Below are 56,993 nucleotides of genomic sequence, written 5' to 3'. Positions count from 1 at the left end.
CGGCGGTCAGCTCGCGAAAGAGGGCCAGGTCGCGGGCATCGTAGGCCGCCTTGACGCGCGGCAGCAGCGCCCGCGAGTGGTTGGCGAGGGCCTGGCGGGCGGTGTCCACCAGGTCGAAGCGGTAGGCGCTGGAGCCGCGCAGCAGGGGGTCCACCTCGAGCAGGTGGCCCAGCGCGCGGCGCACCGAATCCGCCGGGTAGCGCATCGACTTGGGGCTCCAGTAGGCGGATCCCGCCGCCGTCAGGCTCGGCCGGGCCGCGAACAGGCTGTCCTGGGACTCCGACCAGAGCCCCGAGGAGGTGTTGTACGGTCCCTGCCGCAGCTCTTCCCAGGCCGCCGCGGCCCGGGCGTCCGGCCGTCCGTACCGCCGGTCCGCGAACCGCGCGAACCACTGCTTCTGGTCGATCGGGCCCGGCTCCCACGCGAGGTCCGTGAACAGGTCGAAGGCCGCCGGGTTGGTCCCGGTCGCCTCCGGCAGGTAGGCGATGCCGGTCAGCGCACTGTCGGCCTTCGCCCGCCAGGACCCGAACCGGTCGATCCACACCGAGGTGTTCGCGCCGACCGTCGTGTGCCCGCCGAAGTTGTAGATGGTGCCCATCGCGTACGGGGCGCCGCCCCAACGGGTCTCGCGGTCCAGGCGGTTGTAGCGGTCCGACAGCCCGTCCAGGATCAGCAGCTTCGAGGTGTCCACCCCGGCCAGGAGCTCCTTCGTCGGATCGTCCTGCCAGCCCAGCACCGCCCACAGCGCACCCGGATGGGCCGCCCACAGCGCCTTCTGTACGGCGCCCGCGGCCTCCTTCACATCGACCGAACCGGTCTGCCCGCCCTCGTGCAGCGGGCTCATCCGGTACATCGAGCTGTCCCCGAACAGCGCCCGCTGCTCGGCGTAGTAGTCGGCGGCCAGCCTCGCGAAGGCCTGCGAGGCCGGGTCCAGCCAGTCCGGCCGGTCGAAGCCCGCCCAGTCGCCCTGCGGCACGGTCACCGCGCCCGGGTTGCGCTCGGCGAAGGACGGCGGCACGGTGCCGAAGTAGCCCGGCAGCACCGGGGTCATGCCGAGGCCGCGCAACTGTTCGGCGATCTTTCCGCCCAGCTCGGCGCGCGCCTTCATCAGCTGCTCGGTGACGGGTCCGCCGAAGCCGCTGAGGTTCTGCAGCAGCCACCAGCTCTGGTGGCCGGGGCCCGGGATCCACTCCCGCAGCTCCGCGGGCGTGTAGCCGAAGCGCTGGAGCGCCCGGTAGTACGGGTACTCGGCGCCGACCTGCACGAACACCTCGTTGACGCCGTGCAGGGCGAGCAGGTCGATCTGCCGCTGGTGCTCCTCGAAGGTGCGGTAGGCGCCCGAGTAGCCGTCGTCGGTGTCGTTGAGGGCGTAGCGGTGCGCCACGAGGGCGGTCCGGGTGACCGGGGCGGGCACGGCGGGCAGCTCGGCGGGCAGCATCCCGATGCTGTCGCCGGGCCAGCCGATGTCGGCGCCGGCGACGTGCTGGAGGTACCAGCCGACTCCGGTGAGCAGGGTGGCGCCGGTGGAGCCGCGGACGGTGACCGCGCCGGCCGTCCCGGAGACGGTGAAGGAGTCCTTCGCCGTCGCGGCGTCCGCCACCAGCGTGAACTGCCCGGCGTGCTTCGGCAGCAGCCGCTCCAGGGCGGCCCGCGCGGGGGCCGCGTCGAAGGCCCGCGGCCCGGGTGCCTCCACCTCGTGTCCCGCACCGGCCGGTGCGGGGGACTGGGCCCCCCGGGACGTGGCGCCCGGTGCGGCCCCGGCGACCGCCAGGGTCAGCAGGGCCGCGGGCAGCGCGGCCAGGATGACCCGGCGGCGCACCCGCGCGGCCCCGTCGCGTCGTGGGACAGTGCCCGGCATACGCATCGTCCTCGTCTCGGTCGTCTCGGTCGTCTCGGTGGGCTCGGTAGGCTCGGTCGTCAGGGTGGGCTCCGCCGGTCCCGGCGGCTCGGGCGCCGGTCGGACGCCCGGCCGGTTCGCCGGCTGCTGCCCTGTTCGCTGCCCCGTCTGCTTGCCCATGGCGCGGGCCGTCAGACCGGCAGGGACCAGACCTGGTCGACCCGGTGGTCGCCGCAGGGGGACGGAGGGGTAGAAGAGACCGGCCCGGGGCTTTCGCATGTCCGAAGGAGACCACCATGGCCACCCCCCTCACCGCCGACACCCTCCTGGCAGCGCTCCGCGCCGAGGGCGTCGACGTCGTCGAGCACACCGGCTGGCGCACCCACAACCGCAACCACAAGGGCGCCTGGGGCCCGGTGAACGGCGTCGTGATCCACCACACCGTCACCAGCGGTACGGACAGCAGCGTCGCCCTCTGCCGCGACGGCTACGCCCAGCTGCCCGGCCCCCTCTGCCACGCGGTCATCGACAAGGCCGGCACCGTGCACCTGATCGGCCACGGCCGCACCAACCACGCCGGCCTCGGCGACGGCGACGTCCTGGACGCCGTCGCCGCCGAGACCTCGCTGCCGGAGCCGCGCCGCAACGACACCGACGGCAACGCCCACCTCTACGGCTTCGAGTGCGTCAACCTCGGCGACGGCCGCGACCCGTGGCCCGCCGCCCAGCTCGACGCCATCGAGCGCGCCTCGGCCGCCCTGTGCCGGGCCCACGGCTGGCAGGCCCCCTCCGTCATCGGCCACAAGGAGTGGACCAACACCAAGGTCGACCCGCGCGGTTTCACCATGGAGGACATGCGCGCCCGGATCGCCGCCCGCCTCGCGGCCGCCCCCGGCGGCCAGGGCACCGGGACCACCCCGCCGGCCGGCGGCGAGCGCCACCAGCCGTTCCCCGGCGCCGGCTTCTTCACCGCCCTCCCCCACTCCCCGGTCGTCACCGCCATGGGCGAGCGCCTGGTCGCCGAGGGCTGCTCCGACTACGTCGAGGGCCCCGGCCCGCAGTGGACCGACGCCGACCGCCGTTCGTACGCGAAGTGGCAGCGCGCGCTCGGCTTCACCGGGGCCGACGCCGACGGCTGGCCGGGCCGCACCTCCTGGGACGCCCTGAAGGTCCCGTACCGCGGCTGACCCGGCCGCCGCCCCGCAGCCCCGCCGCCCCTCGCCGCTCCACCGAAAGAAGGCACCACCATGTCCGAAGCCGGAAAGCGCACCCTGCGCACACTCGTCCAGACCGCCCTGGCGATGGCCGTCCTGCTCCCCGCCGTCGTGGACGCCTCCGGCATCCCCGCCGCACTGCCCTGGGTCGCCGGCGCCCTCGCCGCCGCCGGGGCCCTCGCCCGCGTGATGGCCCTGCCCGGCGTACAGGCCGTACTTCCCGGCTGGCTGCGCACGGAGTGGCCGTACGACGCCGACCGGGCGCTGCTCGCCCTGATCGACCGCGACGAACGGGCGGAGGACGAGCGCGCATGACGGAACCCCACATGTCGGACGCGCTGTCCGTGGCCGTCGAACTGGAAAGGCTGCGCGGCACCATGGAGGCCGGCTTCGCCCGTGTCGACGGGTCACTGGCCCTCCTGGTCCAGCGCAGCGACCAGACCGACCGTCAACTCGCCGACCACGAGTCCCGGCTGGACACCCTGGAGCGGGCGCGCTGGCCGCTGGCCAGCGTCACCGCGCTCGCGGCGGTCTCGGCGATCGCCATGACGGCCTGGCAGATCACCGGCCGCTAGCGGGTGATGGCCGGCCGGGACGGTCCGTCAGCGGACCGTCCCGGCCGCGCCCGCCCTCGATCGGGGGCCGAACGGGGGCCCGTGCCGCCGACCTAGACTGACGATCAGGACGAACCACCGCCCGTGGCGGTCGATCAGCAGGGAGCAGAGCATTGGGGACCGTGGCCGTCGAGCCCGCGAAGCGAAGCAGTCCACCCCCCGATCAGGACCGGCCCGCGCCGCGCCGTGCCGCGCGCCTGTACGGTCCGCTCCTCGCGTTCCTCCTCGCCTCGGGCGCCTTCTGCGCGTCCTGGATCGCCCGCGGCACCTTCCCCTTCGGCGACACCGGCCGCGCCGTCAACGACCAGGCCAACCAGTACGTGCCCTTCCACCGGGCGTTGTGGGACCTGGTGCACGGACAGGCCGCCGGAGACGTCCTGTTCACCTGGCGCGGCGGCTTCGGTCAGCAGTTCCTGTCCGACTACCACACGTACCTCGGCAACCCCTTCTCCTGGCTGGCCGTCCTCGTCCCCCGCGCCCACGTCGACCTCGCCGTCTTCGCGATCACCCCGGTGACGATGGGCGCCGCGGCCGCCGTCATGTGCGTCTACCTCGGCAAGCTGCACCCCGGCCCGTGGTGGCAGCGGGGCGTCCTCGGAGCCGTGTACGGGCTGTGCGGCTGGGCGCTCAGCGACGCCTCGTACATCCCCATGTGGATGTGGGGCCTGGTCGCGCTCCCGCTCCTCGGCATCGGCGTCGAGTGGTGCCTGGAGCAGCGCCGCTGGCCCGGGGTCGCCCTGCTGGTCGCGCTCGCCTGGGCCGGAAACTTCTACACGGCGATGATGGCGACGATGGCGGCCTGCGTCCTGCTCGCCGTCCGCCTGATCCTCCTCGACATGACGGGCCCGCAGCGGCTGCGCGCCGCGTGGCGGGCCGGGACGGCCGCCGCGACGGGCATCCTGCTCACGCTCCCGCTCCTCCTGCCCTCGTTCCTCTCCAGCGGGGCCGCGCAGCCCACCAAGGCGGCCTCCTTCGATCCCGTGCGGATCGAGGTCTTCCTGACGGGCATGCTCCCCGGCACCTACCTGTGGGGCGGCCGGCCCCGGCTGTACGTGGCCTCCCTGGGCCTGATCCTGGCCGGGTCCTTCCTCTTCAACGCGGCCGTGGCGCGCAAGACCCGGCTGGTGTGGGCGGCGGCGACCCTGCTCGTCCTGCTCTCCTTCCAGTTCCCGCCCACCCAGTACGCGTGGCACGGGCTGGCGGTGCCGAACGGCAACCCCTACCGCGAGGCCTTCGTCTTCAGCGGCATGCTGGTGGTCATCGCCTGGCTGTCCCTGGCCAACCGGCCGCGCCCGCTCCACCTGGCGCTGACCGCCGCCCTGCTGGTCGCCGCCACCTTCGTGCTCCGGCACACCAACGACTTCGGCGGCGCGACCTGGCCGGCGGTCCTCGGCGGCGGCGCGGCCTCCCTGCTGGCCCTGGTCCTGCTGGCGCTGGGCGAGAAGCGCCGCGCACTGGTCCCCGCGGCCGCGGTGCTGATGGTCTGCGTCGTCTTCGCCGAGTCGACGGCGGCCGCGGCCAACGCCGACGCCCGCCGCTCGCGCGAACGCTGGGCGAAGCCGATCGCCACTTCGAGCCAGTCGATCACCCGCCACTTCGAAGCGGTCCGCTCCGTGGACGGCTGGCCCGCCCACCGGACCGACTCGGGCTCCCCGCAGACCTCGTACAACGACGCCCTCGCCCTGCGGGCGGAGGGGCCGCAGTACTACAGCAGCTACCTGCCCGAGGCCACGTTCCGGGCCCTCGAACCCCTCGGCTACGGCTACAAGAACGACGGCCGGACCTTCTTCGGCGCCGACAACCCCGTCCTGGACGCGATCTTCTCGATCGGCGCGCGGGTCCGCCCCGGGTCCGCCCCGGACACCTGGACCGGCTCGAAGTTCCCCGCCCCGCCCCTGGTCACCGTCCGCTCCGGCCCCTACGCCTCCCCCAACCCGGCCGGCAGCGTCTACGCCCACCAGGAGGACGTGCTCGGCGCCACCGTCTACCAGGTCCCGCCGGTCACCCGGGGCGGCAGCGCCGAGGAGCAGACCTACGCCGCCCGGTGCGCCCCCGGCTCCGCGGCCTTCTGGTACTCCCCCGCGCTCTACGGCACCCTCGCCTCGGGCGGCACCGAGCGGCCGCTGGAGGACCGGATGGCCGGCGTCCTACCCCTCGGCGAGGTCCCGGCGTCGGGCGTGCTCGACGTGACCGTGCGGACCCGTACGCAGAACGCCACCGCCGGCGAGCACCCCGTCGGCTGCCTGGACCGGGCCGCCCTCGACCGGGCCGTCGGCCGGCTCACCGCCACGGGTGCCACCGACGTCGCCGCGGGCGGCCACACCATCGGGGCCACCCTCCCGAAGGGCTCGGCCGGCACCGCGGTCTTCGCGATGACCGACGTCCCCGGCTGGCAGTGCACCGCGGGCGGGAAGACCGCCGCCCCGGTCCCCTTCCACGGCCTGGTCTCGGTCCCCCTGCCCCCCGGCGCGGACCGGGTCTCCTGCTCCTTCACCCCGAAGGGCCTGGCCCCGGGCCTGGCGGGCGCCGCGCTCTCCCTCCTGGCCCTGGCCTCGGCCACGGTCGCCTCCCTGCGCCGCCGCCGCGTCCGGACCTGATCCGGGCCTGATCCGGTCCGGGCCTGATCCACGGCACGAAGAAGCCCCCCACCGCTCCTCTCGGAGCGGCGGGGGGCTTCTTCGTACTGCCTACTGCCTACTGAACTCAGCCGTTGTAGGGGCCGTAGTCGTAGTCCTCCAGCGGAACAGCCTGGCCGGAGCCGGTGCCGAAGGGCGAGTAGTCGATGTCGTCGTAGCCGACGGCCGAGTACATCGCGGCCTTGGCTTCCTCGGTCGGCTCGACCCGGATGTTGCGGTAGCGGGCGAGGCCCGTACCGGCCGGGATGAGCTTACCGATGATGACGTTCTCCTTGAGGCCGATCAGGGAGTCGGACTTGGCGTTGATCGCCGCGTCCGTCAGAACCCTGGTCGTCTCCTGGAAGGACGCCGCCGACAGCCACGACTCGGTCGCGAGCGAGGCCTTGGTGATACCCATCAGCTGCGGACGGCCGGAGGCGGGGTGACCGCCCTCGGTGACCACACGACGGTTCTCGGTCTCGAACTTCGACCGCTCGACGAGCTCGCCCGGCAGGAGCTCCGCGTCGCCGGACTCGATGATCGTCACGCGGCGCAGCATCTGCCGGATGATGATCTCGATGTGCTTGTCGTGGATCGACACGCCCTGCGAGTTGTAGACCTTCTGGACTTCGCCGACCAGGTGGACCTGGACCGCACGCTGGCCGAGGATGCGCAGCACGTCGTGCGGGTTGGTGGCACCCATGGTCAGCTTCTGGCCGACCTCGACGTGGTCGCCCTCGCCGACGATGACCTTGGCGCGCTTGGAGATCGGGAAGGCCGTCTCCTCGCTGCCGTCGTCGGGCATGATGACGATCTTCTTCGTCTTCTCGGTCTCCTCGATCCGCACGCGGCCGGCGGCCTCGGAGATCGGGGCGACACCCTTCGGGGTACGGGCCTCGAAGAGCTCGACGACACGCGGCAGACCCTGCGTGATGTCGTCACCGGCCACACCACCGGTGTGGAAGGTACGCATCGTCAGCTGGGTACCGGGCTCACCGATGGACTGGGCGGCGATGATGCCGACCGCCTCACCGATGTCGACCAGCTTGCCGGTGGCGAGCGAGCGTCCGTAGCAGAAGGCACAGGTGCCGACCGCGGACTCACAGGTCAGGACCGAGCGGGTCTTGACCTCCTCGACGCCGTTGGCGACCAGGGCGTCGATCAGGACGTCACCGAGGTCGACGTTGGCCGGCGCGATGACCTTGCCGTCGATGACGACGTCCTCGGCCAGCATGCGGGCGTAGATCGAGGTCTCGACGTCGTCGGACTTGCGCAGCGCGCCGTCCTCGCCGCGAACGGCGATCTTCAGCTTCAGACCGCGCTCGGTGCCGCAGTCCTCCTCGCGGATGATGACGTCCTGCGAGACGTCCACCAGACGACGGGTGAGGTAACCCGAGTCGGCGGTACGCAGGGCGGTGTCCGCCAGACCCTTACGGGCACCGTGCGTGGAGATGAAGTACTCCAGAACGGTGAGGCCCTCACGGAAGGACGCCTTGATCGGACGCGGGATGGTCTCGTTCTTCGCGTTCGACACCAGACCACGCATACCGGCGATCTGTCGCATCTGCATCATGTTTCCTCGGGCACCCGAGTCAACCATCATGAAGATGGGGTTCGTCTTGGGGAAGTTCGCGTTCATCGCCTCGGCAACCTCGTTGGTCGCCTTGGTCCAGATCGCGATGAGCTCCTGCGTGCGCTCGTCCTTGGTGATCAGACCGCGCTCGTACTGCTTCTGGACCTTCTCGTCCAGCTCCTCGTAGCCCTTGACGATGGCCTTCTTGGCCTCGGGCACGACGACGTCGGAGATGGCCACGGTGACGCCCGAACGGGTCGCCCAGTGGAAGCCGGCCGCCTTCAGGTTGTCGAGCGTCGCCGCCACGATCACCTTGGGGTAGCGCTCCGCCAGGTCGTTGACGATCTCGGAGAGCTGCTTCTTGCCCACCGAGTAGTCGACGAACGGGTAGTCCTCGGGCAGCAGCTCGTTGAAGAGCGCGCGGCCCAGGGTGGTGCGCAGCCGGAACTGGTCGCCCTGCTGGAACTCCTGCTCGCCCTCTTCGGCGACCGGGGGCACCCAGCCGCGCGGCGGGATGGTGCCCACCGGGAAGCGGATGTCGACGGCCGACTGGAGCGCGAGCTCACCGTTGTCGAACGCCATGGTCGCCTCGGCCGTGGAGCCGAACGCGCGGCCCTCGCCCTTGACGTCACGGAGCTCGCCGTCGGTGGTGAGGAAGAACAGACCCAGCACCATGTCCTGGGTCGGCATGGTGACGGGACGACCGTCTGCCGGCTTCAGGATGTTGTTCGAGGACAGCATCAGGATGCGGGCCTCGGCCTGCGCCTCTGCCGAAAGCGGCAGGTGCACGGCCATCTGGTCACCGTCGAAGTCCGCGTTGAACGCGGTGCAGACGAGCGGGTGGATCTGGATGGCCTTGCCTTCGACCAGCTGGGGCTCGAAGGCCTGGATGCCGAGGCGGTGCAGCGTGGGCGCACGGTTCAGGAGAACCGGGTGCTCGGCGATGACCTCTTCGAGCACGTCGTAGACGACCGTGCGGCCGCGCTCGACCATGCGCTTCGCCGACTTGATGTTCTGCGCGTGGTTCAGGTCCACCAGGCGCTTCATCACGAACGGCTTGAAGAGCTCCAGCGCCATGGCCTTGGGCAGACCGCACTGGTGCAGCTTCAGCTGCGGGCCGACGACGATCACGGAACGCGCGGAGTAGTCCACGCGCTTGCCGAGGAGGTTCTGGCGGAATCGACCCTGCTTGCCCTTCAGCATGTCGCTGAGGGACTTCAGGGGACGGTTGCCGGGACCGGTCACCGGACGACCACGACGACCGTTGTCGAAGAGGGCGTCCACGGCCTCCTGGAGCATGCGCTTCTCGTTGTTCACGATGATCTCGGGGGCACCGAGGTCGAGAAGGCGCTTCAGGCGGTTGTTGCGGTTGATCACGCGGCGGTACAGGTCGTTCAGGTCGGAGGTCGCGAAGCGGCCACCGTCCAGCTGCACCATCGGACGCAGGTCCGGCGGGATCACCGGCACGCAGTCCAGAACCATGCCCTTGGGCTTGTTGCTGGTCTGCAGGAACGCGGAGACGACCTTGAGGCGCTTGAGCGCACGGGTCTTCTTCTGGCCCTTGCCGGTACGGATGATCTCGCGGAGGCGCTCGGCCTCTTCGTCGAGGTCGAAGGACTCCAGGCGCTTCTGCAGCGCGGCGGCGCCCATGCAGCCGTCGAAGTACGTGCCGAAGCGGTCACGCAGCTCGCGGTAGAGCAGCTCGTCGCCCTCGAGGTCCTGGACCTTGAGGTTCTTGAAGCGGGCCCACACCTCGTCGAGGCGGTCGATCTCGCGCTGGGCGCGGTCACGGAGCTGCTTCATCTCGCGCTCGGCACCTTCGCGCACCTTGCGGCGTACGTCGGCCTTCGCGCCCTCGGCCTCAAGCTCGGCCAGGTCGGTCTCGAGCTTCTTGGCACGGCCTTCGAGGTCCGCGTCGCGGCGGTTCTCGATCTGCTGGCGCTCGACGGAGACGTGCGCCTCCAGGGACGGGAGGTCGCGGGTGCGGCGCTCGTCGTCCACGAACGTGATCATGTACGCGGCGAAGTAGATGACCTTCTCGAGGTCCTTCGGCGCGAGGTCCAGCAGGTATCCGAGGCGCGACGGGACGCCCTTGAAGTACCAGATGTGGGTGACGGGAGCGGCAAGCTCGATGTGGCCCATCCGCTCGCGGCGCACCTTGGCGCGCGTGACTTCGACGCCACAACGCTCACAGATGATGCCCTTGAAGCGGACACGCTTGTACTTGCCGCAGTAGCACTCCCAGTCCCGGGTCGGACCGAAGATCTTCTCGCAGAAGAGTCCGTCCTTCTCGGGCTTGAGCGTGCGGTAGTTGATGGTCTCCGGCTTCTTGACCTCGCCGTGGGACCAGGTTCGGATGTCGTCCGCGGTGGCAAGGCCGATCCGCAGCTCGTCGAAGAAGTTGACGTCGAGCACTGTGCGTCAATCCCTCTTTCGGGGTCGAGTCTCAATCATGGTCTGAACGGTCCCGGGGATGACGGGGGGCTCTTGAGCGAGCCCCCCGTCAGGCCCGTCAGACCTCTTCGACGCTGCTCGGCTCACGCCGGGACAGGTCGATACCGAGCTCCTCCGCCGCGCGGAAGACGTCCTCGTCGGTGTCGCGCATCTCGATGGACATGCCGTCCGAGGACAGCACCTCCACGTTGAGGCAGAGCGACTGCATTTCCTTGATGAGCACCTTGAAGGACTCGGGAATGCCCGGCTCGGGGATGTTCTCGCCCTTGACGATGGCCTCGTAGACCTTCACGCGGCCGGTGACGTCATCGGACTTGATGGTCAGCAGCTCCTGGAGGGCGTAAGCGGCGCCATAAGCCTCGAGCGCCCACACCTCCATCTCACCGAAGCGCTGGCCACCGAACTGCGCCTTACCACCCAGCGGCTGCTGCGTGATCATCGAGTACGGACCGGTCGACCGCGCGTGGAGCTTGTCATCGACCAGGTGGTGGAGCTTGAGGATGTACATGTAGCCGATCGAGACCGGCTCCGGGAACGGCTCGCCGGAGCGGCCGTCGAACAGGTGCGCCTTGCCGGTCGGGAGGACCAGGCGGTCTCCGTCGCGGTTCGGGATGGTGTGCTCGAAGAGGCCCGAGATCTCGTCCTCACGAGCACCGTCGAACACCGGGGTGGCGACGTTGGTGCCGGGCTCGACGCGGTCGGCGCCGATGACCTTCAGTCGCTCGGCCCACTCCTCGCCGAGACCGGAGACGTCCCAGCCGCGGCTGGCGAGCCAGCCGAGGTGGATCTCCAGGACCTGTCCCGGGTTCATTCGGGACGGGACACCCAGCGGGTTGAGGATGATGTCGACCGGCGTGCCGTCCTCAAGGAAGGGCATGTCCTCGATCGGAAGGATCTTGGAGATGACACCCTTGTTGCCGTGGCGGCCGGCGAGCTTGTCACCGTCGGTGATCTTGCGCTTCTGGGCGACGTAGACGCGGACCAGCTGGTTCACGCCCGGGGGAAGCTCGTCGCCCTCCTCGCGGTCGAAGACGCGGACACCGATGACCTTGCCGATCTCACCGTGAGGGACCTTGAGCGAGGTGTCACGCACCTCGCGGGCCTTCTCACCGAAGATGGCGCGGAGCAGGCGCTCCTCCGGGGTCAGCTCGGTCTCGCCCTTGGGCGTGACCTTTCCGACCAGGATGTCGCCGGCGACCACGTCCGCACCGATGCGGATGATGCCGCGCTCGTCGAGGTCCGCGAGGACCTCCTCGGAGACGTTCGGGATGTCCCGGGTGATCTCCTCGGGACCGAGCTTGGTGTCACGGGCATCGACCTCGTGCTCCTCGATGTGAATCGAGGACAGGACGTCGTCCTGTACGAGGCGCTGCGACAGGATGATCGCGTCCTCGTAGTTGTGGCCTTCCCAGGGCATGAACGCGACGAGCAGGTTCTTGCCGAGGGCCATTTCGCCCTCTTCGGTCGCCGGTCCGTCGGCGAGGACCTGGGACTCGACGATCCGGTCACCCTCGTTGACGATGACCTTCTGGTTGACCGAGGTGCCCTGGTTCGAGCGGGAGAACTTGGCGACGCGGTACGTGGTGTACGTGCCGTCGTCGTTGGCGACGGTGATGTAGTCGGCCGAGACCTCCTGGACGACACCGTCCTTCTCCGCACGGATCGAGTCACCGGCGTCGACCGCACAGCGGTACTCCATGCCGGTGCCGACGAGCGGCGCCTCCGCCTTGATGAGCGGAACGGCCTGGCGCATCATGTTCGCGCCCATGAGGGCACGGTTGGCGTCGTCGTGCTCCAGGAAGGGGATCATCGCGGTCGCGACGGACACCATCTGGCGCGGGGAGACGTCCATGTAGTCGACGTCGTCGCCGGCGATGTAGTCGATCTCGCCACCACGACGGCGAACCAGCACGCGGTTCTCGGTGAAGCGCATGTCGTCGGACAGGCCGGCGTTGGCCTGGGCGATGACGAAGCGGTCTTCCTCGTCGGCCGTCAGGTAGTCGACGTCGTCGGTGACGACGCCGTCGATGACCTTGCGGTACGGGGTCTCGACGAAACCGAACGCGTTGACGCGGCCGTAGGACGCGAGCGAGCCGATCAGACCGATGTTCGGGCCTTCAGGGGTCTCGATCGGGCACATGCGGCCGTAGTGCGACGGGTGGACGTCTCGGACCTCGAAGCCGGCCCGCTCACGGGACAGACCACCCGGGCCGAGCGCCGACAGGCGTCGCTTGTGGGTGAGACCCGACAGCGGGTTGTTCTGGTCCATGAACTGCGACAGCTGGCTGGTGCCGAAGAACTCCTTGATGGAGGCGACGACCGGCCGGATGTTGATCAGGGTCTGCGGCGTGATCGCCTCGACGTCCTGGGTCGTCATCCGCTCGCGGACGACGCGCTCCATACGAGCCAGACCCGTGCGGACCTGGTTCTGGATGAGCTCGCCGACGTTGCGCAGACGACGGTTGCCGAAGTGGTCGATGTCGTCGGTCTCGACGACGATCGAACGACCCGACTCACCGACGGTCTCGGTCTCACCGGCGTGCAGCTTGACCAGGTACTTGATGGTCGCGATGACGTCGTCGGTGGTGAGCACGCCGGCGTTCAGCGGCTCGTCCGCGCCGAGCTTCTTGTTCACCTTGTAGCGGCCGACCTTCGCGAGGTCGTAGCGCTTCGGGTTGAAGTAGAGGTTCTCGAGCAGCGTCTGAGCGGCCTCGCGGGTCGGCGGTTCGCCCGGACGCAGCTTGCGGTAGATGTCGAGCAGCGCGTCGTCCTGGCCCTGGGTGTGGTCCTTCTCCAGGGTGGCGCGCATGGACTCGTACTGGCCGAACTCCTCGAGGATCTGCTCGGTGGTCCAGCCGAGAGCCTTCAGGAGGACGGTGACGGACTGCTTGCGCTTGCGGTCGATGCGGACACCGACCATGTCGCGCTTGTCGATTTCCATCTCGAGCCAGGCACCCCGGGACGGGATGATCTTGGCGGCGAAGATGTCCTTGTCGGACGTCTTGTCGATGGAGGAGTCGAAGTAGACACCAGGGGAACGGACCAGCTGCGACACGACGACACGCTCGGTGCCGTTGATGACGAAGGTGCCCTTGTTGGTCATGAGCGGGAAATCGCCCATGAAGACCGTCTGAGACTTGATCTCTCCGGTCTCGTTGTTCGTGAACTCGGCGGTGACGAAAAGCGGCGCCGCGAACGTGAAGTCGCGGTCCTTGCACTCGTCGACCGAGTTCTTCGCCGGCTCGAAACGGTGGTCGCGGAACGTCAGCGACATCGACCCGGAGAAGTCCTCGATCGGCGAGATCTCCTCGAAGATCTCTTCCAGACCGGACTTGGTGGGAACATCCTGTCCGCTCTCAAGCGCCGACTCGACGCGAGACTTCCAGGCGGCGTTGCCGAGCAGCCAGTCAAAGCTCTCGGTCTGCAGCGCCAGGAGGTTCGGAACCTCGAGAGGCTCCTTGATCTTTGCAAAGGAGATGCGCAGCGGGGCGGTGCTGGCACCGTTGTTCGTATTGGTCGAGGCGTTGCGCGAGGCGGCCAAGAGGGGGTCCTTCCGAGGGCTCGGACTCACTACGCGCGTACCGGTCCCAGCTGACACAGAAGACGGGCGCTTCCACCCCGGTCGAAGTGACCAGGTCAGGGCGATCAATCAAGTGTGCTCATGCTTGGGCATGCCCCTGGCGACGGGCAGGGGGCAGCTAACAGGCAGCGCAAAGGGTCAGTGTAGCCACTTGGCTCACTGATGTCCAGACCAGGTTTCCGGAAACCGGCAACAGGCCTTCCCCATGTCGTTTGACGCTTCCAACTGACGCTGCCAACCCTGCGGCTCTCGCCTACAGAGCGCGTAACAGTACTGCCCTCTTCGTAGTCGATCCATGCCCGATCCCGACCCGTTCCATGCCTCGGATCCCGGATCGAACGGCCGATCTCACGACGGATCTGAGAATTGCGCGCCACGTGCCGTTCGTCAAGGCCCCCTGCTCCGTGCGGATCATCCAAGGACCCGGCCGCGGAGCAACGAAGATCACCCTACTCCCCAACGAGACAGGGGCAAATCAGGCACTCCGGGTACGCCAAAGGGCGACCACCCTTACGGGTGATCGCCCTTGACTGAGGCCTCAGAGAGGCCTCAGAGGTGTTACTTGACCTCGACAGCCGCGCCGGCAGCCTTGAGGGACTCGGCGGCCTTCTCAGCGGCCTCCTTGGCGACCTTCTCGAGGACGGGCTTCGGGGCGCCGTCAACGAGGTCCTTGGCCTCCTTGAGGCCCAGGGAGGTGAGCTCGCGCACGACCTTGATGACCTGGATCTTCTTGTCGCCGGCACCGGTGAGGATGACGTCGAACTCGTCCTGCTCCTCGACGGCCTCAGCGGCGACCGGGGCGCCCGGACCGGCAACGGCGACGGCCGCGGCGGCGGTGACGTCGAACTTCTCCTCGAACGCCTTCACGAACTCGGAGAGCTCGATGAGGGTGAGCTCCTCGAACTGGGCGAGGAGTTCGTCCTGGGTGAGCTTCGCCATGATGGGCGATCCTTCCACTAAATCGGCAGGTGCCGGATGTATATAGAGGCGGGCGTAACGGCCCGCTTTGACCCGCGCACTAGGCGGCGCGGATCAGTGCGCGAGCCGAATTACTCGGCACCGCCCTGCTCGGCGAGCTTGACGCGAAGCGCTTCCGCAGTGCGGACGAACTTCGACGGCAGCGCCTGGAAGAGCGAGGCAGCCTGAGACTGCTTGCCCTTGAACGCGCCGGCCAGCTTGCTGAGCAGAACCTCGCGGGACTCGAGGTCCGCAAGCTTCTTGATCTCATCGGCGGTGAGCGCCTTACCATCAAGGACACCCGCCTTGATGATGAGGTTCGGGTTTTCCTTGGCGAAGTCACGCAGGCTCTTCGCCGACTCCACCGGGTCACCGGTGATGAAGGCGACCGCGGTCGGACCAGCGAAGTGCTCGTCCAGCGCGGTGATCCCGGCCTGGTTGGCCGCAATCTTGGTCAGCGTGTTCTTCACCACGGCGTACTGGGCGTTCTCACCGAGAGAACGACGCAGCGTCTTGAGCTGCGCGACGGTGAGACCCCGGTACTCGGTCAGCACGGCGGCGTTCGAGCTCTGGAACGCGTCCTTGAGCTCGGCTACCGCGGCAGCCTTGTTGGGCGTCGGCATAGTGCGTCGGCCTCCTTCCGGGTGATGAGGACCGCTCAGAAGGGGCATAAACACGAAACGCCCCGGCGCAGGCGCCAGGGCGTAGCTCAACCGGAACGAATTCCGGGAACTTTCCACAGTCACCTACGCAGGACGTCCGCATTTAGCGGATCCTTCGGCCGCCGCACTCTTGCGAGCACGGCAACGACCAGCGGTCTTTGGCTTCTCCCGAAGAGTACGTGAAGGGGTGCAGCCGAGGCAAATCGCCTCAGGAGACGCCGTCCAGGCCGCCCAGACCGGCGTCCCGCAGCGTCTTGTCGGCCTCCTTGAGGTCCTCGTCGGCCTGCTTGAGCTTGCGGTCGGTCTCCTTCATCACGTCCTCGAAGGAGATGACCTGATCGGCCGGCGGGGGCGTGACGGGGGAAGCCGCGCCGAACCCGGAGAACTTCGCCGTGGTCTTCGTCGTGCCCTCGGCGTCCGTGCTCACGCTGTCCACGCGCACCGGGTAGCCGTCCTTGCCGATCCACAGGTCCACCTCGAAGGCGGTGATGTGCTTGACGGCCTCGTGGAGGTACTGGCGGTTCGCCTCCTCCATGGCCTTGGTGGAGTCGTCCGCCGTCAGCAGCTCCGCGCCCGTGAGGGTGCCCCTGTAGTGCTCGGCGTCGACACCGTCGGTCTTCTCGGTGCCGACGTGCGTCAGCTTCTCCTGGCCCAGCAGCATCGCGAGGTACTCGGCCGGGTCGTCGTTGAGCCGGACCCCCGGCTTGCCGTCCTTGGCGAGGTTCATCGACATCCAGGTCTTGCCCTCGAGGGGCTTGTCCAGCTGGGTGTGGACGAGGTCGCCGATCATGATCGAGCGCGTGTCGGGCTTCTCGCTCTTCAGGATCAGGTCGTGGCTCGACGGGTACCAGCCCTTGGTGCCGGACTGCCCGCTGGTCTTGCCGTCGGCCTCGACGGTGGACAGCTCCGCCTTGGCGAACTTGGCGGCCACCGTCTTCAGGTAGGACGCCTTCACCGCCTCCACCGGCGAGTGCGCCTTGGCACCGGCGCCCTTGTCCCCGCCGGCCTTGCCGCTGCCCGCGTCGGCCTGGTCGCCGCCACAGGCCGTGAGGCCGCCCACGAACAGTGCGGTACCGACGATCGCGATACCGGCTCGGGTACGGACAGCCTTGCTCATCTGGTTCTCCCCCATGGATGGATCTTCGTTGCCCGGCCGACCCTACGGTTCCCGCGACCGGAACGCGCTCCGGTATCGCCACGTCAGCGCAGGTGTGGCGCTCACCACGCAGAACGGGCCCCCCGCCACCCTGTGAAGGGGGCGAGGGGCCCGTAAGCCACTCAGTGAGTGTCAGGCTCGGCCTGATCAGACCGCGGCCGGGTCTTCCTCGACGAGGAGGTTCCGGGTGCGGTTCTGGTCCAGCAGGATGCCGGGGCCCATGGTGGTGCTGAGGGCGGCCTTCTTGATGTAGCGGCCCTTCGCGGCGGACGGCTTCAGACGAAGGATCTCGTCGAGGGCCGCGCCGTAGTTCTCGACCAGCTGCTCATCGGTGAAGGAGACCTTGCCGATGATGAAGTGCAGGTTCGAGTGCTTGTCGACACGGAACTCGATCTTGCCACCCTTGATCTCGGTGACAGCCTTCGCGACGTCCATGGTGACGGTGCCGGTCTTCGGGTTCGGCATCAGGCCACGGGGACCGAGCACGCGGCCGAGGCGGCCGACCTTGCCCATGAGGTCCGGGGTGGCGACAACGGCGTCGAACTCGTTGAGGCGGTTGCCCTTGGCGATCTCGTTGATGAGCTCGTCGTCGCCGACGATGTCGGCGCCGGCGGCTTCCGCGGCCGCAGCACGGTCACCGGTCGCGAAGACCAGGACCCGGGCGGTCTTGCCGGTGCCGTGCGGGAGGTTCACGGTGCCACGGACCATCTGGTCGGCCTTGCGCGGGTCTACACCCAGGCGGAAGGCGACCTCGACGGTGCTGTCGAACTTGGTCGCGGAGGTCTCCTTGGCGACACGGACGGCCTCGAGCGGGGCGTACAGCTTCTCCCGGTCGATCTTGGCGTCCGCAGCGCGGAGAGTCTTGCTGCGCTTCACTTCTGCTCCTGTGTTGTGACTTCAGGCGTGGAGTCGTGGTGCGGACCAGCGCTTGGCCCTACCACTGTGGTGCTGGGGGGTGGCTGAATCAGCCTTCGACCGTGATGCCCATCGAACGCGCGGTGCCGGCGATGATCTTCTCGGCCGCGTCGATGTCGTTGGCGTTCAGGTCAGGCATCTTGAGCGTGGCGATCTCGCGGACCTGGTCACGCGTAAGCTTCGCGACCTTGGTCTTGTGCGGCTCGCCGGAGCCCTTCTCCACGCCCGCGCTCTTCAGGATGAGGCGCGCGGCCGGCGGAGTCTTGGTGATGAAGGTGAAGGAGCGGTCGTCGTAGACCGTGATCTCCACCGGCACGACCATGCCACGCTGCGACTCGGTCGCGGCGTTGTAGGCCTTGCAGAACTCCATGATGTTGACGCCGTGCTGACCGAGCGCGGGGCCGACCGGCGGAGCCGGGTTGGCCGCACCGGCCTTGATCTGGAGCTTGATGAGCCCCGTGATCTTCTTCTTCTTGGGAGGCATTGCTCTCTCCGGGTCCTAGTGAGAGTTTTCGCCGCCAATCCGGTCATCCGGATGGAGGCATACCGCACCACGATAACGGGTATCGGCGCGGGGCTGAAAACCGAGCAGGTCAGACCGCCCGCGAGGGGGCAATCTGACCTGTCCGGAAGCGTGAGTCAGAAGACTGTGGATCAGTTCTTCTGGATCTGGTCGAAGCTCAGCTCGACCGGGGTCTCGCGGCCGAAGATCTCGACGAGACCCTTGACCTTCTTCGAGTCCGGGTTGATCTCGTTGATGGTCGCCTGCAGCGTCGCGAACGGGCCGTCGGTGACGGTGACCGAGTCGCCGACCTCGAAGTCCAGGACCTCGATGGTGCGCTTGACGGAGGGCGCGGGCAGGCCGGCCTCTTCCGCGGCCAGCTTGGCGGCCTTCTCCTGAGCCTCGGGAGCGAGCATCTTGACGATCTCGTCGAGGGTCAGCGGGTACGGGTCGTACGCGTTGCCCACGAAGCCGGTGACACCAGGCGTGTTGCGGACGACGCCCCAGGACTCGTTCGTCAGGTCCATGCGGACGAGAACGTAGCCGGGCAGCTTGTTCTGCCGGACGTTCTTGCGCTCGCCGTTCTTGATCTGGACGATCTCTTCCTCGGGCACCTCGGCCGAGTAGATGAAGTCCTCGACGTTGAGCGAGACGGCGCGCTGCTCGAGGTTCGCCTTGACGCGCTTCTCGTAGCCGGCGTAGGTGTGGATGACGTACCACTCGCCGGGCAAGCTGCGGAGCTCGTCGCGCAGGGCCTGGACGGGGTCGACCGGCTCGGCGGGCTCCGCGTCGGCCTCTCCGGCCTCCGCGTCGTCCTCGGCCAGCGCGGCGTCGTCCTCGGCCTCGCCGGTCTCGTCCTCGTCGGAAGCCTCTTCGGCCTCGTCCTCGGTCTCATCGGACTCGTCGTCGGCCTCTTCGGCCTCGGCGTCGTCCTCAGCCTCGGCGTCGACCTCGCCCTCGACGTGCAGCGCGGCCTCTTCGGCGGCGACACCCGCCTCGGCGTCGGCGAGCTCGGCCTCATCGGGGTCCACGGCGTCTGCAGCCTCGACGATGTCGAGCGCGTCCTCGACGGACTCGACGGAGTCGGGGCTCGCGTTCAGGTTCGGGTCAGACACGGTGGCTGCTTCTTCCTGGATACAAAAGGTGGTCGAACATGCGAAAACGGGCGGCACCCATCAAGGCGCCGCCCTCCGCGGGGATCAGCCGAAGACGAACTTGATGGCTTCCTGGAACCCGTAGTCAATCACGGTCACCAGACCGATCATGATGACGACGAAGACAATCACCACGGAGGTGTACGTCGTGAGCTGGTTCCGAGTGGGCCAGACAACCTTGCGGAGCTCCGCGACGATCTGGCGGTAGAAAAGCGCGAGACGACCCAGAAGGCCCTTCTTGCCGCGCTTGCCGCCCTTGCGGGCCTTCTTCTCGCGAGTGTCATCCTCGGCGTCAGGCATGTCGATGGAGCCCAGGGCGTCCGTCACGTCTCTCACCTGAATCCGGGTCGTGGCCGTAGCCGCGCCCGGTTGCGCCGCACGGCGTTGCATCGAAATACGTACCTGCGCACACGTCCGAGACGGAGTGTGGAGCAGGGCCGGAGGGACTTGAACCCCCAACCGCTGGTTTTGGAGACCAGTGCTCTACCAATTGAGCTACGACCCTTTGCGTGCCCCAACCTACCGCATGCAGATGGGTGCACAGTGTGCTCACGTTCCACAGCGGCCGACGAGGGCCAACGACGGTTGAGTGTACGTGGTCCGGGCCCTGACGTCGAACAGCGCCATCCGGAGACGCCCCGTCCGGTAAGTGAAACGGCGTGCGGCGCTTCTTTGCCGTCTGGGACGATTGGCCGCATGACCTCTGAAACGCCTTCCGCCGAGCGCCGCGTGTCCGCCCGTATCGGTGCCATCTCCGAGTCCGCCACCCTCGCCGTCGACGCCAAGGCCAAGGCCCTCAAGGCCGCCGGGCGTCCGGTGATCGGTTTCGGGGCCGGCGAGCCCGACTTCCCCACCCCGGACTACATCGTCGAAGCCGCGGTCGAGGCCTGCCGCAACCCGAAGTACCACCGCTACACGCCGGCCGGCGGCCTGCCCGAGCTGAAGGCCGCCATCGCCGCGAAGACGCTGCGCGACTCCGGCTACGAGGTCGACGCGTCCCAGGTACTGGTGACCAACGGCGGCAAGCAGGCGATCTACGAGGCGTTCGCGGCGATCCTGGACCCGGGTGACGAGGTCATCGTCCCGGCCCCTTACTGGACCACCTACCCCGAGTCGATCCGTCTCGCCGGCGGTGTCCCGGTCGAGGTCGTCGCCGACGAGACCACCGGTTACCGCGTCTCCGTCGAGCAGCTCGAGGCGGCCCGCACCGAGCGCACGAAGGTCGTCCTCTTCGTCTCCCCGTCGAACCCGACCGGCGCCGTCTACTCGGAGGCCGACGCCGAGGCGATCGGCCGCTGGGCCGTCGAGCACGGCCTGTGGGTCCTGACCGACGAGATCTACGAGCACCTGGTCTACGGCGACGCGAAGTTCGTCTCGCTCCCGGCGATCGTCCCCGAGCTGGCCGACAAGTGCATCGTCGTCAACGGCGTCGCCAAGACGTACGCGATGACCGGCTGGCGCGTGGGCTGGATCGTGGGCCCGAAGGACGTCGTCAAGGCCGCGACCAACCTGCAGTCGCACGCCACCTCCAACGTCTCCAACGTGGCCCAGGTCGCGGCGCTGGCCGCCGTCTCCGGCAACCTGGAGGCCGTCCACGAGATGCGCACCGCCTTCGACCGCCGCCGCCAGACGATCGTGCGGATGCTGAACGAGATCGAGGGCGTGTACTGCCCGACCCCCGAGGGCGCCTTCTACGTCTACCCCGCGGTCAAGGACGTGCTCGGCAAGGAGATCCGCGGCAAGCGCCCGCAGACGTCCGTCGAGCTCGCCGCGCTGATCCTCGACGAGGCCGAGGTCGCGGTCGTCCCGGGCGAGGCCTTCGGCACCCCCGGCTACCTGCGCCTCTCCTACGCCCTGGGCGACGAGGACCTGGTCGAGGGCGTCTCCCGCATCCAGAAGCTCCTGGCCGAGGCGAAGGCCTAGAGCGGCCCGCAGCAAGGCCTGAGCGGCGGTTCCCCCGTGCGGGGAGCCGCCGCTCAGGCGTTTCCGCGGGGCCGTGACCCAGAATTTCCGTTCGGGCAAGCCCTCGTTCAGGGAATCCGGCTGCAGGCCGGGGCAAAAGTGCGGCAGGATCACGAGATGGAGCACGTACGCGATCTCACGCTTCTGCCGAAAGCCCACCTCCACCTGCACTTCACCGGCTCGATGCGACCGTCGACCCTGCTGGAGCTCGCCGACAAGTACGGCGTCCGGCTGCCGGACGCCCTGACCGGCGGCGAGCCACCGAAGCTCCGGGCCACCGACGAGCGCGGCTGGTTCCGCTTCCAGCGGCTCTACGACGCCGCCCGCTCCTGCCTGCGCGAGCCCGACGACATCCGCCGCCTGGTCCTCGAGGCCGCGGAGGAGGACGTGCGGGACGGCAGCGGCTGGCTGGAGATCCAGGTGGATCCCACCTCCTACGCCCCCCTCCTCGGCGGGATGATCCCGGCCGTCGAGATCATCCTCGACGCCGTCGACACCGCCTCCCGCGAGACCGGCCTCGGCATGCGCGTCGTCATCGCCGCCAACCGCATGAAGCACCCCCTCGACGCCCGCACCCTGGCCCGCCTCGCCGTCCGCTACGCCGACCGCGGCGTCGTCGGCTTCGGGCTCTCCAACGACGAGCGCCGCGGCATGGCCCGGGACTTCGACCGGGCCTTCGCCATCGCCCGCGAAGGCGGCCTGCTGGCCGCCCCGCACGGCGGCGAGCTCACCGGCCCCTCCTCCGTCCGCGACTGCCTCGACGATCTGCACGCCGCCCGCATCGGGCACGGCGTACGGGCCGCCGAGGACCCCCGCCTGCTCCAGCGCCTCGCCGACCGGCAGATCACCTGCGAGGTCTGCCCGGCGTCCAATGTCGCCCTGGGGGTCTACGAGCGCCCCGAGGACGTCCCGCTGCGCACCCTCTTCGACGCCGGGGTCCCGATGGCCCTGGGCGCGGACGACCCGCTGCTGTTCGGGTCCCGGCTCGCGGCCCAGTACGAGATCGCCCGCGAGCACCACGCCTTCACGGACGCGGAGCTCGCCGAGCTGGCCCGCCAGTCGGTGCGCGGCTCGGCCGCGCCCGGTGACGTACAGGACAAGCTGCTGGCCGGGATCGACCACTGGCTGACCTCGTAGGGGCCCGCCGGCGGGTCAGCGCGTGAGGCGCAGGTCGCCCTCGTGGCAGTCGGCGCGCACCCGCGCGCCGTCCGGGAAGCCGATCTCCAGGTGGGTGCGGCCCTGCGCGGGCAGCGCGTACTCGGCAACCGATTCGACCTTCTCGCCGAGGTGGCGCAGGAAGGGGTGGTCGCCGAGGTCCTCGCCGACCACGATGCGGCCCCACTCCCCCATGTCGTACGGCTCGTGCGGGGTGGCGGACTCCACGATCAGGCAGGCGTCGGACCCGGTGGTGATGCGGGTGGACTCGCCGTGGCTGTCGAGGAGCCAGACGTCGAGGGGCGCCTCGGAGCGTTCGCCGTCGCTGATGTGCCAGGACGCGACGACCCTTCTGATCGTGCGTCCCACCAGCCGGGTGGGGTCCGTACCGGCCCCGTGCAGGGGACAGAGCATGGGCGGGCCGGGACTCCTCAGATGCTGACGCCGACCGTCACCGGCTCGTTGACGAGGGTGACGCCGAAGGCCGCGTGGACCCCGGCGACGACCTCGCGGGCGAGGACGAGGAGGTCTTCGGTGGTGGCCGCGCCGCGGTTGGTGAGGGCGAGGGTGTGCTTGGTGGAGATGCGGGCGGGGCCGTCGCCGTACCCCTTGGCGAAGCCGGCCTTGTCGATCAGCCAGGCCGCGCTGGTCTTCGTACGGCCCTCGCCGGCCGGGTAGGCGGGCGGGGCGGTGTCGGGGCCGAGGCGGTCCTGGGCGCGGGCGAGGAAGGCTGCGTACGCCTCGTCGCTCAGGATCGGGTTGTGGAAGAACGAGCCGGCCGACCAGGTGTCGTGGTCGGCGGGGTCGAGGACCATGCCCTTGCCGGCGCGCAGCCGCAGGACGGTCTCGCGGGCCTTCGCCGCCGGGACCCGGTCGCCGGCCCCGACGCCGAGGGCGCGGGCGGTCTCGGGGTACTTGACCGGCGCGGACAGGCCGCCCGCGTCCTCCAGGGCGAACCGGACGCGCAGGACGACGTACCGCTCGGGCTGGTGCTTGAAGAGGCTGTCGCGGTACGAGAACGCGCATGCGGCGGCCGACAGCGTGACGGTCTCGCCGCGCGTGCGGTCGTAGGCGACGACCTCGGTGATCGTGTCGCAGACCTCCTGGCCGTACGCCCCGACGTTCTGGATGGGCGTGGCACCGGCCGACCCCGGGATCCCGGCGAGGCATTCGATGCCGGCGAGCCCCGCTTCGACGACCCGGGCGACGGCGTCGCTCCAGTTCTCGCCGGCCGCGAGCTCCAGGTTCGTCCCGTCGAGCGTGAAGCCGGTGGTCGCGATGCGCAGCGCGGTGCCGTCGAAGCCCCGGTCGCCGATGACCAGGTTGCTGCCGCCGCCGATGACCAGGAGCGGGGTGCCGCTCCCGTCGGCGGCGCGCACGGCGGCGACCACCTCGGCGTCGGTGGTCGCGGTGACCAGGCGGGCGGCGGGGCCGCCGAGCCGGAAGGTGGTCAGCGGGGCGAGGGGGGCGTCGTGGAGTTCCTGCACGTGGACAAGAGTACGGTCCGTGTCCCCCGACCAGGCGGGGCCACGGACCGCGGTCGCGCCGCGAGCCCCGTGCGGGGGCTCAGCGGCTCGGCTTCTGCTGCCACTTCTACTTCCTACTTCTACTTCTGCTTCTGCTTCTACTTCCTACTTCTGCTTCTGCTCGGCGAGGCGGCGCTCCGCCTCCGCCCAGCTGATGGGGAGCTCGCCCGCCGGAACGGTCCAGAAGGTGAACGCCGACTCCTTCATGTACGCGGCGGCCTTCCGCGAGCCGGAGCGGTGCGGCTCGCTGCCGGCGAAGCGGTAGAGCGCGTCTCGGTCCTCCCAGGCGGAGAGCGTCAGGAAGGTCCGGCTGAGGACCCGGGCCCGCAGGGCGGCCCCGTGCGCGCCGGGGGCCTTGCGGATCTGGAGGATGATGCCGGGCGCCTTCAGGAAGAACTTCAGGGCGCCGGCCAGGCTCGCGGTCTCGAAGCGGGAGGCCATGACGTAGACCTCGGAGCCGGGGGCGGCGGGGGTGGGAGCGGGGGGAGAATGGCACGCCGGGGTAGAGAAGTCAGGAAGCAGTAGGAACGTTAGGTCGGTACCGGCCAGGAATGGGACAACTGCGTTCCGGTCCGGGCTCACGCGGGGAGGAGGACCCCCGCGTACGAGACCCCGGCCACCATGATCCAGGCCCCGAGGCCCAGCAGGGCGGCCCGGCCGCCGGTACGGGACAGGGTGGGCAGGTGGACCGCGCTGCCCAGGCCGAACAGGGCGGAAAGCGCCGGCCGGAGAATCATCGCCGTGGATCCCCGCAACACCTCCCGCGAGTGCCCCGAATGCGGGCACACCGCGAAGGAGAACCGCCCCACGCAAGACACATTCCACTGCCAGGCATGCGGCCGAACCGCGCACGCCGACACCGTGGGCGCGATCAACGTTTTGAACCGGGCCGGGCTGGTCCGCTGCAACGCCAACACGGCGTAACAGGAAGCCCCGTCATTTATGACGGGGAGGAGTCACCAGGTCCGGGAACTCCCTGATGGGCGGCAGCGGGACCCTGCCGCTCAGGACCGCCCGCAGCACGCCGCCGTCGAGCCGGGCCCCCACCAGGGCCGCACCGGTGTAGCCGCCGGCCCCTGACGCCTGTACCACCCGCCGTCCGGGTACTCCCGGCAGCCTCGGGGCCGGTGCCACCCGAAGCCTTTCTCCTCAAGGGAGGGTGGCCAGGCACCGCCACCGCGCGCGGCCCCCGACACGACGGGGCCCCGAATGGGCGCTATGCCCGCCCCCCGGCCATTGCTTGAGCACGCGTGTTCTGTTCACACCGTTGTCCCAGGAGTCCCCATGTCCTACCGCCCCCGCCTCCGCCTCCGCAGCGCACTGATCGGCGCGTGCACCGCAGCGCTGCTCGCCGGCTCCGGACTGCTCGCACTGCCCGCACAGGCCGAGAGCCCGTCGGCTCCGGCCGCCGCCGCCCAGAGGGATACGCGGCCGGAGGCGCAAGCCCTCACGTTCCTCGGCTACTACACCGACGCCTACAACGGGATCCACCCCGAAGGAAAAAACCGCACCGACGTCCGGGAGAAGTACCTCACGAAGGAGCTCGACACGACCCTCACCAACTGGGCATTCGAGAACCAGAAGGACCCGATCTTCCGCCGGAACGAAGTTCCCAAGTTCATCGATGCGAAGGAAGCGAGCCAGGCCAACGGCAAGGCCAAGGTCGTCGCGACCTACAGCTGGGAGAACGGCACGTCGAGCCAGATCTGGCTCACGGTGGACACCAACACCATGGACATCGAAGGTCTCACCGACCCCTCGTAAGCGCACACCCCGCCGCTCCGGCCGCCACCACGGGCGTCCGGAGCGGCGCCGCCCCGTCAGAGGCTGCGGACGAACTCCGCGAAGGCGGCCGGGGCGACGGTGAAGGCGGGGCCGTCGGGGACCTTGGAGTCCCGGACGGCGATGCGGCAGGGCTGGGGGGCGACCTCTACGCACTCGCCGCCGGTGTCACCGCTGTACGAAGACTTACGCCAGGCGGCGGTGCCGAGGGGGGCGCACTCGACGCAGTTGCCACCGGTGTCACCGCTGTACGAAGACTTACGCCAACGCGCGCCCGTCAGGTCCTGGATGCTGTCCATAGCGTTCCTCCATTACGCGGGCGATCCGTACAGCCGAGTCCTCCACCGAGAGGGCGGCGGCCTGCAAGTGATCGTATCGGAGTGAACCCTCCCTGAGCGCTTGTGGATTGGCCGTCATGTGCCCCTGCACGAAGTCCTCGGTGTAGGCGAGATCCGGATCATCGTCGAACCGGAGCAGTGTGAACTCGCCCAACAGGCCAGCGTGAGCGCCTACCTCGAAGGGAAGAATCTGCACCTTCACCCACTCCCGCTTCCTCAGGCTCAACAAGTGGGCGAGTTGGTTTTGCATGACGTGCCGACCACCGATCTCCTGGTGCAGCACCGCCTCGCTCAGCACCACCCACATCAAGGGCGGGTCCGTCCGGTCCAAGATCCGCTGCCGCTCCATACGGGCAGCCACCCGCGCATCGAGATTCTCGTCGCTGCGAACACCCAGGAGCGCCCGCGCATACTCCTCCGTCTGCAGCAGCCCGTAGACCAGCTGTGCGTGGAACGTGGAGACATACGCCGCCCGTGCTTCCATCTCCGCGTAGGGCTGGAACCACGTCGGCAGTTGGCTCCGCAGCACCAGGCCCACCAGTCGGGAGAACACCCCGCCCGTGTTCAGCGCCGCGTCGATCCGTTCCGAGAAGTCGCGGGTCGGCACCTTCCGCGCCGTCTCGATCTGCCCGATCAGCGAGCCCGCGCAGAAGACGATGGCTCCCAGCTGCCCCTGTTTGAGCCCGGCTTCCTCCCGCAGGCGGCGCAGTTCCGAGCCGTAGTAGTCCAGCGGAGAGGCGCTGGGGTCGAGGCTGCGGATGTTGACCATGGAGCGGTCACCCCCAAGTTCACGCGGTGCGGCGTTCGTTTCGGTCCATAGCCGAGCGTAACCACGCCGCTCCAGCCTGGTGGCATGAATCACACAACATGCCACTCCACCAGCGAAGTTGACGCCACCTACCGCATGGGCTTCACCGTCGGTGACCACTCCGCCCGGCACATGCGCCGCATCCTGCGCCTGTTCCTGACCCAGTGGGAGCTGACCGCACTGGCCGACGCCGCCGAGCTCGCGCTCACCGAGCTCGTCGCCAACGTCGTGCGGCACGTCCCCGGCCGGGACTGTGTCGTCCTCATCCTGCGGCAGCCGGACGGGCTGCGCGTCGAGGTGTCGGACGGCTGCCCGGCGCCCCCACGGGTGGCCCGTGAGGCGGGCGGCGGGGAGCTCTCGGAGAGCGGGCGCGGGATGCTGCTGGTCGAGGCGGTGGCCGACCGCTGGGGCACGGACCCGAAGCCCACCGGCAAGACGGTGTGGTTCGAGTGCGACGCCCCCGGCCCCGCCGACTCCTGAGGCCTGACACACACGGCGCGGATCCGTACAACCATTCGGCGAAATCGCCGGTCTACCTGGCGACTCCCTGCTGAATCGAAGGACCGTACATGCGCCCGTACCTGCGGAACACCCTCGCCATCCTCACCGTGGCCGCCGTCACCGGCGGCGGCCTGCTGCTGCCCGTCGCCTCGGCCTCGGCCGCCCCCGTGCCCGCCCCGGCCCCGAAGGCCGACTTCAACGGCGACGGCTTCGCGGACGTCGTCGTGGGCACGCCGGGCGCGGCGGTCGGCGAGGTCCGCGCGGCCGGCCAGGCCGTCGTGCTCTACGGGTCCGGCGCCGGACTGGCGCCGGCCAAGCGCCAGTTGCTCACCCAGGACTCGCCCGGCGTCCCCGGCGCTCCGGGGGCCGGGGACGCCTTCGGCAGCGTCAGCGCGGTCGGCGACTTCGACGGCGACGGCTTCTCCGACCTGGCGGTGACGGCCCGCGGCGAGTACAACAACGCCGGCCACCTCTCCGTCATCTGGGGGTCCAAGAACGGCCTGAGCAGCGGCGTCGCGCTCGCCGACCCCGACAAGCTCCCCGTCCAGACCCCGCAGAACCGGCGGATCTGGGGCGCGAAGCTCGTCGCCGGGGACTTCGACGGGGACGGCAAGGACGAGCTCGTCGTGGGCGCCGCGGCCAACGCGGCCGTGAACGGCACGCTCTACACCTACGAGAACATCGCCCGGACCGGCGCTCAGCCGGCGCCGGTGAAGACGGCGCTGGGCTTCCGCCTCACGTCCTCCTCCGAAGGCATCGCGGCCGGGGACGTGAACGGCGACGGCCATGACGACCTGGTACTGGCCGGCACCGCCAACAGCCTGAACCAGTACGTGCCCGGCAGCCCGGCCGGCCTGGTCCCGGCCGCCGCGAAGCCCGTCGGCCCCGGCGACGGCCAGGCCGTCGGCGACATCAACGGCGACGGGTACGGCGACATCGTCATCGGCAACCGGTACGGGGCCAAGGGCGGGCAGATCCTCGTCTCGTACGGTTCGGCGGCCGGCCCGTCCGCGACCCCGGTCGCGATCGACCAGGGCACGCCCGGGGTTCCCGGCGCGGACGAGCAGAACGACGGCTTCGGCGTCTCCCTCTCGTTCGGCGACGTCGACGGCGACGGCTACCAGGACCTGGCGGTCGGGGCCTACGGCGAGGCCCTCGACACGGTCACCCCCACCGGGACGACGTCGGTCTCGGTCGCCGGATCCGTGTTCCTCTTCCGGGGCTCGGCGGACGGCCTCGTCACGAAGACCGGCGTGCAGGCGATGTCCCGCAACAGCGCGGGCGTGCCCGGCGACGCCCGGCGGGCCGAGCAGTTCGGTGTCGAGGTCAAGCTGACGGACACCAACAAGGACGGCAAGGCGGACCTGATCGTCGGCGCGTCCGACGCGGACGGCGTCAACGCCGGCTCGGTCACCTACCTGCCGTCCAGCGGCACGAAGGTCGGCGGGACCGGCTCCCTGCAGATCGTCCCCGCCCAGGTCGGCCTGACCCCGTTCGGAGGCCTCTCCTTCGGCGCCCACTTCAACCACTGAGGGCCGGGGGGCACGGACGTGCGCGCCCGGCGACCCGGGCATGGTGCCTTACCCGCCGGTAAGGCACCATGGGGCGCCGGCGGACCCCGCCCCGCACACCCCATCCCCTTCTGGAGGAACGCCATGGCCACCCCCAAGCCGGAGACCCTCGCCGCCTTCGAGGCCGCCAAGGGGTTCATGCCCGTAGGGGAAGGGCTCGCCCTGTACGAGGCGGCCGCCGGGGCCGCGCGGCTCGGGCTGCCGCTGCTGGAGGTCGGGACCTACTGCGGGCGCTCCACGATCCTGCTCGCCGACGCCGCCCGCGAGGCCGGGGTCAGCGCGCTGACCGTCGACCACCACCGCGGCAGCGAGGAGCAGCAGCCGGGCTGGGAGTACCACGACCCGACGGTCGTGGACCCGGAGGTCGGCCTGATGGACACCCTGCCGACCTTCCGCCGGACCCTGCACCGGGCCGGTCTGGAGGAGCACGTCATCGCGATCGTCGGCCGCTCCCCGCAGGTCGCCGCCGCCTGGGGCGGCAAGCTCGGCCTGGTCTTCATCGACGGCGGGCACACCGACGAGCACGCCACGGGCGACTACGAGGGCTGGGCCCCGCACGTCGCCATGGGCGGCACGCTGGTGATCCACGACGTGTTCCCCGACCCGGCCGACGGCGGCCAGGCCCCGTACCGGATCCACCAGCGCGCCCTGGCCTCGGGCGCCTTCGAGGAGGTCTCGGTGACCGACTCCCTGCGCGTCCTGCGCCGCGTCGCCGAAGGCATCTGACCCGACCTCCGCCGGGCCCGGGCGCCGCGCCGGGCCCGGTCCCGTGTCCCGTACGGCGCCCATGTCCCGTACGGCGCCCCGGGCGCTCGGCGGCTCCGGCCCGAGGCCCCCGACCCCGCGAGCCCCCGGCATATAAGCGCACCGCGCCCCCGGATGGCCCAGGGTCCGTACGTACGACCGACCCTCGGTCTAGCATCGCCGGGTGCGCTACGAAGACAGCCCCCCGCCGCTCCCCGAGTCCGCCTCTTCCGTGAGCCCGGACCGGCCCTGGTACGCCCGCCGGTCCACCCTGGTCGTCGCGGCGGCCGCGCTCGCCCCGGCCTGCCTCGCGGGGTGGGTGCTGACCGAGGTGCTCGGCGGCGGCGGGACCGACGACTCCCGCCCGCCCCGGATCGTGATGCCGCTCGCCTCCCAGGTGTCTCCGGGCGCGGCCGCCGGCGCGGGCCCGGCCGCTTCCGCGAGCGCGTCCCCCTCGCCGGGTGCGAGCACGTCCGCCTCGGCGAGCGGCGGGTCGGCTTCCGCGGGCACGTCCCTCGCCGGCCGGGTCGTGGCCATCGACCCCGGCCACAACACCGGCAATTTCAAGCACACCAAAGAGATCAACCGCCAGGTGGACATCGGCACCAACCGCAAGGAGTGCGACACCACCGGCACGACCACCAACTCGGGCTACATGGAAGCCGAGTTCAGCATGGACGTCTCCAAGCGCCTGCGCACGATCCTGGAGGCCCAGGGCCTCAAGGTGGTCCTCACCCACGAGGCGGGCCCCGAACGCCCCTTCGGCCCGTGCATCGACGAGCGCGCCCGCATCGGCAACGCGGCCCAGGCCGAAGCCGTCGTCTCGGTCCACGCGGACGGGGTCTCGGCCGGCAGCCGCGGCTTCCACGTCATCCTCCCGGCCAAGGTCAAGGGCGGCGGCGCCGACACCGCGAAGATCGTCGAGCCGTCCCGGCAGCTCGGCGAGCGGATCGCCGGGAACTTCGCGCGCACCACCGGTTCGGCCCCCGCCAACTACCTCGGCAGCGGTACCGGATTGGTGGTCCGCGACGATCTCGGCGGACTGAACCTGTCGACCCGCCCCAAGGTGTTCGTCGAATGCGGCAACATGCGTGACGCCAAGGACGCGGCGCAGCTGTCGAGTCCGGAGTGGCGGCAGAAAGCGGCCCAGGGCATCGCGGACGGCATCGTCGGGTTCCTCGGCGGGTAGCCCCAACGGGCCGCCTTCCGGGGCGGCCCGCAGCCCCGACCCTCTCGGCCGCGGTGGACCTCCGTACCATGGTGCCGCCCGCCCACTCCGTCATGGCGTGCGACCACGGCACCACGAGACGACGAGACCGAGAAGGACACCTAAGACGTGAATATCCGCTCCCTCACTCGAGGCGACGGCGTGGTGATCGGAGCAGCGGTACTGCTGTTCATCGCCTCGTTCCTCGATTTCTACTCCGCGACCAGCATCGACACCCCGAGCGTGTGGGACACCGACGCCTACCGGCTGGCGCTCCCGAGCATCTTCCTGCTCGCCTTCATCGCGGTCGGGCTGCTCCTCACCGCCCGCTTCCAGCCCGCGGGCCGCCAGCTCCTCGGCATCCCGTTCCAGGCCTGGGGCGCCGTGCTCGCCGTGTCGGCCGCCTGGTCCGCACTGTGGGCCCTGATCACCTGCCCGACCGGGATCGACCTGGGCGCGGGAGCCGTCCTCGCCTTCCTCGCCACCGCGGCGCTGGCCGGCGTGACCCTGTTCGGCGCCAAGATCCCCGCGCTCGCCGGCCAGCTGGTCCCGGACCCGAAGCCCGCGGCCGCGGCCGTCCCGCCGTACGGCGGAGCGCCCCAGCAGCCGGGTGCCGGCTACGGCTACCCGGGCGGCCAGGAGCCGCAGCCGTACGGGGCCGCCCCGCAGCCGGTCCCGCCCTACGGCGGCTCCCCGGAACCCACCCCGGCCCCCGTCCCCCAGGACTCGGCGCCGGCGGCGGACTTCACCCCGTTCTGGTTCGCCGTGCCGGTGGCCCGCCCCCTCTTCGCGGAGGACGGCAACCCCGCTCCGATCGCGGAGCTGGCGCCGGGCACCTGGTACCTGGCCGTGGAGCAGCGCGGTCAGGCCACGCTGATCGCGCAGACCCAGGACGGCCGTCGCGGCGTCCTGAACGACACCTCGGGCATCCAGCGCGGCTGACCCCGCGCACGACCCGGCGCCACGCCACAGCGGCCCCCCGCCCTTCCGGGCGGGGGGCCGTTGCCCTACAGTCACCTGACGCATCGTCAGATATGACTGACCCGGCCTCGCGCCGGCATCGCGGAGGGGACCGTACATGCGCCTCGGACTCGCACTCGGCTACTGGGGCCGCGGCCCCAACCCGGACCACCTCGACCTCGCCGCCGAAGCCGAGAACCTCGGCTACGACTCGGTGTGGACCGCCGAGGCCTGGGGCTCGGACGCCTTCACCCCGCTCACCTGGATCGCCGCACACACCTCGCGCATCCGCCTGGGCACCGCCATCGCCCAGATGGCCGCCCGCACCCCCACCGCCACCGCGATGCAGGCGCTGACCCTGGACCACCTCTCCGGCGGCCGGATGATGCTCGGCCTCGGCCTGTCCGGCCCCCAGGTCGTCGAGGGCTGGTACGGGCGCCCCTTCCCCTCCAGCCCGCTGACGGCGACCCGCGAGTACGTGGACGTCATCCGCCAGGTGCTGCGCCGCGAGGCCCCCGTCGCGCTGGACGGCCGCTTCCACAGCCACCCGTACCGGGGCGCCGACGGCACCGGCATCGGCAAGCCGCTCAAGCCCATCACCCACCCGCTGCGCGCGGACCTGCCGGTCCTGCTCGGCGCGGAAGGCCCCAAGAACATCGCCCAGACCACCCGCATCGCGGACGGCTGGCTCCCCCTGTACTGGTCGCCGACCCGCACCGACGTCTACCAGGCCTCGCTGGCCGACCTCCCCGAGGGGTTCATGATCGCCCCGATGGCGCGGGCCAAGGTCTGCGACGACGTCACCGAGGGGCTGCTCCCGGTGAAGGCGATGCTCGGCTTCTACATCGGCGGCATGGGGCACGCGGCCCGCAACTTCCACGCCGACCTGATGGGGCGGATGGGCTACGAGGAGGAGGCGCACCGGATCCAGGAGCTGTTCCTCGCCGGGCGCAAGGAGGAGGCGGTCATGGCCGTCCCGGACGCCTTCGCCGACGAGATCTCCCTGGTCGGCCCCCGGGAGCGGATCGCGGAACGCCTCGAACTGTGGCGCAAGGGCCCGGTCACCGACCTGCTCGTGACGGCACCGGACCCGCACACGCTGCGGGTGCTGGCGGAGCTGAACAGCTAGTGCTGTGACCTGCGCCGGCCGGGCCCTAGGGGATCTCGGGGCCCGGGCCCGGCTCCGGCTCCGGGTCCGGCTCCGGGTCCGCCTGCGGGAGGGCGGCGGCCAGCTCGCGCAGGTCCAGCGGCATCACGGCGATCTCGATGCTGCCGGTGCCGGTGCCGGCGGTGCCGGGCTCCGCGTACGCGCAGGTCACGATCCGCGAGCCGGGGTTGATGGAAATGCCCTCCTTCACGGAGGGCACCCGCACGGCCGTGGACCGGCCGTCGGCGAGGAGCACGGGCTCGCCCCGGCGGGGCACCCAGCGGACCGCGCCCGGGTCCGCGTACACCCTGCCCATGCGCCAGCGGCCCCGGCCGGCGGGCTGCCGGGCCATGCAGGGGATGCCGGCGACGGGCCCGGCGGCCTGGCGCCGGCGCTGCTTGCGGCGGACCAGCCAGCCGGTTCCGGCGGCCGCGCCGGCGAGGAACACGTACTCGATCACCGGTCCATTGAAACAGGCCGGACCGGTGATCCGGCCCGGCCAGTCTCCGGGGGTGCGGGGTCAGCCCGTCAGCTGGCCCGCGCTCGGGATCTTGTCCGTCACCGTGGCTCCGGCGCTCTTCCCGGCGTCCTTGACGCCGTTGATGATGTCCTCGAAGGCGCCGATGTCGGAGTCCCCGGCCTGGCCCTTGCGCAGCTTGGAGCCGAGGCCCTTGAGGGAGTCGATGCCCGCCGTCAGCGGGCCCACGGCCTTCGACAGCAGCGGGTCGCCCTTGGCGTTCTCGCTCGCGGCCTTCAGCCGGTTGTAGGCGAAGGCGCCCGCGAGGCCCGCCTTGACGAGCGCGAAGGTGCGGCCCTTGGTGCCCTTCTTGAACTTGCCCGCGCGGTACGGCTTGATGATCCACTGGTACGTGGCGCCGGCCGCGAGTCCGGCGTTGGCCACGAAGCGCGCCTTGGCGAACTTCTGCTTCTCCGCCTCGGTGCTGGGCGAGGGCGAGGCGGCGGCCGCCTCCGCGTCCTCGGCCGAGGCGGCGGCGTCGGCCTCGGCGAACGCGGCCATGGCCACCGAGATCTCGTCGCTCTGGCCGGCGGCGGCGTCGTTGCCGCCGCCCGAGCCGCAGGCGGTGGCCCCGCCGAGCAGTGCGCAGGACAGCAGCACCGCGGTGAGGCCGCGACGGAATCGGACGGTTCGGGTGGGTACGGACACGGGTTGCCTCCGGGGACTCAGGGGTCTCCCGCAGCCTCACCCCGGGCGCACGGCTGCGCCACCTGGGGGATCCGTTCGGGTTTACCGGGCCCGGAATCGGCAACACGCGGACCATGCCCACACATACGCGAGTGCACACCAGAGGAAGCAGCCAGGCGGGCCGCGCCGTCGCGGTCGTGGCGGACGTCATGGCCTTCGTGATCGGCCTGTGGATCCTGCTGTACCTGCTGGACGCCAACCAGGGGAACGCCCTGGTGGACTTCATCCACGACGCGGCGACCTGGCTGGCCGGCTGGTCCTACGACCTGTTCACCTTCGACCGCGAATGGATCCAGGTGGTCGTCGGCTACGGCATCGCGGCCGTCGCCTACCTGGTCGTCGGCCACGCCATCGCGGGCCGCCTGTACCGCCGCTGACGCCCGCTCATCGGCGCACACCCGCGGCCGCGGCCGCCCGTCACCACCGAACTTCCGTCACCGCCGCACGCCCGTCGCTCGTCCCCCGGCCGGGCCGGGGGACGGGCGGTCACCGGTCTCAGGCGCAGCAGTCCGGCTCCAGGCCGGCCGGCAGGGTCAGCCCGCCGAAGACGACGCCCGTGGCCTCGTCCCCGCCCAGCGCGGCGACCGCGAGGAGCAGCGAGCCCGCCGTCCACGTCGTCTGCTCGACGGGCCAGACCGCCCGGTCCTTGAAGACGTAACCGGTCCAGTACATGCCGTTCTCGGCCCGCAGGTGCCCGACGGAGCGCAGGATCTCCAGCGCCCGGTCGGACTCCCCCGTCGCCCAGAGCGCGAGCGCGAGCTCGCAGGATTCCCCGCCCGTCACCCAGGGGTTGGGCAGCACGCAGCGCACGCCCAGGTCCGGGACGACGAACTCGTCCCACCGCTCCTCGATGCGCGCCTTGGCCTGCGCGCCGGTGAGCGCGCCGCCCAGGACCGGGTAGTACCAGTCCATGGAGTAGTGGGACTTGTCGAGGAACCGCTCCGGGTGGCGGCGTATCGCGTGTCCGAGGGCGCCCGCGGCCAGCTCCCAGTCCGGCTGCGGCTCGCCCCGGTGCTCGGCGATGGCCAGCGCGCAGCGCAGCGCCTGGTGGATGGAGGAGGACCCGGTCAGCAGGGCGTCGCGGACGTCCTCGCCGGACGGCTCGCGCTTCCAGCCGATCTCGCCGCCGGGCTGCTGGAGCCGCAGGACGAACTCCACGGCCGCGTACACGGCCGGCCACATGCGGTCGAGGAAGGCGTCGTCCCCGGTGGACAGGTGGTGGTGCCAGGCGCCGACGGCTATGTACGCGACGAAGTTCGTCTCCCGGCTCGCGTCCTGCGGCGCGTGGGTGTCGACCCCGTCCTCGCGGTCCGCGTAGGCGGCGAACCAGGAGCCGTCCTCGTTCTGGTGGCGCGCGAGCCAGTCGTACGCACGCTCCGCGGCCTCGTGCTCGCCCGCCGCGTCCAGCGCCATGGCGGCCTCGGTGTGGTCCCACGGGTCGAGGTGGTGGCCGCGGAACCACGGGATCGCCCCGTCCGCGCGCTGCGCGGCGAGGATCCCGGCGACCGTGGCGGCGGCCTGATCGGCGGTCAGCACGCCGTCCAGGACGAGGTGCTCGGGTGCGGTGCGCCCGGGCGAGCTCACTTCTCGGCGCCCGCGGCCGCGCCCACGGGCAGGTGCGGCTTGGTCGCGTAGGCGACGAAGCTCTTGCCGATGACCGGGTTGAGGGCCTGCTCCGCCAGCCGCGTGGCCAGCGGCTTCTTCATGATGTCCCAGACCAGGAGCTTGTGGTACGCCTTGACGGGCAGGACCTTGTCGTTGTCGACGCCGAAGGCGCACTTGAGCCACCAGTACGGCGAGTGCAGGCCGTGCGCGTGGTGCGTGCCGTACGGCTTGAGGCCGGCGGCCTCCATCTTGCCGAGCAGCTCGTCGCCCTTGTAGATGCGGATGTGGCCGCCCTCGACCTCGTGGTAGGCGTCGGAGAGCGCCCAGCAGATCTTCTCGGGTCCGTAGCGCGGCACGGTGATGGCGATGCGTCCGCCGGGCTTCAGGACGCGGACCATCTCGGCGAGGACGCCCTTGTCGTCGGGGATGTGCTCCATCACCTCGGAGATGATGACGACGTCGAAGGAGTCGTCGGGGAAGGGCAGGGCGAGGGCGTCGCCCTCCATCGCGGTGGCGGTGGCGCCGGCCGGGGCCTCGCCGGCCTCCTTCATCGCGGCGAACCACTTGGCGACCTCGCGGATCTCCTCGCCGTTGCGGTCGAGGGCGACCACCTGGGCGCCTCGCCGGTAGCACTCGAAGGCGTGCCGGCCTGCGCCGCAGCCCAGATCGAGTACGCGGTCGCCTGCGGCGAGCGGGAACCGGGAGAAATCGACGGTCAGCACGTGGTCCTGCCTTCGCGGTCGCGGGGGTGAGAGGGGAACTGCATCGGACGGAAGGTGAAGGTCACCGGGTGCCGCGGCCACGGGAGTCGGCCGAGGCCTTCGCGGCCCGCTCCATGGCGGCGCGGTAGTGCACGACGGTGCCCTCGGCGGCCTTGGCCCAGGTGAAGCGGGCCAGCACGCGCTCGCGGCCGGCGGCGCCGAGTCCGGCGCGCAGCTCGGGGTCGCCGAGCAGCCGGGCGAGGGCCGTGGCCAGCGCGCCCGCGTCGCCGGGCGGGACCGCGAGGCAGGTCTCGCCGTCGGGGCCCGTGACCTCGGGGATCGCGCCGCCGGTGGTGGCGACCAGCGGGGTGCCGGTGGCCATGGCCTCGGCGGCCGGGAGCGAGAAGCCCTCGTAGAGGGAGGGGACGCAGGCGACCTGCGCGCTGCGCACGAGGTCGACGAGTTCGGCGTCGGTGATGCCCTTGACGAATCGGACGGCGTCCTGGAGCCCGTACGTCTCGATGGCGCGGGCGACCGGGCCCTTCTCGGCGCGCTTGCCGACGACGACGAGGTGGGCGTCGGGCTGTTCGGTACGGAGCTTCGCGAGCGCCTCGACGAGGTGGACGAGCCCCTTGAGCGGGACGTCGGCGCTGGAGGTCGTCACGATCCGCCCGGGCACCTCGGCCACGGAGGCGTCGGGCGACCACAGGTCGGTGTCGGCGCCGATGTGGACGACGTGGATGCGCTCGCCCTGGACGCCGAGGTGGTCGGCGATCTCCTGCTTGGAGGAGCCGGAGACGGTGAGGACGGAGGACAGGCGGCGGGCGACGCGGCCCTGCATGCGCGTGAATCCGTACCAACGCCGCACGGAGGCGCGCTTCTTGCGGTCCTTGGCGGCGGCCAGGTCCAGTTCGCGGTCGACGGTGATGGGGTGGTGGATGGTGGTGACCAACGGAGCGCCCAGCTCGCCCAACAGCCCGTACCCGAGGGTCTGGTTGTCGTGGATGACGTCGAACTCGCCCGCGCGGGCGGCCAGGTGGCGGCGGGCGCGCAGCGAGAAGGTCAGCGGTTCGGGAAACCCGCCGGTCCACATGGTGGCGACCTCGACGGCGTCGATCCAGTCCCGGTACTCGCCGCGCTTGGGCGTCCGGAACGGGTCGGGGCTGCGGTAGAGGTCGAGGCTCGGGAGCTCGGTGAGCGTGGCGCCGGTGTCGAGGACCGGGTAGGGCTGCGCGCCGATCACCTCGACGGAGTGGCCCAGCTTCACGAGCTCGCGCGAGAGGTGCCGGACGTAGACGCCCTGGCCACCGCAGAACGGGTTCCCCTTATAGGTGAGGAGCGCGATCCGCAACGGACGGCTGCCGTCGGCGGGTGAACCCGTGAAAGGGCTCGTCACCATGGCCTCAGCGGTCACTCTCGGCCCCCTTCTCCCTGCACTTTCGCCGGAGCGTAACCGCTCGGATAATGTAGAACAAGTTTCAGACTTGATCCGTTGAAGACCATTGAATCTACCGGCCGGAAACCACACCGTAAGAGGGGTGGCAGGTGATTCGCGCCACGGCTCGGGCGCCTGCCATGCTGGCGCGCAGCAGCCCCCGCACCACCCCACCCGCACGAACAGGGAACGCCTTGGAACGGGACAGATGACAGCGGAAGCGAAGGCCGTGACCCCAGCCGTCACCACACCGGCGTCCCCGCCCTTGACGGAGCGTCAGGAGGCGCGGCGCAGGCGGATCCTGCACGCCAGCGCGCAGCTGGCCAGCCGGGGCGGCTTCGACGCCGTGCAGATGCGGGAGGTCGCGGAGTCCTCCAGCGTCGCGCTGGGCACCCTCTACCGCTACTTCCCCTCCAAGGTGCACCTGCTCGTCGCCACCATGCAGGACCAGCTCCAGCACATGCACACGACGCTGCGCAAGCGCCCGCCGGCCGGGGACGAGCCCGCGGCGCGGGTCGCCGAGACCCTGATGCGCGCCTTCCGCGCGCTCCAGCGGGAGCCGCACCTCGCGGACGCGATGGTGCGCGCGCTGACGTTCGCGGACCGCAGCGTGAGCCCCGAGGTGGACACGGTGTCCCGGCTGACGACGGCGATCATCCTGGACGCGATGGGCCTGGACGCCCCGCCGACGGCGGAGCAGCTCTCCGCGGTCCGGGTGATCGAGCACACCTGGCACTCGGCGCTGATCACCTGGCTGTCGGGCCGGGCCTCGATCGCCCAGGTGAAGATCGACATCGAGACGGTCTGCCGCCTGATCGACCTCACGGCCCCGGAGGCGCAGCCGTCGGCGACGCCCCCGGCGGAACCGAAAAAGGCCTGATCCCGCCGTATCGCACGTTCCACTCCGTGGAACGGGGCCGGCGCGGGGCTACTGCCCGGGGTCGTCCTTGAAGGCCTCTTCCATCTCCGCCTCCGTGAAGCGGCCCTCGCACGCCTGGTCCGTCGCCATGAAGGACAGCATGTCGGGCATGCCCAGGCCGGAGCCCTTGCCGGCGGAGAAGTCGTAGCGGCGGGCGAACAGCGTCCAGCCCTGCTTGGTCAGCGGCGTATGGGTGAGCATGTCGTGCTGCATGCGCTCGCCGCGCTCCCAGCCGCGCTGTTCCAGCCCCGTGATCGTGGCCTCGTACGCCTTCACGGTGTCGGGCAGCCGCTCCATCGTCTGCCAGGGGGCCACGCAGGCCAGCATCGCCGCCCTGCGCTTCTCCTTGTCCGTGGCCGGCTCCCCCGCGGACGGGGACACGATGTCGGACGGGTCGGGCTCGGCCAGCCCGGCCGCCGCCGTGGCCGCGGCGATGTCGGCCGCGGCCTGCTCCCTGCCGAAGGGGCCAGCGGGCGCGGCGGAGCCGGTCGGCGCCTTCGCCCCCGGCGACGCCGGCGGCGAGGCCGGCGGCGAGGCCGGCGGCGAGGCCGGCGGCGAGGCCGGCGGCGAGGCGGACTCCGCCGCGGGCGGGGCGCCCGCGGGGGCTCCGCTCTCGCACCCCGTCACCAGCAGCGCCCCGAGCACCGCTCCCGCCAACCGAACGCTCCTGCGCATACCGCTCGTTCCCCACCCTCACCACGCCGCCCGGTCACGTGCGCCGGGCGGTCGTGGCAGGAGTCTCACACACCCGCACGTGCGGGCCGACACCGGCCGACACCGGCCGAATCCGGCCCCGCCGGCGTGCGAGGCGCAGGGGTTTCGAGGCCCAGGGGTCCGGGAGCCGGTCCCCGCCACCTCACTCCTCCGGCGGGAACACCGCCTCGCCGCTGCCCAGCATCGTGATCATGATGGCTTCGACCGGGCAGCCCTCGGCCGCCGTGAGGACCGGCTCGTTCGCGTCCGTCTCCGCCGCCCGCGGGTGGGACTGGCGCGCCGTGTCGAGGGCGAAGCCGTCCGGGGCGTGGTTCACGCACATCCCCGAGCCGATGCAGACCCCCCGGTCCACCTCGACGTGCCACCGGTCACCCATCAGGCGCCGGCCGCGGGCGGTTCGTACCCGGCCGGGAGGTGGATCATCTTGTGCTCCAGGTACTCGCTCAGCCCCTCCGGGCCGAACTCCCGCCCGACGCCGCTGTTCTTGTAGCCGCCGAACGGGCCGAGCATGTCGAGGCTGAAGGTGTTCACGTTGAAGGTGCCGGTGCGCACCTGGCGCGCGAAGTCGACGCCGTGCTCGACGTCCCCGGTCCAGACGCTGCCGCTCAGCCCGAACTCCGAGTCGTTGGCGATCCGCAGGGCCTCCTGCTCGTCCCCGTACGGGATCAGGCAGACGACCGGGCCGAAGATCTCCTCGCGGGCGATCCGCATCGAGTTGTCGACGTCTCCGAAGAGGGTCGGCTCCACGTACCAGCCCTGGTCCAGGCCCGCCGGGCGGCCGCCGCCGGAGAGGACCTTGGCGCCCTCCTCCTGGCCGATCCGGATGAAGTCGAGGGAGCGCTGCTGCTGCCGCTTGGCGACCAGCGGGCCGAGCTGCGTCGCGGGGTCCATCGGGTCGCCGACGACCAGCGCCCCGGCCGCGGCGGCCAGCGCCTCGGCGATCTCCGCGTAGCGGCTGCGCGGGGCCAGGACGCGGGTCTGGGCCACGCACGCCTGGCCGTTGTTCATCCAGGCGGCCGGGACGATGCCCGCGATGGCGGTGTCCAGGTCGGCGTCCGGGAGGACGACGGCGGCGGACTTGCCGCCCAGTTCGAGGGTGACGCGGGTGAGGTTGCGCGAGGCGACCTCCATGACGCGCCGGCCGGCTCCGACGGAGCCGGTGAAGGCGACCTTGTCGACGCCGGGGTGGCCGACCAGGTACTCGCTGACCTCGCGGTCGGCGGGCAGGATCGACAGCACGCCCTCGGGCAGCCCGGCCTCGCGGGCGATGTCGGCGAGGATGTAGGAGTCGAGGACCGCCTCGGGCGACGGCTTGAGGATGACCGTGCAGCCGGTCAGCAGCGCGGGCGCCAGTTTGGCGGCGGCGACGAACTGCGGGACGTTCCACGGGATGACGGCGGCGACGACGCCGACCGCCTCGCGCCGGACGAGGATGTTGCCGAGGGCGCCCTTGCGGTACTCCTCGTACGGGTAGGAGCGGGCGACGGTGATCGCGGCGTCGTAGACCATCATCGGGCCGAGCGCCTGGGCGAGGATGCTCCAGGAGTACGGGGACCCGTTCTGGGAGCTGATCGAGGCGGCGATCTCCTCGTGGCGGACGGCTATCGCGTCCTTGATGCGGGTGACGACGGCGATCCGCTCCTCGAGCGAGGTGCGCGGCCACGGGCCTTCGTCGAAGGCCTTGCGGGCGACGGCCACGGCCCGGTCCACGTCCGCCTTCGAGGCGTGCGGGACGCTGCCGATGACCTGCTCGGTGTGGGGGGAGACGACCTGGATCGTCTCGGAGCCCAGCGGATCCGTCCACTCCCCGCCGATGAGCAGTTGTCCGTGTTCCACGAGCTCGGTCATGGCTGATGCCTCCTGCGGCTTGGCGTTCCAGAACTGATACCAGTTCTAGTTCTAGGAGTCCACGGCCCTGACCGAACCGCGTGGTTCGACACTCCGAAGATCGAACGACTAGTCAGGAAGCCCTGAAGGTGGTCGACTTGGGCGACCATTGCAACACGTTCTCGTTGGCACGGTCTTGTCGGCACGGCCCCGTTGGCACGGCCCAGTCGGCACGGACCTGTCGGCACGGCCTCGTTGGCACGGCCTCCTCGGCACGGCCTCGTGAGAGTGGAGCCCTTCATGGCAGAGGACACGGCACAGGCCGACGCGCCCCGCGTCGACGGCCCCCACGTCACCGACCACGGCGGCGGCGTGTGGGCCGTCAAGGTGCCCATCCCCGACAACCCGCTCGGCCACACCCTCGTCCACGTCCTCGACACCGACCGCGGCCCGGTCCTCATCGACACCGGCTGGGACGACCCCGAGTCCTGGGACACCCTCGTCGCCGGCCTCGGCGCCCTGTCCATCGCCGTCGCGGACGTCCACGGCGTGGTCATCACCCACCACCACCCCGACCACCACGGCCTGTCCGGCCAGGTCCGCGAGGCCTCCGGCGCCTGGATCGCCATGCACGCCGCCGACACCGAGATCGTCGTGCGGACCCGGTCCTCCGAACCCGGCGTCTGGTTCGACTACATGAGCGAGAAGCTGGCCACCGCCGGAGCCCCCGAGGAGCACATCGCCCCGCTGCGCGCCGCCCGCGCGAGCGGCCGCACGCACACCCTGCCCGGGCTGTCGGCCGCCGTCCCCGACCGGGAGATCGTCCCCGGCGAGCTGCTGCCGCTGGCCGGCCGCCGGCTGCGGGCCATCTGGACCCCGGGGCACACCCCCGGCCACGTCTGCCTGCACCTGGAGGAGAAGCACCCGGCGAACCTGCCCGGCAACGGCCGCCTCTTCTCCGGCGACCACCTGCTGCCCGGGATCTCCCCGCACATCGGCCTCTACGAGGACCCCTCCTCCGAGCGGGCCACCGACCCCCTCGGCGACTACCTCGACTCCCTCGAACGCATCGGCCGCCTCCAGCCGGCCGAGGTGCTCCCGGCCCACCAGTACGCCTTCACCGACGCGCAGGGCCGCGTGCGGGAACTCCTGGACCACCACGAGGATCGGCTGACCGGGCTGTGGGAGCTGCTCGCCGAGCCGCTGACCCCGTGGGGGCTGGCCGAGCGGATGGAGTGGAACCGGCCCTGGGAGCAGATCCCGTACGGCTCCCGCAACATCGCCGTCTCGGAAGCGGAAGCCCACCTGCGCAGGCTCGTGAAGCAGGGCCGCGCGGAGGCGGTGCCGGGCAGCGCCCCGGTCTCCTACCGCGCCCTGTAAGGGGCTCTGCCAGGCGGCGCCACCAGGCCCGCGGGCTACGGGCCGGTAGAGTACGGGCGTCGTCCACACTTCCGTACGGGGGGAAGCCGGTGCAATTCCGGCGCTGACCCGCAACCGTGACCCTCCCCCGGCACCGCCGGGGCGGGGAGCCGGACTGCCCCGTACCGGAGGTGCGCGGCTCGTGCCGCCGGGCCTTCCGGCGGCCGGCACCGTCGAGGTAAACGGAGCCGGAGCCCGGTGCCAGCCCCCGCTGTGCTGCCTGTCTCCGGGTCCCCAGCACGAGAGGCACCCGCCCCGCCATGAACGTCCGCCGCAGCGCCGCCGCGCTCGCCGCCTCCGCCGTGCTCTGCGTGGCCGCCGCCCCCGCGGCATTCGCCGACGTCGCCACGCCCTCGCCGGTGCCCGCCATCCCCTCCGGCCTCTTCGGCAAGAACGACCCGACGTACGACGGGGTGTGGCGCCAGTCGTTCGCGCTCCTCGCGCAGCACACGGCCGGTCTCAAGCCCTCCGCGCAGGCCGTCGACTGGCTCGTCGGCCAGCAGTGCGCCGACGGCTCCTTCCCCGCCTTCCGCCCCGACACCGCCAAGGCCTGCGACGCCTCGGCGTTCATCGACTCCAACGCCGCCTCGGTCGCCGTGCAGGCACTGGCCGCGGTCGGCGGCCACACCGACACGGTGAAGAAGACGGTCGGCTGGCTGAAGTCCGTCCAGAACGAGGACGGCGGCTGGAGCAGCAACCCCGGCGGCCCCATGGACGGCGGTACGGACTCCAACTCGACCGCCCTCGTGATCCGGGCCCTGGAGGCGGCCGGCGAGAAGCCGGCCGAGGTCAAGTCGAAGGCGGGCAAGTCTCCGTACGAGGCCCTCCTCACCTTCCAGCTGGGCTGCTCGGCCGAGCCGGCCGCCGACCGGGGCGCCTTCGCGTTCCAGCCGGCCGGCGGCAAGCTGTCCGCCAGCGCCGACGCGACGGCCGCCGCCGTCCTGGCCGGACTCGGCACGGGCCCGGTCGTCACCCCTTCCGCCACGGACACCCCCGCGGCCCCGCTGACCTGCCCGGCGACCGCCGGTGACGCGGCGGCGGCGGCCCGGGGCGGCGCCGGTTACCTGGCGGAGGTCCTGAAGAAGGACGGCCACCTCACCGCCCTCACCCCCGGTGCCGACCAGTCGACCGCGGACACCGGCAACACCGCCGACGCGGTGATCGCCCTGGCCGCGGCCGGGCACAAGCAGTCGGCGGCGGGCGCGCTGGAGTGGCTGAAGGGCAACTCGGCCGAGTGGGCCAAGGGCAACCCGGCCGGCCTCGCCACCCTGGTCCTGGCCGCGCACGCGACGGGCACCGACCCGAAGTCCTTCGGCGGCACCGACCTGGTCGCGGCACTGAACGCCACGGGCCCGGCGCCGGAGCAGGCGGCGGGCAAGAAGGAAGAGAAGGAAGACGAGAAGGACTCCGGCGGCAGCAACGTCTGGTGGATGGTCCTCGCGGGTGCGGCGGCCGGCATGGGCGTCGGCATCGTGCTGAGCGGCCGCCGGAAGCGGAACCAGCTCTGATGCGCGGCAGCCGCCTGACCCTGCCCTCGCTCGTCGTCGGCATCGTCCTGACCCTGCTGGCCGCGTCCCCCGCCCTGGCCTCGACCTACCGCTACTGGTCGTTCTGGGACGGCGCGGGCGGAACGTGGGCGTACGCCACCCAGGGCCCCTCGTCGGCACGCCCGGCGGACGGCTCCGTGCAGGGCTTCCACTACGTGGTGAGCAAGGACGCGGCCGACCAGGCCGCCCCGCCGCGCGCGGACGCCGATTTCGCGGCCGTCTGCGCGGGCACCGCCCCGGTGGCGGGCAAGAAGCGGATCGCCCTGGTCATCGACTTCGGCACGGCCGCGGAGGCCCAGGCGGGCGACACCCCGCCGCAGGACGCTCCGCGGACGGCGTGCGCGCAGGTCGGCCCGGACGCCACGGCGGCCGAGGCACTGGCGGAGGTGGCGAAGCCGCTGCGCTACAACAGCGCGGCGCTGCTGTGCGCGGTCTCGGGCTACCCGAAGCAGGGCTGCGGCGAGCCGGTCGCGGACACCGCCCCCGCCCCGGCGAAATCCGGCGACGCGGGTGGCTCCGGCGACTCCGGCGGCGGCCCGTCGGCGGGCCTCCTCGCGGGCATCGCGGCGGTGGCCGCCCTGGGCGCGGCCGCCGTCTGGCAGTCCCGCCGCCGCCGGACCCGATGACCCCGGACCCCGCCGAAGACCGGCCGGAGCCGGCCGGCTCTCCCCGGCCCGACGCGGGGATCCCCGACGCGGGGATGCCTGACGCGGGGATGCCTGACGCGGGGATCCCCGGCTCCGGGCCCGCGGGGGCCGGAAACGGCGGGGCGGACGCCGACGACTCCCGGCCGCCCACCAGGGCCACCCGCACGGGTGGTGCGGGTGGGAACCCGGCCCGGCCGCAGGCCGGGCGCACCGAACACGGCGCGGCACGCACCACCCGCACCCACCACGGAGCCGCACGCGACGTCCCGGCCCCGACCGGGCCGGAGGCCACCGAGCGGGCAACCGGGGGCCCGCGCGTGCCGACGTACAAGAAGGGGGGCAGGCCCTGGCAGGCCCCCGAGTCCACGCGTGCCAACGCCCTGCACGCGGGTGCCTGGTGGATCTGGGCCCTCGGGCTCGCCACCGCCGCCTCCCGCACCACCAACCCGCTGCTCCTCGGGCTGATCATCAGTGTCGCCGGGTACGTCGTCGCCGCGCGCCGCACCGACGCCCCCTGGGCCCGTTCCTACGGCGCCTTCGTCAAGCTCGGCCTCTTCGTCATCGGCCTGCGCCTCCTGTTCTCCATGCTGCTCGGCTCCCCCATCCCCGGCGCGCACACCCTCTTCACCCTCCCCGAGGTCCCGCTGCCCGCCTGGGCCCAGGGCATCCGGATCGGCGGCCGCGTCACCGCCGAGCAGCTGGTCTTCGCCTTCTACGACGGCATGAAGCTGGCCACGCTCCTGATCTGCGTCGGCGCCGCCAATGCCCTCGCCAACCCGGCGCGGCTGCTGAAGTCGCTGCCCGCCGCCCTGTACGAGGTCGGGGTCGCCGTGGTCGTCGCGATGACGTTCGCGCCGAACATGGTCGCGGACGTCGTGCGCCTGCGCACCGCCCGCCGCCTGCGCGGACGCCCCACCGGCGGGGTCCGGGCCGTCCTCCAGATCGGCCTGCCGGTCCTGGAGGGCGCGCTGGAACGCTCCGTCGCCATCGCCGCCTCCATGGACGCCCGCGGCTACGGCCGCACGGCGCGGGTGCCGGCCGCCGTCCGCCACACCACCAACGTCCTCACCCTCGGCGGCCTCCTCGGCATGTGCGCGGGCACGTACGGGCTGCTGGCCGCGGAGGGCGCCGCGTACGGCCTGCCGGTCCTCCTCATCGGCCTCGCCCTGGCCCTCGCGGGCCTCCGCCTCGGCGGGCGCCGCTCCCTGCGGACCCGGTACCGGCCCGACCGGTGGGGGGCGCGGGCCTGGCTCGTCGCCGGGTCGGGCGCGGCGGTCGCGGCGCTGCTGATCCGGGCCGCGTCCCTGGACCCGGAGGGGCTGCGGCCGGGTGTCGTCCCGCTCGTCGCCCCCGGCCTCCCGCTCTGGCCGGCCGCGGCGGTCCTGATCGGCCTGCTCCCCGCCTTCGTGGCACCGGCACCACCCGCAGCACCACCAAAGGAAGCATCAAAGTGATCCGTTTCGACGAGGTGTCGGTGACGTACGAGGGCGCGCCCGCGCCTTCCCTCGTGGACGCGGACTTCACCCTCCCGGAGGGTGAGCTGACCCTCCTGGTCGGGCCGTCGGGCGTCGGCAAGTCCACCCTCCTCGGGGCGGTGTCGGGCCTGGTCCCGCACTTCACGGGCGGGCGGCTGCGGGGCCGGGTCACGGTCGCGGGCCGTGACACCCGTACGCACCGGCCGCGCGAGCTCGCGGACGTGGTCGGCACGGTCGGCCAGGACCCGCGGGCGCACTTCGTGACGGACGTGGTGGAGGACGAGCTCGCCTACGGCATGGAATCGCTGGGCCTGCCGGCGGCGGTCATGCGCCGCCGGGTCGAGGAGACCCTGGACCTGCTGGGCCTGAACGAACTCCGCGACCGCCCCATCGCCACCCTCTCGGGCGGCCAGCAGCAGCGGGTCGCGATCGGCTCGGTCCTGACACCGCACCCCCGGGTCCTGGTCCTGGACGAGCCGACGTCGGCACTGGACCCGGCGGCGGCGGAGGAGGTCCTGGCGGTCCTCCAACGCCTGGTCCACGACCTGGGCACCACGGTCCTGATGGCGGAGCACCGCCTGGAGCGGGTGGTTCAGTACGCCGACCAGGTCCTGCTCCTCCCCTCCCCGGGCAAGCCCGCGATCCTCGGCTCCCCGTCCCAGATCATGGCCGTCTCCCCGGTCCACCCCCCGGTCGTCGCCCTGGGCCGCCTGGCCGGCTGGTCCCCCCTCGCCCTGCCCCACCGTTCCCCGCTCCTCCCGCGCCCTTGCACTCCGCTTCCCCTGCCCTGGTTCCCGTACGAGAGATCGAAGACGAACGCCATGAGACGTCACCACGCCCTGCCCCTGCTGGCCTCGCTGATTCCGCTGTCGCTGGTCCTGACCGCCTGCGGCGGCAGTTCTGCCGCCGACACCGGGGCCGGTTCCAAGGACGGCGCCAAGAGCGCCGCGAAGATCACACTCAACGTGGGTGACCAGAAGGGCGGTTCCGAATCGCTGCTGCGGGCCGCCGGCGAGCTGGACGAGCTCGGCTACGAGATCAAGTGGTCCACGTTCACGTCCGGACCGCCGCTGCTGGAGGCCGTCAACGCCAAGGCCGTCGACATCGGCAGCGTCGGCAACACCCCGCCCGTCTTCGCCGCCGCGGCCAAGTCGAAGATCACGGTGGTGGGTGCCACGCACGGTTCCTCCTCCGGCGAGGCGATCCTGGTGCCCAAGGACTCCCCCCTCCAGACCCCCGCCGAGCTGCGCGGCAAGAAGGTCGCGGTGGCGCAGGGCAGTTCGGCCCACTTCCAGCTGATCGCCAGCCTCCAGCAGGCCGGTCTGGCCCCGACCGACGTACAGATCACCCTGCTCCAGCCGGCCGACGCGCTGGCCGCCTTCAACAGCGGCAAGGTCGACGCCTGGGCCGTGTGGGACCCGTACACCTCGCAGGTGCTGCGTTCCGGCGCCCGCGTCCTGACCAGCGGCGAGGGGATCGTCAACGGGCTCGGCTTCCAGGTGGCGGCGCCCTCCGCGCTTGCGGACGAGGCGAAGTCCAAGGCCATCGGGGACCTCCTCGTGCGCCTCCAGCGCGCCCAGGAGTGGGTGTTCAAGCACCCGGAGGAGTGGGCCAAGGTCTGGTCGAAGGAGACCGGGCTGCCGTACGAGGTGGCTTTCGACGCGGTCAAGCGCAGCAACGGCACCCGGATCCCGGTCGCCATCGACGACGCGGCCGTCGCCTCGGAGCAGAAGATCGCCGACACCTTCACGGAGCTGAAGCTGATCCCGGGCAAGGTCGCCTTCAAGGACTTCGTCGACACCCGCTTCAACCGGGACCTGCCGCCCTCCACCACCCCCGCCCGCACGTACGGGAAGGAATCCTGATGACGGTACGACTGCACTGGTTCCTGCCGACCGGCGGCGACGGCCGCACCCTGGTCGACCGGCACGCCTACGCCGCCAACCACGCGGCGTCCGGGGTGCGCGAGCCCGACATCGAGTACCTCGCGCAGATCGCGAAGGCCGCCGAGCGGCTCGGCTTCGAGGCGGTGCTGACCCCGACCGGGACCTGGTGCGAGGACGCCTGGCTGACGACGGTTGCGCTCGCCCAGCACACCGAGCGGCTCAAGTTCCTGGTGGCCTTCCGGCCCGGGGTCATCTCGCCGACGCTGGCCGCGCAGATGGCGGCGACGTACCAGCGGATCACGCGCGGCCGACTGCTGCTCAACGTGGTGACGGGAGGCGACTCGGCGGAGCAGCGCCGCTTCGGGGACCACCTCGACCACGACCGGCGCTACGAGCGCACCGCCGAGTTCCTCGCGGTCGTACGGGGCGTCTGGGGCGAGCAGCCCTTCGACTTCCACGGCGAGCACTACCGGGTCGACGGCGGGCTCACGGCGGTGCCGCCGGACCCGCTGCCGGAGATCTTCTTCGGCGGGTCCTCGGCCGCGGCGGGCCCCGTGGCCGCCGAGCACGCGGACGTGTACCTGACGTGGGGCGAGCGGCCGCAGGAGGTGAAGGATAAGGTCGACTGGATCCGCTCGCTGGCCGAGGAGCGGGGGCGGACGGTCACGTTCGGCATCCGCCTCCACACCATCTCGCGGGATTCGGCGAAGGAGGCCTGGAGCGCGGCGGACCGGCTCCTCGCGGACCTGGACGACGCGTCCATCGCCACGGCGCAGTCGCTGCTGGGGGCGAGCGAGTCGGTGGGCCAGCAGCGGATGCTCGCCCTGCACGGCGGCTCGCGCGACAAGCTGGAGATCTCCCCCAACCTGTGGGCGGGTGTCGGCTTGGTGCGCGGTGGCGCGGGTACGGCGCTGGTCGGCAGCCACGGGGACGTGGCGGACCGGATCGAGGAGTACCACGCGCTCGGGATCGAGCACTTCGTGCTGTCGGGCTATCCGCACCTGGAGGAGGCGTACTGGTTCGGCGAGGGGGTGACCCCGGAGCTCGCGGCGCGCGGCCTGCTCGCGCCCTGACCCCGGAACCGGCGGGTGTCCCCGGTCCCGGGAAGATCTCGACGCCACCGCCAGTTGGTAGAACCGTGAACGAATTTGCGGTGCAGGGCGGACCGGCGGACGCGGACATGGGCGTGGGCGCGGACATGGGCGTGGGCGCGGACATGGGCGTGGACGTGGACGTGGTGGTCGTGGGCGCGGGTCAGGCGGGCCTCTCCAGCGCCCACCACCTGGCGCGGGCGGGCATGGGCCACGTGGTCTTGGACCACGCGCCGCGCCCCGGCGGCGCCTGGCAGTTCCGCTGGCCCTCGCTCACCTACGGCAAGGTCCACGGCATGCACGCGCTGCCCGGGATGGAGCTGACCGGAGCCGATCCGCTGCGGCCGTCCTCCGAGGTGGTCTCCGAGTACTTCGCCGCCTACGAGGACCGCTTCGACCTGCGCGTACGCCGCCCCGTGGACGTCACGGCCGTACGCGAGGGGGCGGGCGGCCGGCTGCTGGTGGAGTCACGGTCCGAGACCTGGTCGGCGCGGGCGCTGATCAACGCCACCGGAACCTGGGACCGGCCGTTCTGGCCGCGCCACCCGGGCCAGGAGACCTTCCGCGGCCGCCAGCTGCACACGGCGAACTACCCCGGGCCGCAGGAGTTCGCCGGAGCCCGGGTCGTGGTGGTGGGCGGCGGCACCTCGGCGGTGCAGCACCTGCTGGAGATCGCCGAGGTGGCGGCGGAGACCACCTGGGTCACCCGCCGGCCCCCGGTGTTCCGCGACGGGGACTTCGGCGAGGCCGAGGGCCGCGCGGCAGTGGCCCTGGTGGAGGACCGCGTCCGACGGGGACTGCCTCCGCAGAGCGTGGTCAGCGTCACCGGACTGCCCCTGAACGAGGCGGTCCGGGGCGGACTGGCATCGGGGGTCCTGGAGCGCCGTCCCGCTTTCGACCACCTCACGGCCACCGGGGTCGCCTGGGCGGACGGGAGCCGGGTGGAGGCGGACGTGATCGTCTGGGCCACCGGCTTCCGCCCGGCCATCGACCACCTGGCCCCGCTGCGCCTGCGCGAGCCCGGCGGCGGCATCCGGCTCGACGGCACCCGCGCGGTCCGCGACGAGCGGGTCCACCTGGTCGGCTACGGCCCTTCGGCGTCGACCATCGGCGCCAACCGCGCGGGCGGCGCCGCGGTCCGCGAGATCCACCGCCTCCTCACCCGCACCCCGGCGGCCGTCCGCAAGACTTAGGCCGTCTCTTTCGGATCTTGCCGGGCGTCGCGGGCCCGGCAAGATCCGAAAGAGACGGCCTAAGTCTTGCGGGAGGCGGACCGGAGGCGGTTGAACTCGGCCACGTGGCGCTTGTGTTCCTCGTAGGTCGCCGAGAAGCGGGTGTCCCCCTGCTTCACGGTGACGAAGAAGAGCCAGTCCCCGGGTGTCGGCGCGACCGCCGCCGCCATGGCCTCCAGGCCGGGGCTGTCGATCGGCGTCGGGGGCAGGCCCTGGCGCTCGTACGTGTTGAAGGGGCTGTCGATCTTCGTCTCGCTCAGCTTGGTGTCCACCGTGGCGCGGTTCAGCGCGTAGTTGATGGTGGAGTCCATCTGCAGCGGCATCGACTTCGCCAGCCGGTTGTGCACCACCCGGGCGACCTTGCCCATGTCGGCGCGGGTGTCGGCCTCCGCCTCGATGATGCTGGCGAGGGTGGCCGTCTGGTAGGGGGTCATCCCGTGGGCTCCGGCGCCGTCCGCGACGGCCTTGGTGGCGAGCTTCTCGTTGGCCGTCTCGACCATGTAGGCCAGCAGCGCGGCCGGCGTGGTTTTGGAGGTCACCGGATACGTGGCCGGGAAGAGGTACCCCTCCGGATTGCCCTTCGCCTCGGCCGGCAGGGGCAGTGCGGCCGTCGTTGCGGCCGCCTTGGCGGAGCCGGCCGGGAGCTTCAGCTCGCGGTCGATCGCGGCGTAGACCTGGGGGGCCCGCCAGCCCTCGGGGATCAGCAGCTGGCGCGGTTTCTCGGGCGCTTCCGCGCGGGGCAGCAGGGGAATCAGGACGGCTGCCCCGAGGCCCAGGAGCATGCCGAGGAAGAGCGCCAGCCGACCCCGGCGGGTGAGCCGGGAACGGCGCGGTGACGGCGGCCGGTTCTCATGACGCATACGGGAACGCTAACCCGCGAAGCGGCTCATTTCCGGCATCCAGCCCGTGCGCCGGTCATACGATCACACGTTCACCGGGGTCGGGTCGGCTCCTCGTAGCACCTCGGGCTTGAAGCCCCCGGGCTTGAGGTTCTCCTTCGCGAGCACGAGTCCCTCGGGCTTGAGCGCGGTCTCGGGCTTGAGCGCGGTCTCCGGCTTGAGCGCGGTCTCCCGGTCCCGGCGGACGAGGGCCGCATACCGGCCGTCGGCTGCCAGCAGCTCCTCGTGGGTCCCGCGCTCGGCGATCCGGCCTCCGTCGAGAACCACGATCTGGTCGACGTCGCGGACGGTGGAGAGGCGGTGGGCGATGGTGATGGTGGTGCGCCCCTGGGAGAGGTTGTCGATGGCGCGCTGCACGGCATGCTCGGTACGGGTGTCCAGTGCACTGGTGGCCTCGTCGAGGATCAGGACCGGAGGGTCGCGCAGGATCGTGCGCGCGATGGCCAGGCGCTGCTTCTCGCCGCCGGAGAAGCGGTATCCGCGCTCGCCGACCAGGGTGTCGTACCCGTCGGGCAGGGAGGCGATGTGCTCGTGGATCTGGGCCGCGCGGGCCGCTTCCACCATCTCCTCGTCGGTGGCGTCCGGCTTGGCGAAGCGCAGGTTGTCGGCCACGGAAGCGTGGAAGAGGTAGGTCTCCTGGGATACCACGCCGATGGAGCGGGCCAGCGAGTCGAAGTCGAGGTCGCGGACGTCCACCCCGTCGAGGGCGACCCGGCCGCCGGTGACGTCGTAGAGCCGGGGGACGAGGTAGCTCAGCGTGCTCTTGCCGGATCCGGTCGGGCCCACCACGGCCAGGGAGCCGCCGGCGGGGACGGTGATGTCGATGCCCGTCAGGGTGGGGCCGCTCTTGGCGTCGTACGCGAAGTGCACGTCTTCCAGACGGACCTCCCCCCTCGCGCGGTCGAGGCGGACGGGGTCCTCGCGCTCGGTGATGTCCACCGGCAGGTCGAGGTACTCGAAGATGCGGGCGAACAGGGCGAGGGAAGTCTGTATCTGGACGCCTGTCGACAGCAGGCTCACGGCGGGCCGGAACAGGCCCTGCTGGAGCGAGACGAAGGCGACGAGGGTGCCGACCGACAGCGAGGGCGTGCCGGTCTGCAGGGCCACGCCGGCCGCCCAGTAGATGAGGGCGGGCATGGCGGCCATGACGATGCCGATGGTCGACATCCGCCAGCGGCCGGCCATGCTGGAGCGCACTTCGAGGTCGACGAGCTGCTCGGACTCCTCGGCGAAGGACTTGGTGAGGGAGTCGGCGCGGCCCATCGTGCGGCCGAGCAGGATGCCGCTGACCGACAGGGACTCGGTGACCGTCGCGGCCATCGTGGCCATCTGCTTCTGGCGCTGCGCGGTGATCTTCTTGCGCTCGCGGCCGACCCGGCGGCTGATCCACACGAAGACGGGCAGCAGGAGCAGCGAGATGACCGTCAGCCGCCAGTCCAGCGCGAGCATCGCGACGACGGAGGCGATCACGGCCGTCGCGTTGGAGACGAGGGAGGTCGCCGTGGAGGTGACCGTCGCCTGCATGCCGCCGATGTCGTTGGCGATGCGGGACTGCACCTCGCCGGTGCGCGTGCGGGTGAAGAAGGCCAGGGGCATCCGCTGGAGCTGTGCGTAGACGGCGGTGCGCAGGTCGTGCATGACCCGCTGGCCGACCGTGGTGGATATCAGGGTCTGGAGCACGCCGAAGACGCTGGTGACGACGGCGGTCGCGATCATGCCGAGGGCGAGCAGGCTGAGCAGCCCGGTGCGGCCCTGCGGGATCGCGACGTCCAGGATCGCCTTGAGCAGGAACGGCGAAGCGACGCCGACCAGCGAGGAGGCGGCGACGAGCAGGCCGACGACGGCGAGGCGGCTGCGGTAGGGCCGGAAGAGGCCGACGATGCGGCGCAGCTCACGCGGCCGCTCGGCCGGGGAGGGACCGCTCGGGTCCAGGGATTCCTTCGATGGGGTCCACTCGGGTTCTTTGGGGCGCATGGGCCTCCTTCATGACAGCGGACGAGACTCGCATGAGCATAGCTCATTGTTACCTATACTCACAATGAATCTGGTCCTGATACTGTTCCCATTATGAGGACCGCAGCATGAGCACCGCTTCCGAGACCGACAGCACCGACGGCATCCTGGCCGAGCAGCTGCTGCGCCTGACCCGGCGCCTCCACCGCATCCAGAAACGCCATCTGGAGCCGCTCGGCATCACCCCGGCGCAGTCCCGCCTGCTGCGCACGGTCGCCCACCTCTCCGCCGTGCAGCCGCCCCGGATGGCCGACCTCGCCGCCCGGCTGGAGGTCGTGCCCCGGGCCGTGACCACGCTCGTCGACGGGCTGGAGAGCGCCGACTGCGTGCGCCGCGCGCCGGACCCCGCGAACCGCCGCGTCATAAGGATCGAGCTCACGGACACCGGCCGCGCCACGCTGCGCCGGCTGCGCAACGCGCGAACCGGCGCCGCAGAGGAGATCCTGGCTCCATTGACCGCCGATCAGCGCGAGGTGCTCGGCGGCCTGCTGAACGCTCTGGCGGACGCCCCGGCGGAGCGCGGCTGCTGACCTGGTGCGGAGCCGGCCACGCACGGGCCGGGGCTGCGCCGAACGGGTGAGCGCGCCGGAGCCCGAGCGAGTCCGAGCCCGTCGGAGGGACGCACATGCCGCTGCTGGAACCGAAGCCCGGGGCACTGCGCCCGCGCACCGTCAGCGGCCCCGCCCCCGACCGGGTGCCCGACCGGCGGGCGGGCGGGACCCCCGAGCCCCTGCGCCGGGAGCTGACCGAGCTGCTCGGCGCCGGCAAGGTGCTGGGAGACGTCTCCGACCTGGTCCGCTACGCCTCGGACGCCTCCCCGTACCGGTTCCTGCCCGAGGTCGTCGTGATCGCCGAGGACATCGACGACATCTCCGCCGTCCTGTCCTACGCCCACGGAAAACAGCGCGAGGTGGTCTTCCGCGCCGCCGGCACCTCGCTCAACGGCCAGGCCCAGGGCGAGGACATCCTGGTCGACGTCCGCCGCCACTGGGCCGGCGTCGAGGTCCTGGACGGCGGCCGCCGGGCCCGGATCCAGCCCGGCACCACCGTGCTGCGGGCCAACGCCGCGCTCGCCCGCCACGGCCGCGTGCTCGGCCCCGACCCGGCCAGCGCCATCGCCTGCACCCTCGGCGGAGTCGTCGCGAACAACGCCTCCGGCATGACGGCGGGCACCACGAGGAACTCGTACCGCACCCTGTCCTCGCTCACCTTCGTGCTGCCGAGCGGCACCGTCGTCGACACCGCCGACCCGCTGGCCGACGAGGAGCTGGCGCGGGCCGAGCCCGCCGTGTGCCACGGCCTCATGGAGATCAAGAGGGAGATCGAGGCCGATCCGGAGCTCGTCGCCCGCATCCGGGCCAAGTACGAGATCAAGAACACCACCGGCTACCGCCTGGACGCCTACCTCGACGGCAACACCCCCGTGGAGATCCTGCGCGGGCTGATGGTCGGCTCCGAGGGCACGCTCGGCTTCATCTCCGAAGTCGTCTTCGACACCCTGCCGCTGGACCGCGAGCTCACCAGCGGGCTGCTCTTCTTCCCCTCGCTGCCCGCCGCGGCGGCCGCCGTACCGCTCTTCAACGAGGCGGGGGCGCTGGCCGTCGAGCTGATGGACGGCAACACCCTGCGCGCCTCGGTGAGCGTCGCCGGCGTACCCGCCGACTGGGCCTCGCTGCCCAAGGACACCACCGCCCTGCTGGTGGAGTTCCGCGCGCCCGACGAGGCCGGGCGCGCGGAGTACGAGCGGCGCGCCGCGCGGGTGGCCGCCGGGCTGGACCTGGTGGCGCCGGTGGCCTCGGTGACCAATGCCTTCACCCGCGACGCGAAGACCATCTCCGGCCACTGGAAGGCCCGCAAGGCCTTCGTCACGGCCGTCGGCGGCGCCCGCGCCTCCGGCACCACCCTGATCACCGAGGATTTCGCCGTCCCCCCGTCCCGGCTGGCCGAGGCCTGCGAGGCCCTCCTCGAACTCCAGGCGGAGCACGGGTTCGACGCGGCCGTCGCCGGCCACGCCGCCCACGGCAACCTGCACTTCCTGCTCGCCTTCGACGCCGCCGAACCCGCCGACGTCGCCCGGTACGCCGCCTTCATGGACGCCTTCTGCCGGCTCACCGTGGAGCGCTTCGACGGCTCCCTGAAGGCCGAGCACTCCACCGGCCGCAACATGGCCCCCTTCCTGGAACTGGAGTGGGGGCCCCGGGCCACCGAGCTGATGTGGCGCACCAAGCGGGTCCTCGACCCCGACCTGGTGCTCGCCCCGCGGATCCTCCTCGACCGCGACCCGAAGGCGCACCTGCGCGGCCTGAAGACCATCCCGCGGGTGGAGGCGCTCGCCGACCCCTGCATCGAGTGCGGGTTCTGCGAACCGACCTGCCCCAGCGAGGACCTGACGACCACTCCGCGCCAGCGGATCGTGCTGCGCCGCGAGATGATGCGCCAGCAGCCCGGCTCCCCCGTGCTCGACGGGCTCCTCGGCGCCTACGGATACGACGCCGTGGACACCTGCGCCGGCGACTCCACCTGCAAGCTCGCCTGCCCCGTCGGCATCGACACCGGCGCCCTCATGAAGGAATTCCGCCACCGCCGGCACAGCCCGCGCGAGGAGCGTGCCGCGGAGCTCGCCGCCCGGCGGTTCCGGACGGTCGAAGCGGCCGCGCGGCTGGCCGTGGCCGCCGCCGACAAGATCACCGACACCGTCGGGGACCGCGTGCTGGAGGCCCTGACGGGAGCCGCGCGCAAGGCCGTACGACCGGACCTGGTCCCGGAGTGGCTGCCGCAGATCCCCGGCGCCGCGGCCCGCAGGCTCCCCGTGACCCGGCGGGTGGGCGCCGCGGCCGTGTACTACCCGGCCTGCGTCAACCGGATCTTCGGCGGACCCGACGGCATGGCCGGCCCCTCCCTGCCGGAGGCCGTGGTCGCGGTGTCGGAGCGGGCCGGGAAGCCGGTGTGGATCCCCCGGGACGTGACCGGCACCTGCTGCGCGACGATCTGGCACTCCAAGGGCTACGACGCGGGCAACCGCGTGATGGCCAACCGGATCGTGGCGGCAGCCTGGGGCTGGACGGCCGGCGGCCGGCTCCCGCTCGTGGTCGACGCGTCCTCCTGCACCCTGGGCATCGCCCACGAGGTGGTCCTCTACCTGACCGACGACAACCGGGCGCTCCACGCCGAGCTGCGGATCGTCGACTCCATCGTCTGGGCCGCCGAGGAGCTGCTGCCGCGCCTGGAGATCCGGCGCACGGTCGGCTCGGCGGTCCTCCACCCCACCTGCTCGATGCGGCACTTGGACGACGAGGGCAGCCTGCGGGCCGTGGCCGAGGCCTGCGCGGACGAGGTGGTGGTCCCGTACGACGCGGGGTGCTGCGCCTTCGCGGGCGACCGCGGCATGCTGCACCCGGAGCTGACGCGATCGGCGACGGCGCGCGAGGCGGCCGAGGTGACGGCG

49 protein-coding genes, 1 tRNA gene, 2 pseudogenes and 1 riboswitch (2 of these 53 running past the window's edge) are annotated in these 56,993 nt (G+C 71.5%); of the genes and pseudogenes, 25 read left to right on the top strand and 27 right to left on the bottom strand.

Going from position 1 to position 56,993, the window contains the following annotated elements:
• On the bottom strand, positions 1-1,858 hold the 5' portion of the coding sequence (locus tag DRB89_RS21750; protein WP_112463393.1) for an alpha-N-acetylglucosaminidase. The gene continues 428 nt to the left of window position 1, outside the view; the window shows 1,858 of its 2,286 coding nt (coding positions 1-1,858); its start codon is at positions 1,856-1,858; the stop codon falls past the left edge of the window.
• Positions 1,859-2,133: 275 nt separating this feature from the next.
• On the opposite strand from DRB89_RS21750, the gene DRB89_RS21745 reads away from it, so the two are divergent.
• The 4 genes from DRB89_RS21745 (at position 2,134) to DRB89_RS21730 (ending at position 6,262) form a co-directional block, all read left to right on the top strand.
• Positions 2,134-3,024, top strand: coding sequence for a peptidoglycan-binding protein (locus tag DRB89_RS21745; RefSeq protein ID WP_112452877.1), 891 nt, complete (start codon positions 2,134-2,136; stop codon positions 3,022-3,024).
• 60 nt (positions 3,025-3,084) lie between these two features.
• Positions 3,085-3,366, top strand: a complete 282-nt coding sequence (locus DRB89_RS21740) for a hypothetical protein (RefSeq protein ID WP_112452876.1) — start codon at positions 3,085-3,087, stop codon at positions 3,364-3,366.
• The gene (locus tag DRB89_RS21735; RefSeq protein WP_112452875.1) at positions 3,363-3,626 is read left to right on the top strand and encodes a hypothetical protein; all 264 of its coding nucleotides are present in this window, start codon (positions 3,363-3,365) and stop codon (positions 3,624-3,626) included. The genes DRB89_RS21740 and DRB89_RS21735 overlap by 4 nt, the downstream gene beginning before the upstream one ends.
• A gap of 161 nt (positions 3,627-3,787) precedes the next feature.
• Entirely contained in the window at positions 3,788-6,262 is a 2,475-nt protein-coding gene (locus DRB89_RS21730) for a YfhO family protein (protein ID WP_239516276.1), read from the top strand.
• Between the two features lie 106 nt (positions 6,263-6,368).
• Here the strand turns inward: DRB89_RS21730 and DRB89_RS21725 are convergent, their stop codons facing one another.
• The 10 genes from DRB89_RS21725 to DRB89_RS21675 all read right to left on the bottom strand — a co-directional run bounded on the left by DRB89_RS21725 (position 6,369) and on the right by DRB89_RS21675 (position 19,738).
• The gene (locus DRB89_RS21725) at positions 6,369-10,268 is read right to left on the bottom strand and encodes a DNA-directed RNA polymerase subunit beta' (protein WP_112450588.1); all 3,900 of its coding nucleotides are present in this window, start codon (positions 10,266-10,268) and stop codon (positions 6,369-6,371) included.
• A gap of 97 nt (positions 10,269-10,365) precedes the next feature.
• On the bottom strand, positions 10,366-13,848 hold the full coding sequence (gene rpoB, locus DRB89_RS21720; protein WP_112450589.1) for a DNA-directed RNA polymerase subunit beta: 3,483 nt from the start codon (positions 13,846-13,848) through the stop codon (positions 10,366-10,368).
• Positions 13,849-14,445: 597 nt separating this feature from the next.
• A complete protein-coding gene (gene rplL, locus DRB89_RS21710; RefSeq protein WP_112450590.1) occupies positions 14,446-14,826 on the bottom strand; it encodes a 50S ribosomal protein L7/L12 in 381 nt (126 codons plus the stop codon).
• A gap of 110 nt (positions 14,827-14,936) precedes the next feature.
• Positions 14,937-15,467 (bottom strand): 50S ribosomal protein L10, encoded by a 531-nt coding sequence (rplJ, locus tag DRB89_RS21705; protein ID WP_112450591.1) that lies wholly within the window; start codon positions 15,465-15,467, stop codon positions 14,937-14,939.
• A 247-nt stretch (positions 15,468-15,714) separates the two neighbouring features.
• A complete protein-coding gene (locus DRB89_RS21700) occupies positions 15,715-16,623 on the bottom strand; it encodes a hypothetical protein (RefSeq protein WP_162688678.1) in 909 nt (302 codons plus the stop codon).
• Positions 16,624-16,809: 186 nt separating this feature from the next.
• Positions 16,810-17,538: a 50S ribosomal protein L1 gene (gene rplA, locus DRB89_RS21695; RefSeq protein ID WP_112450593.1), complete on the bottom strand. Its 729-nt coding sequence runs from the start codon at positions 17,536-17,538 to the stop codon at positions 16,810-16,812.
• An 88-nt stretch (positions 17,539-17,626) separates the two neighbouring features.
• Complete coding sequence (gene rplK, locus DRB89_RS21690) at positions 17,627-18,061, bottom strand: 50S ribosomal protein L11 (protein ID WP_053682632.1); 435 nt, start codon at positions 18,059-18,061, stop codon at positions 17,627-17,629.
• Positions 18,062-18,231: 170 nt separating this feature from the next.
• A complete protein-coding gene (gene nusG / locus DRB89_RS21685; protein WP_112450594.1) occupies positions 18,232-19,194 on the bottom strand; it encodes a transcription termination/antitermination protein NusG in 963 nt (320 codons plus the stop codon).
• Between the two features lie 84 nt (positions 19,195-19,278).
• Entirely contained in the window at positions 19,279-19,560 is a 282-nt protein-coding gene (gene secE, locus DRB89_RS21680; RefSeq protein ID WP_112453706.1) for a preprotein translocase subunit SecE, read from the bottom strand.
• A gap of 105 nt (positions 19,561-19,665) precedes the next feature.
• Positions 19,666-19,738, bottom strand: a tRNA-Trp gene (locus DRB89_RS21675).
• Positions 19,739-19,929: 191 nt separating this feature from the next.
• Between DRB89_RS21675 and DRB89_RS21670 the strand changes: the two genes are divergently transcribed.
• Complete coding sequence (locus DRB89_RS21670; RefSeq protein WP_112450595.1) at positions 19,930-21,156, top strand: pyridoxal phosphate-dependent aminotransferase; 1,227 nt, start codon at positions 19,930-19,932, stop codon at positions 21,154-21,156.
• A gap of 156 nt (positions 21,157-21,312) precedes the next feature.
• The gene (locus tag DRB89_RS21665) at positions 21,313-22,332 is read left to right on the top strand and encodes an adenosine deaminase (RefSeq protein WP_204357815.1); all 1,020 of its coding nucleotides are present in this window, start codon (positions 21,313-21,315) and stop codon (positions 22,330-22,332) included.
• Between the two features lie 15 nt (positions 22,333-22,347).
• Here the strand turns inward: DRB89_RS21665 and DRB89_RS21660 are convergent, their stop codons facing one another.
• From DRB89_RS21660 to DRB89_RS21645, 4 genes and pseudogenes are all read right to left on the bottom strand, one after another.
• Complete coding sequence (locus DRB89_RS21660) at positions 22,348-22,764, bottom strand: hypothetical protein (protein ID WP_112450597.1); 417 nt, start codon at positions 22,762-22,764, stop codon at positions 22,348-22,350.
• 17 nt (positions 22,765-22,781) lie between these two features.
• Positions 22,782-23,837, bottom strand: coding sequence for a UDP-N-acetylmuramate dehydrogenase (locus DRB89_RS21655; RefSeq protein WP_112450598.1), 1,056 nt, complete (start codon positions 23,835-23,837; stop codon positions 22,782-22,784).
• A gap of 144 nt (positions 23,838-23,981) precedes the next feature.
• On the bottom strand, positions 23,982-24,317 hold the full coding sequence (locus DRB89_RS21650; RefSeq protein WP_112453707.1) for a DUF3291 domain-containing protein: 336 nt from the start codon (positions 24,315-24,317) through the stop codon (positions 23,982-23,984).
• A 137-nt stretch (positions 24,318-24,454) separates the two neighbouring features.
• A pseudogene (locus DRB89_RS21645) lies at positions 24,455-24,592 on the bottom strand (putative sulfate exporter family transporter); the annotation flags it as partial.
• Between DRB89_RS21645 and DRB89_RS21640 the strand changes: the two are divergent.
• Positions 24,582-24,800: pseudogene (locus DRB89_RS21640) on the top strand (zinc ribbon domain-containing protein); the annotation flags it as partial. The pseudogenes DRB89_RS21645 and DRB89_RS21640 overlap by 11 nt on opposite strands.
• 360 nt (positions 24,801-25,160) lie before the next feature.
• Positions 25,161-25,640 (top strand): hypothetical protein, encoded by a 480-nt coding sequence (locus tag DRB89_RS21635; protein ID WP_112452397.1) that lies wholly within the window; start codon positions 25,161-25,163, stop codon positions 25,638-25,640.
• Positions 25,641-25,696: 56 nt separating this feature from the next.
• On the opposite strand, the gene DRB89_RS21630 is transcribed toward DRB89_RS21635, so the two are convergent.
• Entirely contained in the window at positions 25,697-25,957 is a 261-nt protein-coding gene (locus DRB89_RS21630; RefSeq protein WP_112452398.1) for a DUF397 domain-containing protein, read from the bottom strand.
• Positions 25,917-26,765: a helix-turn-helix transcriptional regulator gene (locus tag DRB89_RS21625; RefSeq protein ID WP_112452399.1), complete on the bottom strand. Its 849-nt coding sequence runs from the start codon at positions 26,763-26,765 to the stop codon at positions 25,917-25,919. The genes DRB89_RS21630 and DRB89_RS21625 overlap by 41 nt, the downstream gene beginning before the upstream one ends.
• Positions 26,766-26,849: 84 nt before the next feature.
• Here DRB89_RS21625 and DRB89_RS21620 point away from each other — a divergent pair, with 84 nt between their 5' ends.
• The 6 genes from DRB89_RS21620 (at position 26,850) to DRB89_RS21595 (ending at position 32,916) form a co-directional block, all read left to right on the top strand.
• Complete coding sequence (locus DRB89_RS21620; protein WP_239516275.1) at positions 26,850-27,284, top strand: ATP-binding protein; 435 nt, start codon at positions 26,850-26,852, stop codon at positions 27,282-27,284.
• Positions 27,285-27,373: 89 nt separating this feature from the next.
• Complete coding sequence (locus DRB89_RS21615) at positions 27,374-28,837, top strand: FG-GAP-like repeat-containing protein (protein WP_112452401.1); 1,464 nt, start codon at positions 27,374-27,376, stop codon at positions 28,835-28,837.
• A 123-nt stretch (positions 28,838-28,960) separates the two neighbouring features.
• Positions 28,961-29,602, top strand: a complete 642-nt coding sequence (locus DRB89_RS21610; protein WP_112452402.1) for a class I SAM-dependent methyltransferase — start codon at positions 28,961-28,963, stop codon at positions 29,600-29,602.
• Positions 29,603-29,804: 202 nt separating this feature from the next.
• Positions 29,805-30,809 carry an N-acetylmuramoyl-L-alanine amidase gene (locus tag DRB89_RS21605; protein WP_204357914.1) on the top strand — a complete coding sequence of 335 codons (1,005 nt, stop codon included), beginning with the start codon at positions 29,805-29,807 and terminating at the stop codon, positions 30,807-30,809.
• 147 nt (positions 30,810-30,956) lie between these two features.
• Positions 30,957-31,769: a hypothetical protein gene (locus DRB89_RS21600; protein WP_112463391.1), complete on the top strand. Its 813-nt coding sequence runs from the start codon at positions 30,957-30,959 to the stop codon at positions 31,767-31,769.
• Positions 31,770-31,905: 136 nt separating this feature from the next.
• On the top strand, positions 31,906-32,916 hold the full coding sequence (locus DRB89_RS21595) for an LLM class F420-dependent oxidoreductase (protein WP_112463390.1): 1,011 nt from the start codon (positions 31,906-31,908) through the stop codon (positions 32,914-32,916).
• 25 nt (positions 32,917-32,941) lie between these two features.
• On the opposite strand, the gene DRB89_RS21590 is transcribed toward DRB89_RS21595, so the two are convergent.
• Both DRB89_RS21590 and DRB89_RS21585 read right to left on the bottom strand, forming a co-directional pair.
• Positions 32,942-33,394 (bottom strand): hypothetical protein, encoded by a 453-nt coding sequence (locus DRB89_RS21590; protein ID WP_112451049.1) that lies wholly within the window; start codon positions 33,392-33,394, stop codon positions 32,942-32,944.
• A gap of 60 nt (positions 33,395-33,454) precedes the next feature.
• The gene (locus DRB89_RS21585) at positions 33,455-34,099 is read right to left on the bottom strand and encodes a hypothetical protein (RefSeq protein WP_112451048.1); all 645 of its coding nucleotides are present in this window, start codon (positions 34,097-34,099) and stop codon (positions 33,455-33,457) included.
• A 113-nt stretch (positions 34,100-34,212) separates the two neighbouring features.
• On the opposite strand from DRB89_RS21585, the gene DRB89_RS21580 reads away from it, so the two are divergent.
• Entirely contained in the window at positions 34,213-34,515 is a 303-nt protein-coding gene (locus DRB89_RS21580; RefSeq protein WP_112451047.1) for a hypothetical protein, read from the top strand.
• 118 nt (positions 34,516-34,633) lie between these two features.
• Here DRB89_RS21580 and DRB89_RS21575 read toward each other — a convergent pair whose 3' ends face one another.
• From DRB89_RS21575 to DRB89_RS21565, 3 genes are all read right to left on the bottom strand, one after another.
• A complete protein-coding gene (locus DRB89_RS21575; protein ID WP_112451046.1) occupies positions 34,634-35,722 on the bottom strand; it encodes a prenyltransferase/squalene oxidase repeat-containing protein in 1,089 nt (362 codons plus the stop codon).
• On the bottom strand, positions 35,719-36,465 hold the full coding sequence (locus DRB89_RS21570; protein WP_112451045.1) for a class I SAM-dependent methyltransferase: 747 nt from the start codon (positions 36,463-36,465) through the stop codon (positions 35,719-35,721). The genes DRB89_RS21575 and DRB89_RS21570 overlap by 4 nt, the downstream gene beginning before the upstream one ends.
• 61 nt (positions 36,466-36,526) lie before the next feature.
• Positions 36,527-37,858 (bottom strand): glycosyltransferase family 4 protein, encoded by a 1,332-nt coding sequence (locus DRB89_RS21565; RefSeq protein WP_112451044.1) that lies wholly within the window; start codon positions 37,856-37,858, stop codon positions 36,527-36,529.
• A 229-nt stretch (positions 37,859-38,087) separates the two neighbouring features.
• Between DRB89_RS21565 and DRB89_RS21560 the strand changes: the two genes are divergently transcribed.
• Positions 38,088-38,759, top strand: coding sequence for a TetR family transcriptional regulator (locus tag DRB89_RS21560; protein ID WP_112451043.1), 672 nt, complete (start codon positions 38,088-38,090; stop codon positions 38,757-38,759).
• 48 nt (positions 38,760-38,807) lie between these two features.
• On the opposite strand, the gene DRB89_RS21555 is transcribed toward DRB89_RS21560, so the two are convergent.
• The 3 genes from DRB89_RS21555 to DRB89_RS21545 form a co-directional block, all read right to left on the bottom strand.
• Positions 38,808-39,473: a hypothetical protein gene (locus DRB89_RS21555; RefSeq protein WP_162688677.1), complete on the bottom strand. Its 666-nt coding sequence runs from the start codon at positions 39,471-39,473 to the stop codon at positions 38,808-38,810.
• A 181-nt stretch (positions 39,474-39,654) separates the two neighbouring features.
• A complete protein-coding gene (locus tag DRB89_RS21550) occupies positions 39,655-39,888 on the bottom strand; it encodes a ferredoxin (RefSeq protein WP_112451041.1) in 234 nt (77 codons plus the stop codon).
• Positions 39,888-41,360, bottom strand: coding sequence for an aldehyde dehydrogenase (locus DRB89_RS21545; protein WP_112451040.1), 1,473 nt, complete (start codon positions 41,358-41,360; stop codon positions 39,888-39,890). The genes DRB89_RS21550 and DRB89_RS21545 overlap by 1 nt, the downstream gene beginning before the upstream one ends.
• 279 nt (positions 41,361-41,639) lie before the next feature.
• On the opposite strand from DRB89_RS21545, the gene DRB89_RS21540 reads away from it, so the two are divergent.
• The 7 genes from DRB89_RS21540 (at position 41,640) to DRB89_RS21505 (ending at position 50,597) form a co-directional block, all read left to right on the top strand.
• Complete coding sequence (locus tag DRB89_RS21540; protein ID WP_112451039.1) at positions 41,640-42,719, top strand: MBL fold metallo-hydrolase; 1,080 nt, start codon at positions 41,640-41,642, stop codon at positions 42,717-42,719.
• A gap of 79 nt (positions 42,720-42,798) precedes the next feature.
• Positions 42,799-42,879, top strand: a riboswitch (cobalamin riboswitch).
• Positions 42,880-43,018: 139 nt separating this feature from the next.
• The gene (locus DRB89_RS21535) at positions 43,019-44,266 is read left to right on the top strand and encodes a prenyltransferase/squalene oxidase repeat-containing protein (protein ID WP_112451038.1); all 1,248 of its coding nucleotides are present in this window, start codon (positions 43,019-43,021) and stop codon (positions 44,264-44,266) included.
• On the top strand, positions 44,266-44,931 hold the full coding sequence (locus tag DRB89_RS21530; protein WP_112451037.1) for an SCO2322 family protein: 666 nt from the start codon (positions 44,266-44,268) through the stop codon (positions 44,929-44,931). The genes DRB89_RS21535 and DRB89_RS21530 overlap by 1 nt, the downstream gene beginning before the upstream one ends.
• An 89-nt stretch (positions 44,932-45,020) precedes the next feature.
• Complete coding sequence (locus DRB89_RS21525) at positions 45,021-46,406, top strand: energy-coupling factor transporter transmembrane protein EcfT (protein WP_275432029.1); 1,386 nt, start codon at positions 45,021-45,023, stop codon at positions 46,404-46,406.
• Positions 46,403-48,292, top strand: a complete 1,890-nt coding sequence (locus DRB89_RS44730) for an aliphatic sulfonate ABC transporter substrate-binding protein (RefSeq protein WP_239516274.1) — start codon at positions 46,403-46,405, stop codon at positions 48,290-48,292. The genes DRB89_RS21525 and DRB89_RS44730 overlap by 4 nt, the downstream gene beginning before the upstream one ends.
• Entirely contained in the window at positions 48,292-49,386 is a 1,095-nt protein-coding gene (locus tag DRB89_RS21510) for an LLM class flavin-dependent oxidoreductase (protein ID WP_112449837.1), read from the top strand. Before DRB89_RS44730 ends, DRB89_RS21510 begins: the two co-directional genes overlap by 1 nt.
• Positions 49,387-49,529: 143 nt before the next feature.
• Entirely contained in the window at positions 49,530-50,597 is a 1,068-nt protein-coding gene (locus tag DRB89_RS21505; RefSeq protein ID WP_112453603.1) for an NAD(P)-binding domain-containing protein, read from the top strand.
• Positions 50,598-50,656: 59 nt separating this feature from the next.
• On the opposite strand, the gene mltG is transcribed toward DRB89_RS21505, so the two are convergent.
• A complete protein-coding gene (mltG, locus tag DRB89_RS21500; RefSeq protein ID WP_112449838.1) occupies positions 50,657-51,496 on the bottom strand; it encodes an endolytic transglycosylase MltG in 840 nt (279 codons plus the stop codon).
• Positions 51,497-51,559: 63 nt separating this feature from the next.
• Entirely contained in the window at positions 51,560-53,509 is a 1,950-nt protein-coding gene (locus DRB89_RS21495) for an ABC transporter ATP-binding protein (protein ID WP_239516273.1), read from the bottom strand.
• Positions 53,510-53,616: 107 nt separating this feature from the next.
• On the opposite strand from DRB89_RS21495, the gene DRB89_RS21490 reads away from it, so the two are divergent.
• Positions 53,617-54,078 (top strand): MarR family transcriptional regulator, encoded by a 462-nt coding sequence (locus DRB89_RS21490; RefSeq protein ID WP_112449839.1) that lies wholly within the window; start codon positions 53,617-53,619, stop codon positions 54,076-54,078.
• A gap of 95 nt (positions 54,079-54,173) precedes the next feature.
• Positions 54,174-56,993, top strand: the 5' portion of a protein-coding gene (locus DRB89_RS21485; protein WP_112449840.1) for an FAD-binding and (Fe-S)-binding domain-containing protein. The gene runs 117 nt beyond the window's last position; only the first 2,820 of its 2,937 coding nucleotides appear in the window; its start codon is at positions 54,174-54,176; its stop codon lies off the right edge, out of view.

It is taken from the genome of Streptomyces sp. ICC4 (genome assembly GCF_003287915.1).
Classification (GTDB): Bacteria; Actinomycetota; Actinomycetes; order Streptomycetales; family Streptomycetaceae; genus Streptomyces; species Streptomyces tritrimontium.
The sequence above is the reverse complement of the archived record's forward strand: the minus strand, read 5'-3'. Positions and strand labels throughout refer to the sequence as shown.

Coding starts and splice junctions, on each gene's coding strand:
- DRB89_RS21555 (WP_162688677.1), bottom strand. CDS start 39,473: ATGCGCAGGAGCGTTCGGTTGGCGGGAGCGGTGCTCGGGGCGCTGCTG.
- DRB89_RS21510 (WP_112449837.1), top strand. CDS start 48,292: ATGACGGTACGACTGCACTGGTTCCTGCCGACCGGCGGCGACGGCCGC.
- DRB89_RS21560 (WP_112451043.1), top strand. CDS start 38,088: ATGACAGCGGAAGCGAAGGCCGTGACCCCAGCCGTCACCACACCGGCG.
- DRB89_RS21540 (WP_112451039.1), top strand. CDS start 41,640: ATGGCAGAGGACACGGCACAGGCCGACGCGCCCCGCGTCGACGGCCCC.
- DRB89_RS21700 (WP_162688678.1), bottom strand. CDS start 16,623: ATGAGCAAGGCTGTCCGTACCCGAGCCGGTATCGCGATCGTCGGTACC.
- DRB89_RS21745 (WP_112452877.1), top strand. CDS start 2,134: ATGGCCACCCCCCTCACCGCCGACACCCTCCTGGCAGCGCTCCGCGCC.
- DRB89_RS21620 (WP_239516275.1), top strand. CDS start 26,850: ATGAATCACACAACATGCCACTCCACCAGCGAAGTTGACGCCACCTAC.
- DRB89_RS21660 (WP_112450597.1), bottom strand. CDS start 22,764: ATGCTCTGTCCCCTGCACGGGGCCGGTACGGACCCCACCCGGCTGGTG.
- DRB89_RS21735 (WP_112452875.1), top strand. CDS start 3,363: ATGACGGAACCCCACATGTCGGACGCGCTGTCCGTGGCCGTCGAACTG.
- DRB89_RS21495 (WP_239516273.1), bottom strand. CDS start 53,509: ATGCGCCCCAAAGAACCCGAGTGGACCCCATCGAAGGAATCCCTGGAC.
- DRB89_RS21535 (WP_112451038.1), top strand. CDS start 43,019: ATGAACGTCCGCCGCAGCGCCGCCGCGCTCGCCGCCTCCGCCGTGCTC.
- DRB89_RS21505 (WP_112453603.1), top strand. CDS start 49,530: ATGGGCGTGGACGTGGACGTGGTGGTCGTGGGCGCGGGTCAGGCGGGC.
- DRB89_RS21550 (WP_112451041.1), bottom strand. CDS start 39,888: ATGGGTGACCGGTGGCACGTCGAGGTGGACCGGGGGGTCTGCATCGGC.
- DRB89_RS21545 (WP_112451040.1), bottom strand. CDS start 41,360: ATGACCGAGCTCGTGGAACACGGACAACTGCTCATCGGCGGGGAGTGG.
- DRB89_RS21670 (WP_112450595.1), top strand. CDS start 19,930: ATGACCTCTGAAACGCCTTCCGCCGAGCGCCGCGTGTCCGCCCGTATC.
- DRB89_RS21525 (WP_275432029.1), top strand. CDS start 45,021: ATGCCTGACGCGGGGATCCCCGGCTCCGGGCCCGCGGGGGCCGGAAAC.
- DRB89_RS21635 (WP_112452397.1), top strand. CDS start 25,161: ATGTCCTACCGCCCCCGCCTCCGCCTCCGCAGCGCACTGATCGGCGCG.
- rplJ (WP_112450591.1), bottom strand. CDS start 15,467: ATGCCGACGCCCAACAAGGCTGCCGCGGTAGCCGAGCTCAAGGACGCG.
- DRB89_RS21665 (WP_204357815.1), top strand. CDS start 21,313: ATGGAGCACGTACGCGATCTCACGCTTCTGCCGAAAGCCCACCTCCAC.
- rplK (WP_053682632.1), bottom strand. CDS start 18,061: ATGCCTCCCAAGAAGAAGAAGATCACGGGGCTCATCAAGCTCCAGATC.
- DRB89_RS21610 (WP_112452402.1), top strand. CDS start 28,961: ATGGCCACCCCCAAGCCGGAGACCCTCGCCGCCTTCGAGGCCGCCAAG.
- DRB89_RS21625 (WP_112452399.1), bottom strand. CDS start 26,765: ATGGTCAACATCCGCAGCCTCGACCCCAGCGCCTCTCCGCTGGACTAC.
- DRB89_RS21630 (WP_112452398.1), bottom strand. CDS start 25,957: ATGGACAGCATCCAGGACCTGACGGGCGCGCGTTGGCGTAAGTCTTCG.
- DRB89_RS21580 (WP_112451047.1), top strand. CDS start 34,213: ATGCCCACACATACGCGAGTGCACACCAGAGGAAGCAGCCAGGCGGGC.
- rplL (WP_112450590.1), bottom strand. CDS start 14,826: ATGGCGAAGCTCACCCAGGACGAACTCCTCGCCCAGTTCGAGGAGCTC.
- DRB89_RS21650 (WP_112453707.1), bottom strand. CDS start 24,317: ATGGCCTCCCGCTTCGAGACCGCGAGCCTGGCCGGCGCCCTGAAGTTC.
- DRB89_RS21740 (WP_112452876.1), top strand. CDS start 3,085: ATGTCCGAAGCCGGAAAGCGCACCCTGCGCACACTCGTCCAGACCGCC.
- DRB89_RS21595 (WP_112463390.1), top strand. CDS start 31,906: ATGCGCCTCGGACTCGCACTCGGCTACTGGGGCCGCGGCCCCAACCCG.
- DRB89_RS21615 (WP_112452401.1), top strand. CDS start 27,374: ATGCGCCCGTACCTGCGGAACACCCTCGCCATCCTCACCGTGGCCGCC.
- DRB89_RS21490 (WP_112449839.1), top strand. CDS start 53,617: ATGAGCACCGCTTCCGAGACCGACAGCACCGACGGCATCCTGGCCGAG.
- DRB89_RS21530 (WP_112451037.1), top strand. CDS start 44,266: ATGCGCGGCAGCCGCCTGACCCTGCCCTCGCTCGTCGTCGGCATCGTC.
- mltG (WP_112449838.1), bottom strand. CDS start 51,496: ATGCGTCATGAGAACCGGCCGCCGTCACCGCGCCGTTCCCGGCTCACC.